Genomic DNA, 57,671 nt, shown 5'->3' with positions numbered 1-57,671 from the left:
CCCGGTGGCACCGGCATCCGGGGCCTTGAGGGTGATCGTCGGCCTGGCGGCGGGCTGGGCGAGACGTCCGGCCGCCTTGAGGACGACGGCGGATCCGGCCGGGACGGTGACGGTGACCTTGCGGTCGGCGTTCGAGGCGACGACGGCACCGGTGCCGTACACGCCCCGGTACGCCATGCGGGCCGAGCCGGTGGCGAAGGTGGCGCTCTTCGCCGTGCCGGCGTTGTTGAAGGCGACGACGTACTCGGCGCCGGTCCTGGCGTCGGTGCGGGTGAAGGCGTAGACGCCGGGGCCGTCGGCCGCGTACCGCTGGGTCTGGACGCCGTCGGTGAGCGCCGGGTTGTCCTTGCGGAGCTTGGACAGCGCGGCGATCTGCCGGTAGAGCGGGGCCTTGGTGTCGTACGCGTCGCCGGCGTGGGTGCGGTCGGTGCCGATCTCGTCGTCGTCGAGGTAGTCGGCGACCTTGGAGGCGAACATCGTCTGGCGGGCGTCCTTGTCCCCGCCGGAGCCGGTGAAGCCCTGCTCGTCGCCGTAGTAGACGACCGGGTTGCCGCGGCTGAGGAACATCAGCTCGTTGGCGAGCCGGTCCTTCTTGAGCAGTTCGGCGTCGGTGGCCTTCGGGTTGTCCTGGTTCAGGAAGTACCCGATGCGGCCCATGTCGTGGTTGCCGAGGAAGGTGACCTGCTCGTAGGCGTTGGCCTTGTCGGTCGTGTACTTGTAGTCGTCGCCGAAGACCGCGGCCAGCTTCTGGGCGCTGCCGCCCTGGGAGGCGTACTGGCGGGCCGCGTCCTGGAAGGGGAAGTCGAGGGTGGCGTCGAGGCGGCCCTGGGTGACGTAGGGCGAGGTGATCGAGGTGTCGGCGGAGTAGACCTCGCCGAACATGAAGAAGTTCTTACGGCCGTGCGCGGCCGCGTACGCGTCCAGGGCGGTCGCCCACTGCGTCCAGAACTCCATGTCGACGTGCTTGACGGTGTCGATCCGGAAGCCGTCGACGCCGAAGTCCCGCACCCAGCGCTGGTAGATCTTCTCCATGCCGCTGACGACCTCGGGACGCTCGGTCCACAGGTCGTCCAGGCCGGAGAAGTCGCCGTAGGTGGTGGACTCGCCCGCGTAGGTCGAGTCGCCCCGGTTGTGGTACATCGTCGGGTCGTTGAGCCAGGACGGAACCTTGGCGTTCTTGTTCGCGGCGGCGACGGTCGGCGTGCGCGGGAAGGACCCGGTGCCGACGGCCGGGAACTTCCCACCGGCCGCGTAGTCGGCGTCGTCGAAGGGCTGTCCGTCCTTCGTCAGGTAGGGGAAGGCGCCCTTGGACAGGTAGTCGTAGGACTTCTCCTGGTAGTCGACGACGTCGGCGGTGTGGTTGGTGATGACGTCGAAGAAGACCTTCATGCCCTTGGCGTGCGCCTTGGCGATGAGGGTGGAGAGGTCCTTGTTGGTCCCGAAGTGCGGATCGACCTGGGTGAAGTCGGTGATCCAGTAGCCGTGGTAGCCGGCCGAGGCGTCGGCGCCGGTCCCCTGCACGGGCCGGTTCTTGAAAATGGGGGCCATCCAGATGGCCGTGGTGCCCAGGTTCTTGATGTAGTCGAGCCGGTCGGTCAGGCCCTTGAGGTCACCGCCCTGGTAGAAGCCCTTGTCGGTGGGGTCGTAGCCGGTGCTCAGGCGTGAACCGGTCAGTCCGCCCTTGTCGTTGGACCGGTCCCCGTTGGCGAACCGGTCCGGCATGACGAAGTAGAACTGCTCCCGGGTGTCGTCGTGCCGGGCGGGCTCGGCGGCGAGCCTGGCGTCCGAGGGCGGTGCGGGCGGGGCTGCCGCGTGCGCGGCCAGCGGCTGCACCAGTGCTGCGGCGAGGGCCACGGCGGCGACGGCCGCGACCCGTCTGGCTCTGAGGATGCGGCGCGTCCCGGGCGCCGGCCAACTCGGTATCACAGGCGTGAACTCCTTGCGATTACGGCTCTCTTGGGTCCGACCCCAACACCGCGGCTCGGCTTCGATGCCGGGCGCCCGCGCGACCGTATCGCTAACGAAAGGTTTACAGCAAGAGGCTTGAAACTCACAGCAAGAACTTTCACCGACGACCTTGACGCCCCTTCCCAACTGCCGCACTCTCACCGGTTGTTGAAGCACGTACCCCCCGTGACCTCATTTCCGGAGCCGCACATGACCAGATTTCGACGTACCCCCCGACCGCCCGGCGCGCTGCGTCGCGCCGGTACCGCGGTGGCCGCCGGCGCCCTCGCGCTGGCCGGGGCGGTGGCCCTGCCGGCCGCCCCGGCGCAGGCCGACGCCTCCGCCAAGGGCGATGTGATCGCCAACCTGTGGGAGTGGAACTGGGACTCGATCGCGTCCGAGTGCACGAACGTGCTCGGCCCGGCCGGGTACGGGGCCGTCCAGGTCGCGCCGCCCGCCGAGTCCCTCAAGCAGTCCAGCTACTACTGGTGGGACGTGTACCAGCCCTACTCGTACAACCTGAACAGCCGCTTCGGGACGGCGGCGAAGTTCGCGTCCATGGTCAGCGCCTGCCACGCGGCGGGGGTGAAGGTGTACACGGACGCGGTGATCAACCACACCGCCGCCCAGACCGGCACCGGCTACAACGGCACCACGGTGACCAACAAGTACGACACCCCGGACTGGGACCGCGCGGACTACCACGACTCCACGTCCTGCCCCACGTCCGACCTGACCATCCAGGACTACTCCAACCTCACCCAGGTGCAGAACTGCGAGCTCCTGGGGCTGCCCGACCTCAAGACCGGTTCCGACACGGTCCGCGCCGGCATCGCCGACTTCCTCAACGACCAGCTCGCGCTCGGCGTCGACGGCTTCCGGGTCGACGCGGCCAAGCACATCCCCGAGGCCGACCTGGCGGCCATCGAGGCGAAGCTGACCGACACCACCTCGGGCAAGGACCCGTACGTCTTCCAGGAGATCTACCCGGGTTCGACCCCGCAGCCGGCCGACTACTACGCCTCCGGCGACGTGCTGGACTTCACCTACGCGAGCAAGCTGAAGTCCGCCTTCCAGGGCAACGTCTCCGACCTCGCCTCGATCGCGAGCAGCGGCATCCTGCCCGCCGCGAACTCGGTGTCCTTCGTGACCAACCACGACACCGAGCGCAACGGTCTGCACATGAGCTACAAGGACGGCGACACCTACAAGCTCGCCAATCTCTTCCAGCTCGCCTACAAGTGGTCGACGCCGACCGTGTACGCCAGCTGGGAGTGGACCCAGAGCGACCAGGCCCCGCCGAACTCCTCCGGGTTCGTGACGAACACGGACTGCTCCAGTGGCTCCTGGTACTGCCTGGACCGGGACACCGCGGTGGTCGGCATGGTCGCCTGGCACAACGCGGCCGACACCACCGCCGTCTCGGACTGGCAGACCAAGTCCTCCGGTGTGATCGGCTTCGGCCGCGGCGGCGCGGGCTTCTTCGCCCTCAACAACGGCTCCTCGTCGGCCACTTACACCTTCACCACGAGCATGGCCGACGGCACGTACAAGAACGTGATCGACGGCGGCGCGAGCACGGTGACGGTGTCGGGCGGCAGCGCGTCGATCACCATCCCCGCGAAGAGCGCGGTCGCCTTCTACAACTCCTCCTACACCTGCACGGTGGGCTGCGACGACACCGGCGGCGGTGACGGCGGCTCGTCCTCCACGGTCAGCGCCACCTTCAACGAGTACGCGTCCACCACCAGCGGCACCAGCGTCTACGTGGTCGGCTCGCTGTCGGCGCTGGGCGCCTGGGACACCTCCAAGGCGGTCCCGCTGTCGTCCTCCGGGTACCCGGTCTGGTCCGGGGAGGTGAGCGTGCCGATCAACACGTCCTTCACCTTCAAGTACATCAAGAAGGACGCCTCGGGCAATGTCACCTGGGAGTCGAACGCCAACCGGTCCGCCTCCGCGGTGACTTCGGCGCTGACCGTCAACAGCTCCTGGAACGTGGCCACCGCCGACGCCACCGACGTCACCTTCAACGAGTACGCGACGACCGACTGGGGCACCAACGTCTATGTCGTCGGCTCCATCGCCTCGCTCGGCTCCTGGAACACGAGCGACGCGATCCCGCTGTCGTCCGCCGCGTACCCGACCTGGAGCAGGATGGTCATCGTCCCCAGGAGCACGGCCTTCACGTACAAGTACATCAAGAAGGACGGCTCCGGGAACGTGACCTGGGAGTCCGGGACGAACCGCTCGTACACGACGGGAAGTTCGTCCGGCTACACCACGAGTGACACGTGGAAGTGACCTACCGGGCTCAGCAGCCCGACTTGCCCGAGTAGATCGCCAGGGCCGTGTTGGCGGCCAGGGTGGCGGTGAACTGCCCGCTGGAGTTCACCGCCACCGTCGTGTTGTTCTGCACGTTGCAGTACGTGCCCGCCGCCAGCGACGTCTGGTAGGTCCGGGTCAGGGACGAGGACTCGTGGTTGATGGCCACGAAGCCCTTGGTGCCGCGGCCGAAGGCGATCGCGTCGTTCCCGTTGTCCCACCAGTTGGAGACGGCCTGCCCCCTCGTCGCGTTGCGGAAGGCGACCATCGACTTGATCTCGGGCCAGGCGTGCTGGCACTTCCACCCGTCCTGCCAGCAGGCGTTGACCGTGCCGCCGTTGGGCGGACCGGCGTCCACGTCCGACCACTCGTAGCCGGAGTTGATGTCCGGGGCGCCGTAGGGGTAGGCGAGCATGAAGACGTTGGCGAGGGTGTAGTTCGCCCCGTCCTTGTAGTTGAGCGTCGAGCCGTTGCGCTCGGTGTCGTGGTTGTCGACGAAGACCCCGGCCACCGAGCTGCTCATGTAGCCCCAGCCCTCGCCGTAGTTCTTCAGGTAGGCGAGGTTCTCGTTGTTGAAGACGCGCTTGAGGTCGTAGGCGTAGCGGAACTCCTGGACGTCGCCGTTGCCGGTGTACTCGGTGGGCTGGACCGCCTCGCCGGCTCCGTAGATGACCTCCTGCTTCCAGTACACGGACGGGTTGGTCAGCCGGGACTTGATGTTGGCGAGGTCGGCGGTGTCGATGTGCTTGGCCGCGTCGATGCGGAAGCCGTCCACGCCCAGGGTGAGCAGGTCGTTCAGATAGCCGGCGATGGTCTTGCGGACGTACTCCTCGCCGGTGTCGAGGTCGGCGAGGCCGACGAGTTCGCAGTGCTGCACGTTCCAGCGGTCGCTGTAGTTGCTGACCTGGGAGGTGCAGTCGTCGAAGTCGTAGGAGGAGTACAGGCCGGGGTAGTTGTACTTCGTGTACGACGAGCCGCCGGTGCCGGTGCTGCCGGTGCCCGCCGACATGTGGTTCACGACGCTGTCGACCACGACCTTCACCCCTGCCGCGTGGCAGGTGTTCACCATGTTCTGGAACGCGGTGCGGTCGCCGAGCCGGCCGGCGATCTTGTACGACACCGGCTGGTACGAGGTCCACCACTGCGAGCCCTGTATGTGCTCGGCGGGCGGCGAGACCTGGACGTACCCGTAGCCCGCGGGGCCGAGGGTGTTGGTGCACTCCTTGGCGACCGAGGCGAACTTCCACTCGAAGAGGACGGCGGTGACGTCCTTGGTGCCGGGCGGGGAGGCGTGCGCCACAGTCGGGGTCATGACAAGGGTGGTGGCTGCGAGGGCCAGCGCCCCCGAGAGGATTCTGCGTGCCATGTGGGGTTCCTTCGTCACTGAAGGTTCTTGCTGAAAAATTTCCGCAAACTTGCGGTGACGAAGATGTTAAAGGCCCGCTGCCTGAAAAGGCAGCGGGCCGTGTGAAGTTGATGCAAGAACTTTCGATGCGGCCGTCAGGCCGTGGCGAACCAGACGGTCGTGTCGGACGGCACCTTGGCCTCGGCGCCGGCGTCGGTCACCTCACCGCTGGCCAGCAGGACCCGGCCGTACGCCGGGACGTTCACCGACTCGCCCGTGGTGTTGGTGACGCACACGAACTTCCCGCGCCGGAAGGCCAGAACGCCCTCGGGGGCACGCAGCCACTCCACCGTGTCGCCCTCGCCCAGGTCGGCCCGGCCGCGCCGGACGGCGAGCGCGCTGCGGTACAGCTCCAGGGTGGAGCCGGGCACGCCCTGCTGCGCCTCGACGCTCAGCTCGCCCCAGGAGTCGGGCTGCGGCAGCCAGCTGCCGCCGCTGCCGAAGCCGTACGAGGAGCCCTCGCGGGTCCACGGGATCGGCACCCGGCAGCCGTCGCGGAAGCCGTCCTGGCCCGCGCCGCGGAAGAACGCCGGGTCCTGGCGCACCTCGTCCGGCAGGTCCACGACGTCGGGCAGGCCGAGCTCCTCGCCCTGGTAGACGTAGGCGGAACCGGGCAGCGCCAGCATCAGCATCGTGGCGGCACGGGCCCGGCGCAGACCGAGCTCGCGGTCGCCGGCCGTGCGGATCTGGGTGCCCAGGCCCGGCGGGTTGGCGAACCGGGTGGCGTGCCGGGTGACGTCGTGGTTGGACAGCACCCAGGTGGCGGGGGCGCCGACCGGGCGCATGGCCTCCAGGGTGCGGTCGACGACCTTGCGCAGCTCGGCCGCGTCCCACTCGGTGCCCAGGTACTGGAAGTTGAAGGCCTGGTGCAGCTCGTCGGGGCGGACGTAGTTCGCGGTGCGCTCGACGGTCGGGGTCCACGCCTCGGCGACGAGGATGCGCTCGCCCGCGTACTCGTCGACGACCGTGCGCCACTGCCGGTAGATGGCGTGCACGCCGTCCTGGTCGAAGAAGGGCATGACATCGTTGCCCAGCAGCTTGAGCTGATCGTGGGAGCCGAGGTCGGGCAGACCCGGCGCCTTGACCAGGCCGTGGGCGACGTCGATGCGGAACCCGTCGACGCCCATGTCCAGCCAGAAGCGCAGGATCGAGCGGAACTCGTCGCCCACGGCCGGGTGGTCCCAGTTGAAGTCGGGCTGCTCGGGGGCGAACAGGTGCAGGTACCACTCGCCGTCCGCGACCCGGGTCCAGGCCGGTCCGCCGAAGATGGACTCCCAGTCGTTGGGCGGAAGTTCGCCGTTCTCGCCCTTGCCGGCGCGGAAGTGGTAGCGCTCGCGCAGCGGGGAGCCGGGGCCCTCCTCCAGCGCGCGCTTGAACCACTCGTGCTGGTCGGAGGAGTGGTTGGGGACCAGGTCGACGATGATCCGGAGCCCGAGCGCGCGGGCGTCACGGATCAGCGCGTCGGCGTCCAGGAGGTTGCCGAACATGGGGTCCACCGCACGGTAGTCGGCGACGTCGTAGCCGGCGTCGGCCTGCGGGGATGCGTAGAAGGGGCTGAGCCAGACGGCGTCGACACCGAGGTCGCGCAGGTACGGAAGTCTGGCGCGTACGCCCTCCAGGTCCCCCATGCCGTCGCCGTTGCTGTCGGCGAAGCTGCGCGGATAGACCTGGTAGATGACCGCGTCCCGCCACCAGTCGCTGCTCTGGGCGACGGTGGCGACGGCGGTGCTTTCGGCCGGGTCGGCGGAGTGCTGGCTCATGGCGTCCTTGATGCGATCGGAGTCCCCCGCTCAAGCGGAGCCGAGTGTGGGGGAGGTTCGGGTCGACGGGTCGGTGCTGGTGGGGGGTGACGAGGCGGCCGCGGTGCCTGCGGGGTCGGATGGGGCACCGCGGCCGCCACCCGCGCGGTCAGGCGCGCGGGAGCCGTGGGGGCGTCGAGGGCGTCAGCCCTTCGTGCCGCCCGCGGTGAGGCCGGTCACCAGGTTCTTCTGCACGAGGTAGAAGAACGCGGCGGCCGGTATCGCGATCAGCACGGCGGTCGCGGCCATCAGGTTGCGCTGGGCGTCGTGCTCGCTGACGAAGGACTGGAGACCGACGGCGAGGGTGTACTTGTCGTCGCTCAGCATGAACGTCGAGGCGAAGGCGACCTCGCTGAAGGCGGTGAGGAAGTTGTAGAAGGCGGCCACCGCGAGTCCCGGCTTGGCCAGCGGCAGGATGAGCCGGAAGAAGGTGCCGAAGGGGGTGAGCCCGTCGACGCGTCCGGCCTCGTCGATCTCGAAGGGGATGGTGTCGAAGTACCCCTTGAGCAGCCAGGCGCTGTACGGGATGACCGTCGTGCAGTAGACGAGGACGAGTCCGAAGTAGCTGTCGATGAGTCCCAGGTCCGAGAGGATCTGGTACATCGGCACCATCAGGACGGCGACCGGGAACATCTGGGTGACCAGCAGCACCCACATGAACTTCTTGTAGCCGGGGAAGCGCATGCGGGAGACCGCGTAGCCGGTGGTGGCGGCGATCAGCACACCGATGATCGTGGTGCCGAGCGTGACGATCAGCGAGCTCTTCAGCCAGTCGAAGAACTGCGTGTGCTCCAGGACGAACGTGTAGTTGTCGAACGTCATCTTGGCCCAGATGCCACCGGGGTGGAGGTAGTCGTCCTTGTCCGGGCCGAGGGACAGATAGACCAGCCAGCCGATCGGGAAGAGCGCGATCAGGCTCGCGACGGTCAGCACGCCGTGGGAGGCGAGGGAGCCGGCGAGGCTGGTCTCGCCCCGGCGCCGGGTCTTCTTGCGGGGAGCCGCGGCCGGGGTCTGCTCGGTCACCGGGGCGGAGGTCTCGACTGTGGTCGTACTCATGGGATCTCCTGCCTCAGATCGCGAGCTGCTGCTCGTTGCGGTTCAGCCAGCGACGGTAGAACGAGGTGAAAACGATCAGGATGGCCAGCAGCAGGATGCCGTAGGCCGCCGACTGCGCGAAGTCGCGCGGCTGCTGTCCGAAGCCCAGGAAGTAGGCCCAGGTCACGAGGATCTGGGCGTCCGGGGCGGTGTTGCCGAACAGCAGGAAGATCACGGCGAACTGGTTGAAGGTCCAGATGATGCCGAGCAGCACGACGGTGGAGCTGACCGAGCGCAGACCCGGCAGGGTGACGTACCGGAAGCGCTGCCAGGTGCTCGCTCCGTCCATCTCCGCGGCCTCGTACAGGGAGGCGTCGATGGACTGGAGGCCGCCGAGCAGGGAGACCATCATGAACGGCACACCGCACCAGGTGTTGACCATGATCGCGGCGAACCGCTGCCAGAAGGTGTCCTCCAGCCACAGGGGCGAGGGCAGATGCAGCGCGTCCAGGGCGGAGTTGATGATGCCGCCGTCGGCGAGCATGAAGCGCCAGCCGAAGACGGTGACGAAGGTGGGCACGGCCCACGGCAGGACCAGCACCAGCCGGTAGAGGGTGCGCCCGCGCAGCTTCTGGTTCAGCAGCAGCGCGAGGCCGAGGCCGACGGTGTAGTGCAGCGCCACGCACAGCGCGGTCCACACGATCGTCCAGACGAAGTGCGACCAGAAGCGGTCGTACGCCGTCGGGCCGAACAGGATGTCCTTGTAGTTGTCGAGCCCGATGAACTTGTAGGTGGCGTCGATGTGGTTGACGCCGATCGTGCGGGCCGTGTTGAGGCTGTTGGCGTCGGTGAGGGTCAGGTAGAGGCCGTACACCAGCGGGTAGAGCACGAGGACGCCGAGCACGACGGCCACCGGGGCGATCATCGCGTACGCGTACCAGTGCTTGTTGTATCCGTGCCTGAGGCGTTGGCCCAGCCCGGGCCGTGGCGCGCGGTCACCGTGGCGCTTGCCGGTGGCGCGGTCGATGGCGACTGTCATGTTCGACACCTTCTGGAAGTTCTACGGCTCTGGGAAGCGGCTGGGCGGGGCGGACCGGCCTCGGCCGGGGCAGGCCGGTGGCCGCCGGATCCTTCCCCCGGGTTCACAGGAGGATCCGGCGGCCACTGGTCATCACTTGCTGAAGTCCGGCACCAGCTTGGCGATCGCCAGCTCGACGTTGCTCAGACCCTTGTCGAGGGACTCCTTGCCACCCGCGATCTTGGGCAGCTCGGTGTCCAGCGGACCCCACAGGGAGCTGTACTCGGGCAGCGCGGGGCGCGGCTGGGCGGCGGCGAGGACCGTGCCGTAGCCGGCGATGCCCGGGTCGGCCTTGACCTGGTCGGTGTAGGCGTCGTCACGCGTGGGCAGCGTGGAGTTCTTCAGCGCGATGGTCGACTGGCTCTTCGCCGAGGTCATGAAGTTCACGAACTTCAGCGAGGCGTCCTGGTGGGCCTTGTCCGAACCGGCGTAGACCGAGAGGTTGTGGCCGCCGGTCGGGGCGCCCGCCTTGCCGGAGGAGCCGGCCGGGACGGTGGCGATGCCGAGGTTGGACTTGTCGGAGAACGCCGAACCCTTGTAGAAGTTCGTGATCTCCCAGGGGCCCTGGACGATCGCGGCGACCTTGCCGTTGACGAACGCGTCCTGGATGTGGGCGTAGGCGTCGGCGGTGGTGTCCGCCTTGTGCAGGCCCTTGCCGGAGAACAGACCGAGCCAGGTGCCGTACGCCTTCTTCGCGGCGTCCGAGTTCACCGTGATCTTCTTGGCGGCGGCGTCGACGGTGTCGGTGCCCTCGCCGTAGAGGAAGCTCTGGGCGTAGTAGGCCTGGGTGGAGCCCCAGTAGCCGTCCACACCGGTCTTGGCCTTGATGGTGGCCGCGTCCTTCTTCAGGTCGTCCCAGGTCTTGGGCGCCTCGGTGATGCCGGCCTTGGTGAAGAGCTGCTTGTTGTAGACCAGCGCGAGGGTGTCGGTGACGAACGGCACGCCGTAGGTCTTGCCCTCGTACTGGGCCTGCGTGACCAGGTTGGACTTGAACTTGGCCTGGTCCTTGAGGGCCTCGGTGCCGTCCAGCGGCAGGAAGTAGCCCTTCTTGGCGAAGGCGGGGGTCCAGCCGACCTCGGAGCGCAGGACGTCCGGGGCGCCGGAGGCACCGGCGGCCGTGTCGAACTTGTTCTGCGCCTGGTCGAAGGGCACGTTGACGTACTTGACCTTGATGTTCTTGTTGGCGGCCTCGAACTCCTTGACCAAGGCCTGGTACGTCGGTGCCTCGTTGGTGGCGTTGGACGTGTCCCACCAGGTGATGGTGACCGGACCGCCGGCCTTGTCACCACTGCTGTCGCCACCGCCGCAGGCCGTCGCCGCGAGGGCGAAGGACGCCACCAGCGCGCTGGCCGCTATGCCACGCCGCATGAGTTCTCCTTGAGGGTTAAGCCCGTGTACTGACAGGTGGCGGTCCCGTCCGCCGCCCCTGCCGACTTGCCGACTGCGCCGTTGCGGCCGCCGGGCGACGAGAACGTAACAGCCATGTAAGCGTTGCGAAAGACCTTGCAGAAAAAAAGCGCAAGAGGTCACGGAAGTTACGCCGCCGTGACCTCACCTCGACCGGCGCGAGACCGCTCTATTGCGGGGCTGAGCGGGAACAGGCCCGGTTGTGCAAGACTCTGCAAGCTCTTGCCATCCATTTCCGGCGCGGGGATTATCCGTTGCGGGACAGGACGCCGACCAGAACTCGAGGACCCGATGACGCAGCAGCCCGGAGGGGGCCGTCCGACCGCTCGCACACGGCGTCCGATTGGTGTGCAAGGTGAGATCCGACCGGTACAGTCCAGTGCCGTGACCACCAGGCTTGCCGACATCGCCGCACAGGCGGGAGTGAGCGAAGCGACCGTCAGCCGCGTCCTCAACGGGAAGCCGGGCGTCGCCGCCACCACCCGCCAGTCCGTGCTGGCCGCACTCGACGTGCTGGGCTACGAGCGCCCGGTGCGGCTGCGCCAGCGCAGCGCGGGCCTGGTGGGCCTGATCACCCCGGAGCTGGAGAACCCCATATTCCCGGCCCTCGCCCAGGTCATCGGCCAGGCGCTGACCAGGCAGGGCTACACCCCGGTGCTCGCCACCCAGACCCCCGGCGGGTCGACGGAGGACGAGCTGACCGAGATGCTCGTCGACCGCGGGGTCGCCGGCATCATCTACGTCTCCGGGCTGCACGCGGACACCACCGCCGACATGCAGCGCTACGAGCAGCTGCGGGCGCAGGGCGTGCCGTTCGTGCTCGTCGACGGCTTCTCGCCCAAGGTGCAGGCGCCGTTCATCTCCCCCGACGACCGGGCCGCCATGACGCTGGCGGTCACGCATCTGGTGTCGCTGGGCCACACCCGGATCGGGCTGGCGCTCGGCCCCAAGCGGTTCGTGCCGGTCCAGCGGAAGATCGACGGATTCGTCCGGGCGGTGCAGGACCAGCTCGGTCTGCACGCCGAGACGATCGAGTCCGAGCTCGTCCAGCACTCGCTGTACACCCTGGAGGGCGGCCAGGCCGCCACCAACGCGCTCATCGACCGGGACTGCACGGCGATCGTCTGCGCCAGCGACATGATGGCGCTCGGCGCGATACGGGCGGCGCGGCAGCGGGGGCTGAGCGTCCCGCAGGACGTGTCGGTGGTCGGCTTCGACGACTCCCCGCTGATCGCGTTCACCGACCCGCCGCTGACCACGGTCCGCAAGCCGGTCCCGGCGATGGGGCAGGCGGCGGTGCGCACGCTGCTGGAGGAGATCGGCGGGACGCCCGCGCCGCACAGCGAGTTCGTGTTCATGCCGGAGCTGGTGGTACGGGGATCGACCGCGTCGGCCCCCGGGGAGCGCAACCGCCCGTAGCGGCCGCGGCCGCGGTGCGCGCTGTCGCGCCCGTGCTGTCTCCGCTTGTGCCGCGGAGCGCACCTGGTCCTGCCGTACGCCGTCGGGCGCCCCGGCAGGCCCCTGGCGGGAGAACATGCGCCCCCTGCCCGACCAGCGGATGAACGGGTGCGCACCCCTTTTCTGGCAGACTTTGTGGTTATGGGTGAACCGACCGTGACGACACAGGAAGGCCGCGAACGGGCGGTTGTTCCCAAGTCCGTCGCGGACGGTTCCGTACCGGATCTGCTGCGCAGACTGCGCACCCCGCGCCGGCCCCGGCTGTGGTTCGAGATCCTGCTGATCGCGGTGAGCTACTGGACGTACTCACTGATCCGCAACGCCGTGCCCGAGCAGCGGGCGCAGGCGCTGCGCAACGCCGACTGGATCTGGCAGGCCGAGAACCGGCTGGGCGTCGCCGTCGAGGAGTCGGTCAACCACGCCGTGAACTCGGTGAACTGGCTGATCGTCGGCATGAACTACTACTACGCGACACTGCACTTCGCGGTGACGCTGGGTGTCCTGGTGTGGCTGTACCGGTGGCACCCCGGCCGCTACGCGGCGACCCGGCTCGCCCTGTTCGCGACGACGGGCGTGGCGCTGGTCGGCTACTACCTGTATCCGCTCGCGCCGCCCCGGCTGATGAACGGCGCGGAGTTCGTCGACACCGTCATGGTGCACCACACCTGGGGCTCGATGGCGTCCGGCGACCTCAAGCACATGTCGAACCAGTACGCCGCGATGCCGTCGATGCACATCGGCTGGTCGCTGTGGTGCGGGCTGACGGTCTTCGCGCTGGCCCGGGTCCGGTGGGTGCGGCTGCTGGGGCTGCTCTACCCGGCGGCGACGCTGGGCGTCATCGTCGCCACGGCCAACCACTTCTGGCTGGACGCGGTGGGCGGTCTGCTCTGTCTGGTGTTCGGCTTCGCGCTGACCCGCGTCTGGTACGGCGGCCTGCCGTACGGTCTCCTGCGCGAACGGGCGCGGGCACGGGCACGCGAGCGGGTGCGGGAACGGCTTCGGGCCGCCCGGTCGGCCGGGACGGCGGAGTCGACCGAGCCGACCGGAACGCTGGGGGCGGCCGAAGCAACCGGAACGGTCGGGACAACCGACGGACCGACGGACGGCGGCAGCTGACCGGTCCTGCTGGACGACGACGGCCGTTGACCGGACCGGACGGACGGCAGCGGCGGCTGACCGAGCCGCCCGGGCGCCCGAGCGGGGTCAGCGTTCGCCCGCCGCGCCGTAGAACAGTTCCTCGACGACCGCCCGCGCCCTGCGTGTCGTACGCCGGTAGTCGTCGAGCATGTCGCCCGCGTGGCCGGGGCTGTAGCCCAGGTAGCGGCCGACCGCGGCCAGCTCGCGGGGGTCGGAGGGGAAGGTGTCCCCGGCCCGGCCGCGGACCAGCATGACCGCGTTGCGCACCCGGGTCGCCAGGATCCACGCCTCGTCGAGGATGGCGGCGTCCTCGCCGCCGAGCAGCTCGGCGGCGCGGGCGGCGGCCAGCGCCTCCCGGGTGCGGGTGGTGCGCAGGCCCGGCTCCGCCCAGCCGTGCCGCAGCTGGAGCAGCTGCACGGTCCACTCGACGTCGGACAGCCCGCCGGGGCCGAGCTTGGTGTGCAGCTTGGGGTCGGCGCCGCGCGGCAGCCGCTCGGACTCCATCCGGGCCTTCAGCCGCCGGATCTCGCGCACCGCCTCGTCGCCGAGCCCCTCCGCCGGGTAGCGCAGCGGGTCGACCAGGTCGAGGAAGCGGCGGCCCAGCTCCGGGTCCCCGGCGACCTGCTCGGCGCGCAGCAGGGCCTGCGACTCCCAGACCAGGGACCAGCGGCGGTAGTAGGCGTCGTACGACTTCAGCGTCCGCACCAGCGGGCCGGACTTGCCCTCCGGGCGCAGGTCGGCGTCGATGAGCAGGGGCGGGTCGGCGCTGGGGATCTGGAGCAGCCTGCGCATCTCGGAGACGACCTTGTTGGCCGCGTCGGCGGCCTCCCGCTCGCCGACGCCCTCGCGCGGCTCGTGCACGAACAGGACGTCGGCGTCGGAGCCATAGCCCAGTTCGTGGCCGCCGAAGCGGCCCATGCCGATGACGGCGAAGCGGGTGGGCAGCTGCTCGCCCCAGCCCTCGCGCACCACCGCGCGCAGGGTGCCGGCCAGGGTCGCCGCCGTCAGGTCCGACACCGCGCCGCCCACCCGGTCCACCAGGGCGCCCTGGTCGGCCTCGGCCGGCTGGGTCTCGGTGCCGTAGGAGCCGACGATGTCGGCGGCGCACGTACGGAACAGCTCGCGGCGGCGGACACCGCGGGCGGCCCGGACGCCGTCCTCGGCGTTCTCGGCGCGGCCGACGGCGGCCAGGGTCTCCTGTTCCAGGTGGGCGCGGGAGCGGGGTTCGAGTCCGCCGCCGTCGCCGTCGCCGAGCAGGGCCACCGCCTCGGGCGCGCGCATCAGCAGGTCCGGGGCGAGGCGGCCGGCGGACAGCACCCGCGCGAGGTTCTCGGCAGCGGCGCCCTCGTCGCGCAACAGCCGGAGATACCAAGGGGTCTTGCCGAGCGCGTCGGAGACGTTGCGGAAGTTGAGCAGGCCCGCGTCCGGTTCGGCGGAGTCCGCGAACCAGCCCAACAGGACCGGCAGCAGGGTGCGTTGGATGGCGGCCTTGCGGGTGACGCCGGAGGCGAGGGCCTCCAGGTGGCGCAGGGCCGCGGCCGGGTCGGCGTAACCGAGCGCGACCAGCCGTTCCCGTGCCGCCTCGGGACTCAACCGGGTCTCCCCCGGAGCGAGTTGGGCGACCGCGTCGAGCAGCGGCCGGTAGAAGAGCTTCTCGTGCAGACGGCGTACGACGCTGCTGTGCCGCTTCCACTCGCGCAGCAGCTCGGCGACCGGGTCGGTGCGCAGGCCCAGGGAACGGCCGAGGCGGCGCAGGTCGGCCTCGGCCTCCGGGACGAGGTGGGTGCGGCGCAGCCGGTGGAGCTGGATGCGGTGCTCCATGGAGCGCAGGAAGCGGTAGGCCTCGTCGAGCTGGACGGCGTCCGCGCGGCCGACGTAGCCGCCCGCGGCCAGGGCGTGCAGGGCGTGCAGGGTGGTGCCGCTGCGCAGCGAGGCGTCCGCCCGCCCGTGCACCAGCTGGAGCAGCTGGACGGCGAACTCGACGTCCCGCAGGCCGCCGGGGCCGAGCTTCAGCTCGCGGTCGACCTCGGCGGCGGGGATGTTCTCGACCACCCGGCGGCGCATCTTCTGCACGTCGGCGACGAAGTTCTCGCGCTCGGCGACCTGCCAGACCAGGGGTTCGAGGGCATCGACGTACGCCTCGCCGAGCGCGAGGTCCCCGGCGACCGGGCGGGCCTTGAGCAGCGCCTGGAACTCCCAGGTCTTGGCCCAGCGCTGGTAGTAGGCCAGATGGCTGGCGAGGGTGCGCACCAGCGGACCGTTTCTGCCCTCGGGACGCAGATTGGCGTCGACGGGCCAGATGGAGCCCTCGACGGTGGTCTCGGAGCAGATCCGCATCATGTGCGAGGCCAGCCTGGTCGCCGACCTGAGGGCCTTGCCCTCGTCGGCGAGGGCGTCGGCCGCCTCGCCGACGAAGATGACGTCGACGTCGGAGACGTAGTTGAGTTCGTGGCCGCCGCACTTGCCCATCGCGATCACCGCGAGCCGGCACGCGGCGGCGTCGTCGGGCGCGGCGGCACTGGCGATGCGCAGGGCGGCCCGCAGGGTCGCGGTGGCCAGGTCGGCGAGCTCGGCGGCGGTATCGGCCAGGTCGATGGTGCCGCACACGTCACGGGCGGCGATGGACAGCAGGCAGCGACGGTAGGCGACGCGCAGCGAGACGGGGTCCGTGGCCTGCGCCAGGCCGCGTTCGAACTCCTCGACCCCGGGGTGGAGGTCGCGCGGCTCGTAGGTGACGAGCTCCTCCCAGTCGCGCGGGTGCCGGGCGAGGTGGTCGGCGAGCGCGGCGGAGGCGCCGAGCACGCCGAGCAGCCGGTCGCGCAGCGGCTTGGCCGCTATCAACGTGTCCAGCAGTTCGCGGCGGGCCGCGGGGCCGGGCTGCGCCTCCAGCATCCGGACGAGGCCGTGCAGCGCGAGGTCGGGGTCGGCGGTCACACCCAGCGCCTCCAGCAGCACCGGGTCGTCGCGGACGCCCGCGAGTTCGGGGCTGTCCAGGAGCCGTTCCGCGGCCGACGGATCGGTGAAGCCGTGCCGCAGCAGCCTGGTGAAGGTGCTGCTCCTGCGCCCCGGCGCCGTCATCCCCGGCCTCCCGTCGGATCGAGCCATCGGATCAAGGTCGTACCGGCCCGAGCCTAACCGCAGTCCCTGGCCGAAGCTCTGGGGCCGACGCCTACGAGTCACGCCGAGGGGCGGGGCGAACCCGGCGGGTGGAGGATGCACACCAGGGTGTCGGCCGGACGGAGGGCTCGGTCCCGTGGTGGATGCAGTAGTTCACCCGGTTTTCATCCACCGGGTTTTACGCCGTGGGACAGGGGAATTTTGGCGTGCGCATGCTCTGTCCGCACCGCCACCCCGTTCTTTCCCCACCGGAGGTAGATGTGTCCGGCAGTTCCGTGTACCGCCGCAGTCGCACAGCGCTGGCGTCCGGGCTGGCCCTCGCGGCCGCCGCGGTCGGCCTGTGGACCGGCCTCGGCGGCTCCTCGACCGCGCAGGCCGCGGCCGGGGTGCCGACCCCGGACCACGTGGTCGTGGTGGTCTTCGAGAACCACGCCTACAGCCAGGTCATCGGCTCCTCTAGCGCCCCCTACATCAACTCGCTCGCCACGGGCGGCGCCAACCTCACCCAGGCCTACGCCGAGACCCACCCGAGCCAGCCGAACTACTTCGCCCTGTTCTCCGGCTCCACCCAGGGCATCACGGACGACAGCTGCTACACGCCCGGCTTCTCCTCGGCCGCCAACCTGGCGTCCGAGGTGATCGCGGCCGGCCGTACCTGGGCCAGCTACAACGAGACGCTGCCCAGCCAGGGCTCGACCACGTGCAGCAGCGGCAACTACGCCCGCAAGCACAACCCGTGGTTCGGCTTCAGCAACGTCCCGACCTCGACGGCGAAGACCTTCGCCCAGTTCCCCACCGACTACACCACCCTGCCGAACGTCTCCTTCGTCGTCCCCAACCTGTGCAGCGACATGCACGACTGCTCGGTGGCGACCGGTGACACCTGGCTGAAGAACAACCTGAGCGCGTACGCCACCTGGGCCAAGACCCACAACAGCCTGCTCGTCGTCACCTTCGACGAGGACAACCGGCTGGCCGGCAACCGCATCCCGACGGTGCTGTACGGGCAGCCGGTCACGGCCGGGTCCAGCTCGTCGACCACGTACAACCACTACAACCTGCTGCGCACCCTGGAGGACTCGCAGGGCCTGAGCGCCCACGCGGGCAACGCGGCCTCCGCAGCGGACATCACGGGCATCTGGGCGTCCTGACATGTACGTCGCGGACAGCCGCGCCGGGGCTCCCGGCGCGCCGGTGTCCGCGGACGGCGCCGTCCGGCCTTCCGCCGGGCGGCGCCGCGCCGCGGTCGCCCCCACGGTGCTGGCGCTCGGCACGGTCAGCCTGATCACCGACGTGTCCTCGGAGATGGTGACGGCGGTCCTCCCGCTGTACCTGGTGGCGGGTCTGGGCCTGTCCCCGCTCGGCTTCGGGCTCCTGGACGGCGTCTACAACGGCTTCTCGGCCCTGGTGCGGCTGGCCGGCGGGCATCTGGCCGACCGGGGCGGGGGCCGCCACAAGTGGGTGGCGGGCATCGGCTACGGCCTCTCGGCCCTGTGCAAGCCTCTGCTGCTGCTGGCGCACACCCTCACCCCCATCGGCCTGGTCCTGGCCGCCGACCGCACCGGCAAGGGGCTGCGCACCGCCCCGCGCGACGCGCTGATCTCCCTGTCCAGCACGCCCGAGAACCGCGGCCGCGCCTTCGGGGTGCACCGGGCGATGGACACGGCGGGCGCGCTGCTCGGTCCGCTGGTGGCGTTCCTGATCCTGCGGGCGACGGTGGACGGCTACGACGCCGTGTTCACCGTGAGCTTCTGCGTGGCGGTGCTCGGGGTGCTGGTCCTGGTCCTGTTCGTACCGAACGGCGCTCCGACGCCCCCGACGGCTCCCCCGGCGCCTCAGCCCGCCGCGACCGCCGCCACCGCCCCGACTGCCTCGACTGCCCCGGCCGAACGCCCCACCCTGCGGGCCGCCCTGGGCCTGCTGCGCCGGCGGGACCTGCGCCGGATCACGCTCTGCGCCCTGCTGCTCGGCCTGGCCACGGTCAGCGACTCCTTCGTCTACCTGCTGCTGCAACGCCGTCTGGGCGTCCCCGACCGCTGGTTCGCGCTGCTGCCGCTGGGCACCGCGGCGGCCTTCCTGCTGCTGGCGGTGCCGCTGGGCCGGCTGGCGGACCGGGTGGGCGGCCGCCGGGTGTTCCTGGCCGGACACGGAGCGCTGCTCCTGGCGTACGCGGTCCTGCTCTCCTCCTGGCACGGCACCGCGCTGCCGTACGCCGTCCTGCTGCTGCACGGCGGTTTCTACGCGGCCACCGACGGGGTGCTGATGGCGGCGGCCTCGGACAGCGTGCCGCCGGCCCTGCGCTCGTCCGGTCTGGCCCTGGTCCAGACGGGCCAGGCACTCGCCCGCTTCGCCTGCTCCCTGGGGTTCGGGGCGGCCTGGACACTGTGGGGCGACCGTACGGCGCTGCTGGCGTCGACGGTGGCGCTGGCGGTGTGCGCGGGCTGCTGCGCCCTGGCCCTGCGACCCGCCCGGGAGGCCGTCTCATGACCGTACGCAACCGCATCCTGGTGCTGCTCTCGGCCGTCGCCGTCCTGGCGGCGGTGGCGGCGGGCGCGGTCCTGCACGCCTCGGCCCGGGCGGAGCGCCGGGACCAGACCCAGGCGGGCGGCCCCGCGGTGACGTCCGGCCCGGTCACCCTGACCGCCCGCGGCCGCCTGGTCTTCCGCAACATGGCCTGGGGCCCGCACCGCGACGAGCTCACCGCCGTCCCGGCGTCGGCCCCGGCCGGGGCGCGGACCGCCTCGGGTGTCAAGTGCCTGCGCTTCTACGCCGCCGCCGGCACCGGTGTGTGCCTCCAGGCGGTGCACGGCGCGGTCTCGGACACCTACCGCGCGCTGATCCTGGACGCCCGGCTGAAGGAGACCGCCCGCTACGACGTCCCCGGCATCCCCTCCCGCGCCCGGGTCTCCCCCAGCGGCCGCTTCGCCGCCTGGACGGCGTTCGTCGGCGGCGACTCCTACGCCGGTACGAACTTCTCCACCCGGGCGGCGATCGTGGACACCAGGACGGGGCGGCTGATCCCGTCGCTGGAGGAGTTCGGGATCGTGAAGGACGGCCGGCGCTACCGGGCGGCCGACGTGAACTTCTGGGGCGTGACCTTCGCGGCGGACGACCGCACGTTCTACGCGACGATGGCGACGAAGGGGAAGACCTACCTGGTCCGCGGCGACCTGGAGGCCCGCACCGTGACCACCGTGCGGACGAACATGGAGTGCCCGTCGCTCTCCCCCGACGGCACCCGGATCGCTTTCAAGAAGCGCGTCCCTGGCCTGCCCGCCGACGCCCCCTGGCGGCTGTACGTCCTCGACCTGCGCACCCTGCGCGAGACCCCGCTCGCCGAGTCCCGCAGCGTCGACGACCAGGCGGTCTGGCAGGACGCCCACACCCTCGTCTACGCCCTGCCGGGCGACTACGGGGCGGACCTGTACGCCGTCCCGTCCGACGGCACGGGCCACCCCCACCGCCTCACCACGGCGGCGGTCTCCCCCGCCTACCTCGACTGACCGCCCCCGGACGCCACAGCGGGGCGGGGGGACCGGACCTCCCGCCCCGGGTGAGGCCATCCAGGGTTCCGGCCGGACCCGTATCGGCTGGCCGGGCCACGTCACCCCTGCTACACCAGAGGGGAAGGAGGTACGCATGCCTCGTGGCCCAGTCAAGGGGTTGACCGCGCTCCTTGTGGCGATTGCAGTCCCACTCGCCGTGTGCGCGCTCCTGGCAACCGACCGAGCCGCCTTGTCCCAGACGAACGTGGCCCTGATCCTGATGTTCGTCGTCGCGGCGGTGGCCGCCCTGGGCCACCGGTGGGTCGCGGTCCTCACGGCCCTCTCCGCCTCCGCGTGGTTCGTCTACTTCTTCACGACTCCGTACAGAAGCTTCATCCACTTCAACAGCGCGGACGAAGTCGTCACCGCCGGACTGCTGCTCGTCGTCGGCCTCGCGGTCTCGCAACTGGCCCGCCGCTTCACCCGCGAGCACTCCATCGCCACCACGTTGCAGCGCAGCCTGCTGCCTCGTGTGCTGCCGGACACCAGCACCGTCCGGTCGGCGTGCCGGTACGTGCCCGCCGAGGCCGAGGTCGGCGGGGACTGGTTCGACGTGATCCCCCTCCCGGGATTCCGCACCGCCCTGGTGGTCGGGGACGTGGTCGGCCACGGCCTGAGCTCCGCGGTCACGATGGGGCGGCTGCGCACCGCGGTCCGCAATTTCTCCACCCTCGACCTGCCGCCCGACGAGCTGCTGGCCCGCCTCGACGACGTGGTCATGCAGATGGATGCGGAGGCGGGCGACAGCGCGGAGGGAATCGTCGCGGCCACGTGTCTGTATGCGATCTACGACCCGGTCTCCCGTAACTGCACGATGGCCAGAGCCGGTCATTTCCCGCCCGCCATCGTCTATCCGGACGGCCGCGTGGAGCTGGTCGATCTGCCCGCAGGCCCCCCGCTCGGCGTAGGCGGCCTGCGTTTTCAGTGCGTCGACCGGGAGCTGCCGGAGGACACGCAGCTCGTGCTCTACACCGACGGGCTCATCCACAACCGTCACCGCGACATCGGGACCGGCCTGAAGCTGCTGCGCGACACGCTCTCCGAGGTGGGGCCGGAGCCGGAGAAGACGTGCGAGAGGATCCTGGAGGCGGTACTGCCCGCCCGTGCGGTCGACGACGCCGCTCTCCTGGTCGCCCGGACCCAGGCGTTTCCCCGGGACCGTATCGCCGAATGGGAGATCCCTGCCGTTCCGGCCGCGGTGGCCGGTCTGCGCGCCGAGGTGCTCGCGAAGCTGGCCGACTGGAACGTGGAGGAGACGGCATTCGCCACCGAGCTGATCCTCAGCGAGCTGGTCACCAACGCCATCCGCTACGGGACACCCCCTGTGCACCTTCGCCTTCTGCGCGACACGAGCCTGGTCGTGGAGGTCAGCGACAGCAGCAGCACCACCCCGCATCTGCGCTACGCCACGGACACGGACGAAGGTGGCCGCGGGATCTTCATCGTCGCCCAGCTCGCCGACCGGTGGGGAACCCGCTTCACCCCCACCGGGAAGATCGTCTGGGCCGAGCAGTCGGCCCCGTCGGTTCCCGCCGGCCACGTCCTGGCCCCGGTCGCCTGACCGGGCGGCCCGCCCGAGGCCCCCTTTCCGGGGCCGGACGGCCCAGGGACGACGGCCCAGGGACGGCCCAGGGTCGGTGAGACGCGGCGGGGCCGGCGGTCCATGACCGTCGGCCCCGTTCGTGGTGTCGGCGGGAGATCCGCCCCGACCAGCGCTTGCCTGACCAGGGCGGGGCCCGACGGCGAACTGTCGATCAGCGTGACGCGGGCGGGATGCTCTGTTCGTACTGGAAGACGTTGTAGGGGTCGTACTTCGCCTTGATCTCGCGCAGCCGCTCGAAGTGGCGCCTCCCCCAGTAGGCGGTCTCCCACTCCTGCATGCCGACGTTCGGCACGTTGACGTAGGCGCCGTCCACGAAGCCGCGCATCGCCTGGCTGAATTCGGCGGTCCAGGCCTGGCACGTCGAGGTGAGCGGGTCGCAGACGCCTGGTGTCGTCGAAGGAGTCCCCCAGGCCGCGCCGATCTCGCCGTAGAAGATCGCGTCACGGTGCACGAACGCGGTGCCGCCGCGGGGCTCCTTCTTGATCGCCCCCTGGAAGGCATCGACGAAGTAGTTGCTGTCCTCCGTGGGAGCGTTCCGCATGTAGTAGCCGATGACGTCGATCGCCTTCTTCGAGAACAGCTTCTTGGCGAACTGCGAGAAGAACTTGACGTTGGCGGGCTCCTGCGAGCGCGGGACCTGGGCTCCGGCAAAGATGGGGCCCCAGTTGCCGACCTGCACTGTCACATCGGGCGCGCCGATCGACAGGATCGGGGCCAGCAACTTTTTGGCCTCTGCCGCCGTCCCTTCCGCGAGCCACGCGAACAGCAGGATCTGGGACTTGTGGATCTCGACTTCGGATCCGAGGCGGTTGTCGGCGAACGGTACCGTACGCTGCCACGCATCGAAGATCCCATGCAGGTCCGTAAGGCCGTCCCAGGTCGCCTGCACATAGGCGATGCGCTTGAGCGGGTGCACCTTGTAGGTGAGTTGCGTGACGATTCCGAAGTTGCCGTTTCCCGCCCCACGGAGCGCCCAGAGCAGGTCTGAGTGGTCCTTCATGTCGGCACGGATCACCTTGGCGCATTCGCGACCCGACGGGACGACGACCTCGGTCCCGATCAGGCTGTCGCAGGCCATGCCGAGGTAGCGGTTGAGGGGGCCGAGGCCGCCGCCGACCGTCGCACCGACCAGGCCGACGCTGCCCTCGCTTCCGGTCGTGACCGCGAGGTCCTGCTTGGCGAGCGCCGTCACCGCTTCCTGCTGGGTCAGGCCGGCGCCGACCGTCGCGATACGAGCGTCGGCGTCGATGTGGACCGACTTGAGCTGGCTGACGTCGATCACGATGCCGTTGTCGATGTTCGACCAGCCCTCCAGGGCGTGGCGGCCGCTGCGTACCCGCAGTGCGACGTTGTGCTGCCGCGCCCAGGTGAGGGCGTTCACCACGTCCTGGGTCTTCTGGGCGAAGACGATGACCAGCGGGTAGTGGGAGAACAGCTGGTCGTAGTCGATGCGATCATCCGTGTACGAGGCGTCACCGGGGCGGACGATGTGACCGGTCAGCTTCGCCGGCCGACATCCCGACGACCCTTTGGTCGGGTCGCTCGCGGCCAGAAGGTCCAAGGTGCTCGCGGCCGCAATGTCCGGCGCGCCTGCGGCCGTAAGGCCCGGGACGACGACCGCCCCGGCGCCGGCGGCCGCTGACGCCCTGAGCAGGTAGCGGCGGGAAAAATCGCTCAAGGTCCAGATCCTCTCGATCGGGCTACACCGGTACGCGGCTGAACGAGCCTTTACCCGCCAGCCGCCGGGCAGTCCTTTGTGGTCGACCCACGCACGGTAACGGGGCGACCATGCGGTGTTTCCCGACACGCCAATCGAGGACGATGACGACAGCCTGAAGGAGTAACTCGGCGGGATCCCGTCATAACCGTTTTGGGATGCACCGCGTCCCGCTCGAAGCCATCCATTGGTCCAAATGGTCAGAATACGCGGGCAATCTCAAAGATGATGGGCTCGCCGATCTCGCTGGTCAGGCCAGCATCTCGCAACGGCCCGGCGAACCATCTTTGTGATAAGAATTTGCGGGCGTACCCCCGGAATCACCACTCCCCGCCTGGCGAACCCCCGGAATGCCCTGCTCCTACTTCCCGCGTTGCCAGTGAGCGCCTATATAATCCCGAGTTTTCCCCACGGCTACTGAATTTGAATGGGTGATGTCGGGTCGCTCCTCGACCGATGGTGATTCCTCCACCAGCACGGCCCTGGCCGAACAGGTCGTCGGAGAAGCCTGCGGCCGGAGCAGCGAGGCGCGGGCCCGGAAGGCCGTCGACGGCCTCTACGACGGCGCCGTTCCGGGGCCGGACGGCCCAGGGACGGCCAGGGTCGGTGAGACGCGGCGGGGCCGACGGTCCACGACCGTCGGCCCCGTTCGTCGCGTCGGCGGGAGATCCGCCCCGACCAGCGCTTACAGCACCGGCAGGTTCTTCCGCAGCTCGAACGCGGTGACCTCGGAGCGGTACTCCTCCCACTCCGCCTTCTTGTTGCGCAGGAAGAAGTCGAAGACGTGCTCGCCGAGGGTCTCCGCGAGAAGGTCGCTGCGCTCCATCAGGCTCAGGGCCTCACCGAGGTTCTGCGGGAGGGGCTCGATGCCCATCGCGCGGCGCTCGGCGTCGGACAGGGCCCAGACGTCGTCCTCGGCGCCGGGCGGCAGCTCGTAGCCCTCCTCGATGCCCTTGAGGCCGGCCGCCAGGAGCACGGCGTAGGCCAGGTAGGGGTTGGTGCCGGAGTCGAGGGAGCGGACCTCGACCCGGGCGGAGCCGGTCTTGCCGGGCTTGTACATCGGGACGCGGACCAGGGCCGAGCGGTTGTTGTGACCCCAGCAGATGTACGAGGGGGCCTCGCCGCCGGCGCCCGCGGTGCGCTCGGAGCCGCCCCAGATGCGCTTGTAGGAGTTGACCCACTGGTTGGTGACCGCGGAGATCTCCGCGGCGTGCCGCAGCAGGCCCGCGATGAAGGAGCGGCCGACCTTGGAGAGCTGGTACTCGGAGCCGGACTCGTAGAACGCGTTGCGGTCGCCCTCGAAGAGGGAGAGGTGGGTGTGCATGCCGCTGCCCGGGTACTCCGAGAACGGCTTCGGCATGAAGGTGGCCTGGACGCCCTGCTCCAGCGCGACCTGCTTCATGATCAGCCGGAAGGTCATGATGTTGTCGGCCGTGGAGAGCGCGTCGGCGTAGCGCAGGTCGATCTCCTGCTGGCCGGGGGCGCCCTCGTGGTGGCTGAACTCGACCGAGATGCCCATCGACTCCAGCATCGTGATGGCCTGGCGGCGGAAGTCCTGGCCCACGTTCTGCGGGGTGTGGTCGAAGTAGCCGGAGTTGTCGGCCGGGGTCGGCCGGGAGCCGTCCAGCGGGCGGTCCTTCAGCAGGAAGAACTCGATCTCCGGGTGGGTGTAGAAGGTGAAGCCCTGGTCGGAGGCGCGGGCCAGGGCGCGCTTGAGGACGTAGCGCGGGTCGGCGAAGGACGGGGAGCCGTCCGGCATGAGGATGTCGCAGAACATCCGGGCGGTGCCCGGGGCCTCGGCGCGCCAGGGCAGGACCTGGAAGGTGCCCGGGTCGGGCTTGGCGATCATGTCGGACTCGTAGACCCGGGCGAAACCCTCGATCGCGGAGCCGTCGAAACCGATGCCCTCGTCGAAGGCCTGCTCGAGCTCCGCAGGGGCCACGGCGACGGACTTGAGGAAACCCAGTACGTCCGTGAACCACAGCCGTACGAACCGGATGTCGCGCTCCTCCAAGGTCCGGAGCACGAACTCCTGCTGCTTGTCCATCTTCCGCTTCCCCATCCTTGCTGGTCAGGCCGCCTGTCTCCCGCATCGCGGGAAGCGGTCGGGCACCTGAGCATCCCACCACAACACCATTTCATGCGCGTTGCAGACCTTGATCATCCCGTCGTCATCGGGCTGAACGCCTCACGTACAGCAGATGTACTGCTCTGAAGCCCATCTTGCCTGCTCGGAGCGTCATGCGTAATGGCCGCCCCCGGTCGTCTCGAATCCGCCGCCTTAAATTTGCATCTCAGATGCAAGTTTTACTACGGTGAGCGCCAGCCGAGCATCGATCACCGATCCGAGGAGCCACCCGATGCTGTCCGAACAGTCCGCCGCCACCGTCCGCGCGACGCTTCCCGCCGTGGGCGCGAACCTCGGCGAGATAACCGACCGCTTCTACACCGGGCTGTTCGCCGCCCACCCCGAGCTGCTGCGCGACCTGTTCAACCGCGGCAACCAGGCCGCGGGCACCCAGCGCCAGGCGCTGGCCGGCTCCATCGCCGCCTTCGCCACGCACCTCCTGGACCACCCCGACCAGCGGCCGGACGCCATGCTGGGCCGCATCGCCCACAAGCACGCCTCGCTGGGCGTCAGGCCCGAGCAGTACGCGGTCGTCCACGAGCACCTCTTCGCCGCCATCGTCGACGTGCTCGGCGAGGCCGTCACCCCGGAGGTCGCGGCCGCCTGGACCGAGGTCTACTGGCTGATGGCGAACGCGCTGATCGCGATCGAGCGACGGCTGTACGAGGAGAGCGGGACCGCCGAGTGGCGGACCTGGGAGGTCGTGGAGCGCGTCGCTGAGACGGAGGACGTCGTCACCTTCCGGCTGCGCCCGCTCGACGGGGGCCCGGTGCGCGGCTTCCGGGCCGGCCAGTACGTCTCCGTCCGCGTCGGACTCCCCGACGGCGCCCGTCAGATTCGGCAGTACAGCCTCTCGGGCGCGCCCGACTCCGGCGCGCTGCGCCAGATCAGCGTCAAGCGGGTCCCGGGCGACGCCACGACCCCGGAGGGCGAGGTCTCCAACCACCTCCACGCGCACGTGCGGGTGGGCGACGCCCTGGAGCTCTCCGAGCCGTACGGCGACCTGGTGCTCGACGGCGGCGAGGACACACCCCTGCTGCTCGCCTCGGCCGGCATCGGCGTGACCCCGATCGTCGCGATGCTGGGCCGGCTGGCGGAGACGGGCCACCGCGCCCCGGTCACGGTCGTCCACGGGGACCGCTCCCCGGCGCACCACGCCCTGCGCGCCGAGCACGAGGCGTACGCGGGAAAGCTCCCGCAGGCGCCCGTCCACTTCTGGTACGAGAGCCAGGCGCCGGAGGGGACCGCCCGCACCGGGCTGGTCGACCTCACGGACGTGACCGTCCCGGCGGGCACGCACGCGTACCTGTGCGGCCCGCTGCCGTTCATGCGGGCGGTGCGGGGCCAGCTGATCGAGAAGGGCGTGGCCGCGGCGGACATCCACTACGAGGTGTTCGGGCCGGATCTCTGGCTCGCGGGGGCCTGAGCGACGGGATCGGGGCGGGCCTCCCTCGGGGGGCCCGCCCCGCCGGTCCGCCCGGTCGCGGCGCGTCGCTTCCGGCCCCGCGGGCCTGTCGAACAGAGATCGTGACGCGCCATCAGGTTTTGTCGTTGACGAGCGGACCCGGGCTGCGCAAGGTGGATGGATCACCGACCCACCGGCTCATCGCCCCAGGGGGACGACACATGAGGAAGATCCTCAACACCGCACTCGTCTACACGATCGTCGGAGTGCTCAGCGGCCTGTACTACCGCGAGCTCACCAAGGCCGAGGACTTCACCGGCGACACCCAGCTCGGCGTGGTGCACACGCATCTGCTGGCCCTCGGCATGCTGTTCTTCCTCATCGTGCTGGCCCTGGAGAAGCAGTTCGACCTGACCTCGCACCGGCTGTTCGGGTGGTTCTTCTGGATCTACAACGCCGGTCTCGTGGTGACGTGCACCATGATGACCCTGCACGGCACCCTGACGGTGCTGGGGCACGCGAGCAACGAGGGGATCGCCGTCGTCGCCGGGATCGGCCACATCCTGCTCACCGCCGGTCTGGTGCTGCTGTTCATCACCCTCGGCAAGCGCCTGCCCGCCTCGTCCGCGGCCGCCAGGACCGGCGGCGACGGCGCCCCGGTCGTGGTCGCGGTGGGCCCCGAGGACTCCTGACCGCCGCGGTCAGGCCGGCCTGGAGATCTCCAGCAGCAGCGGTCCGGTCGGCCCGGCGACGATGTCCTGCATGGTGACCGGGTCCAGGGTGGCGTAAAAGGCCTCCTGGGCCCGGCGCAGTGCTCCGCGCAGTCGGCAGGCGGTGTTGAGCGGGCAGGGCGTGGCGCCCTCGCACTCGACGACGTCGCCCTCGCCCTCGAAGCTGCGCACCACGGCTCCCACCGACACCGTGCGGCCCTTCTCGGTGAGCGAGAGTCCGCCGCCGCGGCCGCGGCGGGCGTCGAGCAGCCCCATGTGCTGGAGCTCGGCCACGATCTTCGCGGTGTGCGTGTACGGGACGCCCATGTCCTCCGCGACCTCGCGGGTCGTGGGACTGGACCCGCCGACGACGGCCAGGCGCATCAGAACGCGCAGAGCCAGGTCGGTGGAGCGCAGCAGCCGCATGCGCCCAGGGTAGATAATGCGCATCCAGGCTTCAAATTATCTGGCCGGATCGTATCGTTCCGGCCTTTCCCGTGCCCTCACTACGAGAGCGGGCATCTCTCCCCTTACGATCGGCGCACCCGAACGATCTCACCGTCCCGCCCCCCTTTCCCCAGAAGGACAGATCCCATGGCTTCCGCCAAGAAGAGCAGCGGCGCGGCGCGCCAGGCCCGTATAGCGGAGATGCGGCGCGCCGAGCAGGCCCGCGAGCGGCGCAACCGGATCCTCGTGATCGCGGCTTCCGTGGTGGTCGTCGCGGGACTGGTGGCCGGCGGTGTCTTCGTCGTGCGCTCGCAGTCCGACGACACCTCGGCGGTGGACGCGAAGACCTCGGGGCACTTCACCACCGGCAAGGACGGTGTGAAGACGTGGCAGGGCAAGCTGGGCCGCACCCATGTCGCCAAGACCGTCACGTACCCGGTGGAGCCGCCGGTCGGCGGGGACCACAACCAGGTGTGGATGAACTGCAACGGCGACGTCTACGACAAGGCGCTGAACAACATGAACGCCGTGCACTCGCTGGAGCACGGCGCGGTGTGGGTGACGTACAACAGCAAGGCCGCCAAGGCCGATGTCGAGGCGCTCGCGGCGAAGGTGAAGAAGACGCCGTACACGCTGATGAGCCCCGACGACAAGCAGCCGGACCCGATCATGCTGACGGCGTGGGCGCACCAGCGCACGGTGAAGAGCGCGAGCGACCCGGACGTCGACGCGTTCTTCGCGAAGTTCGTGCAGGGCGAGCAGACTCCCGAGCCGGGCGCCGCGTGCACGAACGGGCTGTCGCAGTGAGGCACGTCGGACTGATCGCGGGGGCCGCGGCGGCGGCCCTGGTCGCGGCCGGCGCGATCACCTACGCGGTCGCCGAGGACCGCGGCCCCGCCGCCGCCACGCCCTCCGCCGCCTCCGCGGACGCCGGGTTCGCGCGAGACATGGCGGTCCACCACCAGCAGGCCGTGGAGATGTCGTACCTCGTGCGCGACCGCACGCAGGACCCGGAAGTACGGCGTCTCGCCTACGACATCGCGCAGACGCAGGCCAACCAGCGCGGCATGCTGCTGGGCTGGCTCGACCTGTGGGGGCTGCCGAAGGTCTCCGCCGACGCCCCGATGACCTGGATGGGCATGGGCGACATGGCCTCCGGCAAGGACGGCTCGCTGATGCCGGGCATGGCGACCAACACCGAGATGAAGAAGCTCGGCACGCTCAGCGGGAAGCAGGCGGAGGTCTTCTATCTCCAGCTGATGACCGACCATCACAAGGGCGGCATCCACATGGCCGAGGGCTGTGTCTCCGCGTGCACGGTCGGGGTGGAGAAGCGGCTCGCGCAGGGCATGGTCGACGCGCAGCAGTCCGAGATCGATCTGATGGCGGACATGCTCAAGGCGCGGGGCGCGAAGGCTCGTTCGTAGCGCGCGAAGGCCCGTTCATAGCATGGATGGGGCGTGATCCGGTGGTCATTTGCCGGATCTTCGCCCCAAATCCCCTCGGACGGCTCTTTCTTGGGATCTTTTTGGCTATCGCATTCCCCTGACATGAACGGTTCATCGAAAGAGTGGGCCCGGCATGTGATCCATTCGCGGGCCAAACCGCCGCGGGCCCGGCGCGGATCGCATGACGGCCAACCACTACATGCATGCGAACCGCAATGCAGGGGGTTCTATGAGATCCAACCGCGCCAAGATGCGCGCCGGAGCGAGCCTGGCGGCGACACTGCCGATGCTCGCGGGCGCGCTGGCGTTCGGCATACCCGCGGCACACGCCGTGGACAACCCGGGCCGGGACACGCTCGCGGGCACCAAGCCCGCCTGGGCCACGGCCAAGGCCGACAAGGGCGCGACCGCGGACACCGCGCAGGTCTCCGCCCGCGTCTATCTGGCGGGCCGGGACGCGGCCGGCCTCGCGGCCTACGCGAAGGCGGTGTCCGACCCGGCCTCCGCCGCCTACGGCAAGTACCTGGGCGCCGACCAGGCCCAGGCCCGCTTCGGCGCGACCGAGGCCCAGGTGAAGGCGGTCAAGGCCTGGCTGGCCTCGGCCGGCCTGAAGGTCACGGGCACCACGCAGCACTACGTCTCCGTCAGCGGTGACGTGGCCGCCGCCGAGAAGGCGTTCGGCACCCAGCTGCACAACTACACCAAGGGCTCCAGGACTTACCGCGCGCCGTCGAGGACGGCTTCCGCCCCGGAGAGCCTGAAGGGCGCCGTCCTGACCGTCACCGGCCTGGACAACGCCCCGCACCGGGCCAGCGCCAAAGAGCAACTGCCCCCGCCGGACAGCGTCTTCAAGAACTCCGGGCCGTTCTCCTCGTACTACGGCTCGAACACCGCGAGCACGCTGCCGAGCGCGTACGGCAAGAAGATCCCGTACGCCGTGGAGGGTTACACCGGCAAGCAGCTGCGCGCGGCGTACGGCGCGGGCGACTACACCGGCAAGGGCGTGCGCGTCGCCATCACCGACGCCTACGCCTCGCCGACCATCGCCTACGACGCGGCCACCTACGCGAAGCAGCACGGCGACGCCGCCTGGAAGACCGGGCAGCTGCGCCAGGTGCTGCCCAAGAACTACACGAAGACCGAGGAGTGCGGGGCGGCCGGCTGGTACGGCGAGGAGACCCTCGACGTCGAGGCCGTGCACGCGGTCGCGCCGGACGCCCAGGTCACCTACGTGGGCGGGGCGTCCTGCTACGACGACGACCTGCTCGACTCGCTCAGCAAGGTCGTGGACAACCACCTGGCCGACATCGTCTCCAACTCCTGGGGCGACATCGAGGCCAACCAGACGCCCGACCTCGCGGCCGCCTACGACCAGGTCTTCCAGTTCGGCGCGGTCGAGGGCATCGGCTTCTACTTCTCCTCCGGCGACAACGGCGACGAGGTCGCCAACACCGGTACGAAGCAGGTCGACACCCCGGCCAACTCGGCGTGGGTGACCGCGGTCGGCGGTACCTCGCTGGCCGTCGGCAAGGGCGACAAGTACCTGTGGGAGACCGGCTGGGGCACCCAGAAGGCCGTGCTGTCCGCGGACGGCAAGAGCTGGACGGACTTCCCCGGCGCGTTCACCTCGGGCGCGGGCGGCGGCACCAGTGCGACGGTGGCGCAGCCCTTCTACCAGAAGGGTGTCGTCCCGGACTCGCTCGCCAAGGCGAACAACGCCGCCGGCAACCGCGTCGTCCCGGACATCTCCGCGATCGCCGACCCGAACACCGGCTTCAAGGTGGGCCAGACGCAGACCCAGGCGGACGGCACCGAGGCGTACAGCGAGTACCGCATCGGCGGCACCTCGCTGGCCGCGCCGGTCATCGCCGCGGTGCAGGCGCTGGCGCAGCAGGCCGGCGGCGGCAAGGCCCTCGGCTTCGCCAACCCGGTGATCTACAGCAAGTACGGCACGAAGGCCTACCACGACGTCACGGACAACCCGACCGGCTCCGGCCTGGCCGTGGCCCGCGTCGACTTCGTGAACGGCTACGACGCCACCGGCGGCCAGGTCGTCTCGGTCCGCAGCCTCGGCAAGGACAGCTCGCTGTCGGCCGTGAAGGGCTACGACGACGTGACCGGCGTGGGCACGCCGGCCGGCGGCTACATCAGCTCGTTCGGCCGCCGCTGAGACACCGGCAGAACAGCGTGAAGGGACACGGGAACTGAGCTGTTCCGTGTCCCTTCCGCACGGCGGGGGCGGGCCACGCCCCGCCCCCGCCCCCCATCGTGTCGCTCTGACGATTACACTGGGCGCGTGCCTCCTCTGAACTTCCGGTCGCTCTATCAGCACGGCTTCGCACGCGTCGCCGCCTGCACGGGCCACACCGCCATCGCGGACCCGCACGCCAACGCCGAGGCGGTCCTGCGCCAGGCGCGCAGTTGCGCCGAGGACGGTGTCGCCGTCGCCGTCTTCCCGGAGATGGTGCTGTGCGGCTATTCGATCGAGGACCTGCTGCTCCAGGACGCGCTGCTCGACCGGGTCGAGGAGGCGCTGCGAACCGTGGTGGCGGGGTCGGCCGACCTGCTGCCGGTCCTGGTCGTGGGCGCCCCGCTGCGCCACCGCAACCGGGTCTACAACTGCGCGGTGACCGTGCACCGCGGCCGGGTCCTCGGGGTGGTGCCCAAGTCGTACCCGCCGAACTACCGGGAGTTCTACGAGCAGCGGCAGATCGCCGCGGGCGACGACGAGCGCGGCGGCACCATCCGGGTCGGCGACGAGTCGGTGCCGTTCGGGGTGGACCTGCTGTTCGCCGCGGACGACGTCCCGGGTCTGGTGCTGCACACGGAGATCTGCGAGGACATGTGGGTGCCGGTGCCGCCGAGCGCCGAGGCGGCCCTGGCGGGCGCCACCGTCCTCGCCAACCTCTCCGGCAGCCCGATCACCGTCGGCCGGGCCGAGGACCGCAGGTTGATGTGCCGCTCGGCGTCCTCGCGCTGCATCGCCGCGTACGTGTACGCGGCGGCGGGCCTCGGCGAGTCGACCACCGACCTGTCCTGGGACGGGCAGACCATGATCTACGAGAACGGGGCGCTGCTGGCCGAGTCCGACCGCTTCCCGCTCGGGGACCAGTCCGCCGTGGCCGACGTCGACCTCGACCTGCTGCGCCAGGAGCGCAGCCGCACGGGCACCTTCGACGACAACCGGCGCACCCACGGCGCCCGCACCGCCGGTTTTCGCACGGTGCCGTTCCGGCTGGACCCGCCGGCCGCCGACCTGGGCCTGCGGCGGCGCGTCGAGCGCTTCCCGTTCGTGCCCGCCGACCCCGACCGGCTGGCCCTGGACTGCTACGAGGCGTACAACATCCAGGTCGCGGGGCTCCAGCAGCGGCTCGCGGCGATCGGTGACCCGAAGGTGGTCATCGGGGTGTCCGGCGGTCTCGACTCCACGCACGCGCTGATCGTCGCCGCCCGCGCGATGGACCGGGCGGGCCGACCGCGCAGCGACATCCTGGCCTGGACCCTGCCCGGCTTCGCCACCAGCGACCACACCAAGGGCAACGCGCACGACCTGATGCGCTCCCTCGGCGTCACCGCGGCGGAACTGGACATCACGCCGACCGCCCGGCTGATGCTCGACGAGATGGACCACCCCTTCGCCGCCGGCGAGCCGGTGTACGACGTCACCTTCGAGAACGTGCAGGCCGGACTGCGCACCGACTACCTGTTCCGGCTCGCCAACCAGCGCGGCGGCATCGTGCTCGGCACCGGCGACCTGTCGGAGCTGGCGCTCGGCTGGTCCACGTACGGCGTGGGCGACCAGATGAGCCACTACAACGTCAACTCGGGTGTGCCGAAGACGCTGATCCAGCATCTGATCCGCTGGGTCATCGGCAGTCACCAGTTCGACGAGGACACCGACCGCACCCTCGCCGCGATCCTCGACACCGAGATCAGCCCGGAGCTCGTGCCGGGCGAGGAGATGCAGTCCACCGAGTCGAAGATCGGCCCGTACGCGCTGCACGACTTCACCCTGTTCCATGTGCTGCGCTACGGCTTCCGGCCGTCGAAGATCGCCTTCCTGGCCTGGCACGCCTGGCACGACCCGGACGCGGGTGCCTGGCCGCCGGGCTTCCCCGAGGCCGAGCGGGTGGCGTACGACCTGCCGGAGATCCGGCGCTGGCTGGAGGTGTTCTGCCGTCGCTTCTTCGGGTTCGCGCAGTTCAAGCGCTCGGCCATGCCGAACGGGCCGAAGGTCTCGGCGGGCGGTTCGCTCTCGCCGCGCGGCGACTGGCGCGCGCCGTCCGACAGCACGGCCCGGTCCTGGCTGCTCGACCTGGCCCGCTTCGACCCTGCGGAGTCCGGTCACTGACCGGCCACGGAACCGGCCCCGGCCTCGCGATCGCGGGGCCGGGGCCGGTTCCGTGGTGCGGGGCGCAGCCGTCCGCTCAGTGGTGCAGGACGCCGGGGCGGTCGGGCAGCCGGGTGGCGACGACGCGCTCCCGTCCCGCCGTCAGGCTCGCGCGGCGGACGTCCACCAGGTGGGCGGCGGCCGCCACCGCGAGGCCGAGCACCGCAAGTCCCGCGCCCGCGAGGGCCGGTGACGTCACACCGAAGCCCGCGGCCAGCGCCAGGCCGCCGATCCACGCGCCGCCCGCGTTGGCCAGGTTGAACGCGGCCTGGTTGGCGGAGGACGCCAGGGACGGCGCCGCCGACGCCTTCTCCATGACCATCAGCTGGAGCGGCGAGCCGGTGACGAACGCGGCGACGCCGAGCAGGACGACCGCGAGCCCCGCGCTCCACCCGGTGCGCATCAGCAGCGGGAAGACCGCCAGGACGGCGACCAGCGAGGCCAGACCGCCGAAGAGGGTGCGGCGCATGGCGTGGTCGGCGAGACGTCCGCCGAGCAGGTTGCCCACGGTGGCGCCCACGCCGAACAGGGCCAGCAGCAGCGTCACGCTGGAGTCGGCGTACCCGGCGGCGTCGGTGAGCATCGGGGTGATGTAGCTGTACGCGGCGAACAGCGCGCCGAAGCCCGCGACCGTCGTGCCGAGCGCCAGCCACACCGGCAGCGAGCGCAGCGCGGCCAGTTCGCCGCGCAGCCCGGCCACGGGGGTGTGGGGGCGGTCCTGCGGGATCAGCAGCGCCAGCGCGACGATCGCGGCGAGGCCGATCGCGCTGACGCCGAGGAAGGTGGCCCGCCAGCCCAGGTGCTGGCCCATGAGGGTGGCGACCGGAACGCCCGCGACATTGGCGACGGTCAGTCCGAGGAACATCAGCGAGACCGAACGGGCCTTGCGCTCCGGGGCGACCAGGCCTGTCGCGACGACCGCGCCGACGCCGAAGAAGGCGCCGTGCGGCAGGCCGCTGAGGAAGCGGGCGGCCAGCAGCCAGTCGTAGTCGGGGGCGAGGGCGGAGAGGGCGTTGCCGGCCACGAACAGGGCCATCAGGGCGATGAGGACCCGGCGGCGGGACAGGCGCGCGGTGGCCGCGGCCAGCAGGGGCGCGCCGACGACGACACCGAGGGCGTAGGCGGAGACGAGGTGTCCGGCGCCGGGTATGGAGATGCGCAGGTCGTCCGCGACGTCGGGGAGCAGCCCCATCATCACGAACTCGGTCGTACCGATGCCGAAGGCGCCGACAGCGAGGGCGAGCAGGGCCAGGGGCATGAAAAGCCTTTCCGAGCGGAGTTACGTCCATCTTATGTTCACGGACGGAACAAAGTCTCGGGGGTCCGGTATTCCTCCGGGTGAAGACGAGGTTACGAAGGATCGCGACGGCCCCTCAGGAGCCGCTCGGGGGCGCGCTTTCAGGAGCCATCGGGACAGGCCGTCCCCCGGGAGCCGCCCGCGGCGGGCCCGTCAGGAGCCGCTCGCGGCGAGGTCCACCCGTGCGGCCACCGGCAGATGGTCGCTGCCGGTGGCCGGCAGCGTCCACGAGCTCACCGGGTCGACGCCCTGCACCATGATCTGGTCGATCCGCGCCATCGGGAACGACGCCGGCCAGCTGAACCCGAAGCCGCTGCCCGCCGCGCCCTGGGTGGAGCGCATCTGGGAGGTGACGGCGTTCAGCGCGCGGTCGTTCATGGTGCCGTTCAGATCCCCGAGCAGGATCTTCCGGTCGAGCTTCTCGTCGGCGATGGCCTCGCCGAGCGCGTCGGCGCTCTTGTCGCGCTGGCGGGCGGTGAACCCGGCGTTCATCTTCACCCGCACCGAGGGCAGATGGGCGACGTACACCGCGACGTCGCCGGACGGCGTCGCCACGGTCGCCCGCATCGCCCGGGTCCAGCCCAGCTTGATGTCGACGGCCGCGACGGACGAGAGCGGATACTTGCTCCACAGCCCGACCGTGCCCTGCACCGAGTGGTACGCGTACGTCGAGGCCAGCGCCTTCTCGTAGGTACCGACCTCGGACGCCTTCAGCTCCTCCAGGGCCAGCACGTCCGCGCCGGACGCGGCGACGGCGCGGGCGGTGCCCGAGGGGTCGGTGTTGTCGGCGTTGACGTTGTGGGTGGCCACCACGAGGTCCCCGCCGGTGCCCGCCTTGTCCGTGAGCAGCCCTCCGAACAGGTTCAGCCACACGATCGCCGGCAGCAGCACCGCGATCAGCGCGGTCGCCGACCTGCGCACCAGCCCCAGGACCAGCAGCACCGGCACGAGGAGGCCGAACCAGGGCAGGAAGGTCTCCGTCAGGGAGCCGAGGTTGCCGACGGTGTTCGGGATGCGGGAGTGCAGCAGCATCACCAGGGCCAGCAGCAGCGCGAGCACCGCGAGGACGATGCCGCGCCGCCAGATCCGCGGGTCGCCGCGCCAGCCGCCGAGCAGACGCCCCGTCAGGCGGTGGAGCCGGGAGCCCGGACGCTCGTCATCCGAGACACCCTCGTCCGTCTCCGTCGCATACGCCTGTTGCGCCATACCGTCGCCTCACTACCCGCCAGCACACCGTCGTCCCCCCACGTCCCTATGACCCTAGGGGATGATCGGCTCCGATCCCCGCCGCCCCGTGGCGGCCGTACGGGCACGAGGACGTCCGCGGCGGCGCGGGGAGTTCCGCTTGCGGACCGGGTCGGGCGGTCTGTGACGAAACGCGCACATTCGGGCGGCGGCCGGAGGGGCCTTCTGACGCGGCACCAGGAAGCGGGAGACCCGGGGGACGGGCCGATCCAGGAAGCGGGTGAACCTAGGAAGCGGGTGAGTCGACCGGGCGCAGTCCCTGGAGCAGGGTGTCGACCACCCGCTCCGCGAGGTCCTCGGGGAGGTCGCTGTCCGGCCGCATGACGGACCGGACCAGGAGCGGGCCCACGAAGATGTCGTTGGCCAGCTCCACGTCGACGTCGGCGCGCAGTTCGCCGTTGCGCTGGCCGCGGCGCAGGATCTCCACACCGAGCCGGCGCCTTGGGGCGATGACCGTGCTGTCGTAGGCGGCCCAGAGCTTCGGGCTGCTCTTCATCTGGACGTGGACGTTGTGCAGGATCGCCGAGGAGCGGCTGGCCAGGCCGCGCAGGCGCAGCGACTCCAGCAGGACGATCAGGTCGTCGCGCATGGAGGTGCCGGGGAGTTCGGGGTCGGGGGGCTCGGTGGAGCGCAGCACGTCGACGAACAGCTCCTCCTTGCCGCTCCAGCGACGGTAGATGGTGGCCTTGCCGACGCCGGCCGTACGGGCGATGCGCTCGATGGAGAGCTCCGCCAGGGGCACGCCGTCCTCCAGGAGTTTCATCGCTCCTTCGAGGATGGCGCGCTCCACGGCCTCGCTGCGGGGGCGTCCCCTCACGGGTGCTCCCGAAGCGTTGATGTCGGCGAGGCTCACTGTCGTCCGTCCCTTCGTTGCGCTGGGGTGAATTCTCGGTGATTCCCCCGGCCCCCCGAATCTGCCCCCGTCCCGACGCCTTTCTACTCCGCGGCCACCACCAGCTCCTGCTCCGGCTCGCCCTGCTGACCGGCCTTGGGCCGGCCCGGCAGGAACACCGCTACCACGACGGCGCCGACCAGCGCGATGACGGAGCCGCACAGCGCGGTGACGTGCATCGCGTGCAGGAACGCGTCGTCGGCGGGCTTGACCAGGGCCTGGCCCCGGGCGCCCAGCTTGGCGGCGATGCCCAGCGTGGCCTCGATGGACTCTCCGGCGGTGTCGCGCAGCCCGGCAGGCAGCGCGCCGAGGCTGTCCTCGACGCCGCTGCGGTAGGACGCCGACAGGACCGAGCCGAGGACGGCGATGCCGAGCGCGCCGCCGACCTGCCGGAAGGTGTTGCTCAGCGCGGAGGCGGAGCCGGCCTTCTCGCGGGGCAGGGCCTGCATGATCACGACGCTGGTCGGCGTCATGATGTGCGCCATGCCGGTGCCCATGAGGAAGAAGACGACCTCCAGCAGCCAGATCGGGGTGTCCGCCTCGAAGGACGCGAACGCGGCGAGCGTCGCGGCGATCAGGAGCATGCCGCCGGTGGTCGTGGCCTTGACGCCGAAGCGGTCGACGACCAGCCGGGCCCGCGGCGCGAAGATCATCTGGGCGGCGGCGAGCGGCAGCATCAGCAGACCGGTCTGGAGCGGCGAGTACCCGCGCACGCTCTGGGTGTAGAAGACGGAGAAGAAGGTCACGCCCATCAGGGCGAAGAAGACCAGCGCGATGACCGCGATCGCGGCCGAGAAGACCTTGTTCTGGAAGTACGTGATGTCGATGGACGGGTGGTCGCTGCGCTTCTCGACCACCACGAAGGCGGCGAGGACGGCGATACCGGCGGCGATGGTCGCCAGCACGGTGACGTCGGTGAAGTCGGCGAGCTGGCCGCCCTTGATGATGCCGTAGACGAGCAGGACCAGACCGACGACGGACAGGACCACGCCGGCGGGGTCGATGCGGCCGGGGTTGGGGTCGCGGGAGTCCGGCACCAGCCACACCATCAGGGCGATGGCGAGCAGCACGATGGGCACGTTGATGAGGAAGACGGAGCCCCACCAGAAGTGGTCGAGCAGCAGACCGCCGGTGATCGGGCCGATGGCGATGGCGAGGCCGACGCCGCCGGCCCAGATGCCGATGGCCTTCGGCTGCTCGTCGCGCTCGAAGACGTTCATGAGGACGGCGAGCGTGGCGGGCATCACGAAGGCGGCGCCCAGGCCCATCACCGCGCGGAAGACGATCAGCTCGGTCGGCGAGCCGGACTCGGCGGCGAGCGCCGAACCGATGCCGAAGACGGCGAGCCCGCCGAGCAGGACCAGCTTGCGGCCGAGGCGGTCGCCGAGCAGGCCGGCGGTGAAGAGCAGCCCCGCGAAGACGAGCGTGTAGGCGTTGATCGCCCACTCCAGCTCGCTCTGCGTGGCGCCCAGACCGGTCGGGGCGGGGGTCGAGATCGTCTTGATGGCGACGTTCAGGATGGAGTTGTCGAGGACGACGATCAGCAGGCTGAGCATGAGCACGCCGAGGATCGCCCAGCGGCGCCGGTGCACCTCTTCCGGTATCCGGGAGGCAGGGACGGCAGGAGTAGTCATGGGGACGAGCCTAGATTCTTTCCGATACGAGACCGTCTCGTATCGGAAATCCTTTACCGAGACCTTACACGCGGGGAACGTCACGCGGGGTGCCCTGGCCCTCACCGGCACGAGGTGCCACCATGGATGCGGTCCGGGGACACCGTCAGGGTGCCTCGAGATGACGTAAGGAGTCGTTCCCATGACGCAGCTCTCGGCTGCCCAGACAACGCCCTCCGGCGGCAGCAACGCACTGTACGGAGGCAAGGGCACCCGCCGTGTCACCGTCCGCGACATCGCCCTCGCCAAGGAACGCGGCGAGAAGTGGCCCATGCTCACCGCGTACGACGCGATGACGGCGTCCGTCTTCGACGAGGCCGGGATCCCGGTCATGCTCGTCGGCGACTCCGCGGGCAACTGCCACCTCGGCTACGAGACCACCGTACCCGTCACGCTCGACGAGATGACCGTGCTGTCGGCCGCGGTCGTGCGCGGCACCCGGCGCGCCCTCATCGTCGGCGACCTCCCCTTCGGCTCCTACCAGGAGGGCCCGGTCCAGGCGCTGCGCTCGGCGACCCGGCTGGTCAAGGAGGCCGGGGTCGGCGCCGTCAAGCTGGAGGGCGGCGAGCGCTCGCACGAACAGATCCGGCTCCTCGTGGAGTCCGGCATCCCGGTGATGGCCCACATCGGCCTCACCCCGCAGTCCGTCAACGCCATGGGCTACCGGGTCCAGGGCCGCGGTGAGGAGGCCGCCCAGCAGTTGCTGCGCGACGCCAAGGCCGTCCAGGACGCGGGCGCGTTCGCGGTCGTGCTGGAGCTGGTCCCGGCAGAGCTGGCGGCCGAGGTGACCCGGGTCCTGCACATCCCGACGGTCGGCATCGGCGCGGGCCCCGAGACGGACGCCCAGGTGCTGGTGTGGACCGACATGATGGGGCTGACCGGCGGCCGGGTGCCCAAGTTCGTCAAGAAGTACGCCGACCTGCGCGAGGTCATGGGCAACGCGGCGAAAGCGTTCGCCGAGGACGTCGTCGGCGGGACGTTCCCGCTGGAGGAGCACTCCGTCCACTGATCGACCCGCCCGCCGGGCACCGCGCCCACCGAGCCATTGCCGCACCACGCAGCCCCGCCGATCTTCCCCCGTCGGCGGGGCTGCGCCCTGTGCGGCGCCCGGCGACTCCTCGTACCGATAACGACTGTCGGCGACTGTCGTTCGAGTGTCGGCGACTGTCGGTGGGATGTCGGCGGCTGTAGGCCGGGTGTCGGTGGTTTGTCGGTCGGGGCTGACACCGTCGTCGGCATGACGCGAATCGACAAGAACCCCCACGGCGGAGGCGCCGCCGTCACCGTCCGGGGGCTGGTGAAGCACTTCGGGGAGACCAAGGCGCTGGACGGCGTCGACCTGGACGTGCGGGAGGGCACCGTGATGGGGGTGCTCGGGCCGAACGGCGCCGGGAAGACCACCCTCGTGCGCATCCTGTCCACGCTCACCGCCCCCGACGCCGGACACGCCGTCGTCGCCGGCTACGACGTCGTACGGCAGCCGCGGCAGCTGCGCCGGGTGATCGGACTGACCGGGCAGTACGCCTCCGTGGACGAGAAGCTCCCCGGCTGGGAGAACCTCTACCTGATCGGCCGCCTGCTCGACCTGTCCCGCAAGGACGCCCGCGCCCGCGCCGACGAACTCCTGGAGCGGTTCTCGCTCACCGAGGCGGCCAAGCGGCCGGCGGGCACGTACTCCGGCGGTATGCGCCGCCGGCTGGACCTGGCGGCCTCGATGATCGGCCGGCCGGCCGTCCTCTACCTGGACGAGCCGACCACCGGGCTCGACCCGCGCACCCGCAACGAGGTGTGGAGCGAGGTCAAGACCATGGTCGGGGACGGTGTCACCGTCCTGCTGACCACCCAGTACATGGAGGAGGCCGAGCAGCTCGCCACCGAGCTGACGGTCGTCGACCGCGGCAAGGTCATCGCGGGCGGCGCCATCGACGAGCTCAAGGCCCGGGTGGGCGGACGCACCCTGCGCGTGCGGCCGCTCGATCCGCTGGAGCTGCGCCCGCTCGCCGGGATGCTCGACGAGCTGGGCATCACCGGGCTCGCCACGACGACCGTGGACACCGAGAGCGGCGATCTGCTCGTGCCGATCCTGAGCGACGAGCAGCTGACCGCCGTGGTCGGCGCGGTCACCGCACGCGGGATCACGCTCTCCTCCATCAGCACCGAACTGCCCAGCCTGGACGAGGTGTTCCTGTCGCTGACCGGCCACCGCGCCAGCGCCCCGCAGGACGCCACGCCCGCCGAAGACCGCGAGGAGGTCGCCGTATGAGCGCCACCACTCTGCCCCCGACCGCCCTCCAGGCCGACGCGCCGATCACGCTGCGCGCCCATCTGCGCCACACCGGCGCGCTGATCCGCCGCAACCTGCTGTGGATCCGCCAGGACCCGGAGTCGATGTTCGACGCGATCCTGTTCCCGGTCATCTTCACGCTGCTGTTCGTCTACGTCTTCGGCGGCTCCATCGGGCAGTCGCTCGGCGGCGGGCAGGAGGCGTACGTGCAGTACGTCGTGCCCGGCCTGATGGCCATGATGGGCATGAACATGGCCCAGGGCGTGGGCACCGGCTTCAACACCGACTTCAACTCCGGTGTCATGGACCGGTTCCGGTCCCTGCCGATCGGGCGCGGCTCGGTGCTGTTCGCCAAGATAGCGGTCGAGGTGATGCGGATGCTGATCGCGACCGCGGTCCTCATGGTCGTCGGTGTCCTGGTCGGCTTCCACATCACCAACTGGCCCGGCCTGTTCGCCTCCGTGGGCCTGTCGGCGATCTTCGGTTCGGCCCTGATGTGGGTGTTCCTCACCCTCGGCGTGATCATGAAGAGCGCGCAGTCCGTGCAGGCGATGGGCTTCCTGGTGCTGATGCCGCTCCAGTTCGGCTCGTCGATCTTCGCGCCGACCAAGTCGATGCCGGGCTGGCTCCAGAACTTCACCGAGTACAACCCGCTGTCCTCCCTGGCGGACGCGGCACGCGGGCTGATGGTGGGCGGTCCGGTCGCGCACGGCCTGTGGGTGACGCTCGGCTGGTCGCTGGCGCTCACTGTGGTGATGGCGCCGATCGCCATCCACAAGTTCCGCACCAAGAGCTGACGCCCGTCGGAGCAGCTCTCGGGCGGCAGGACGCGCGTACGCGCCGCGGCAGGGCGGCGGCCACTCCCCCGGGAACGGCCGCCGCCCTGCCGCGCCCCGCGCCCGCGGGCCCCGCCACCCGGGTGCGCGTCGTGCCGCGGCCCTCAGACCAGGGCCGCGGCCTCCTCGTAGGAGAGGTTCCCGCCCGCCGCGTACGCGGCCTCGTACTCCTCGTCGCCGAGCGCGGCCCGCACGGAGCGCTCCGCCAGGTCCTGCACCGCACGCTCCATGACCCCGGCGACATGGCCGGGGGGCAGCAGCCAGGCGGCGGTGCCCAGGCAGCGGGCCGCGTCCCGGGCGCGGGCGCCGCCGTCGACCTGGGCGAGGGAGACCGCCGCGACCGACAGATAGATGGAGCGCATGTGGGGGGCGATGTTCTGCGCGAGCCGGTCGCCGGCCTTCTCCAGTGCCTGCCGGACGGTGGCCAGGGACTCCTCGTGGCGGCCGTCGACCGCGTCCAGCCAGGCCTCCGAGCCCAGGATGAACGCGTCGAAGACCACGAAGTGGGCCAGCCCGAACTCCTCGCGCAGCAGCCCGATGTGCTCGCGCGCCTCGACCGTACGGCCTTTCACGCTGAGCCAGCCGGACAGGAAGAGCCGGGCGAAGGGTCTCGCCTCGTTGGACGGGTTCTCCCCCAGGCCGATCACCTCGCGCAGCAGGCGCTCGCCCTCCTCCTCCTGCCCCGCCTCCAGCAGCGCGGCGCCGAGCCGGGCGGTGAGGATCGCCACCTGGGCGCGGGCGCCGAGCCGGTCGGAGTGTTCGATGGCCGCCTCGTAGTCGGCGGCGGCCGCCAGGTAGGCGCCCTTGCGCTCGTGCGCCTCGGCACGGGCCGAGAGCGCCTCGGCGGTGCCCCAGGCGTCCCCGAGCCGCTGGAAGATCTCCAGCGCCTCGTCGGCGTCGTGGGCCGCGTCGCCCGCCCAGTCGGTGCGGTTGGCCAGCAGGTTGGCACGCATCTGGAGGCTGCCCGCGAGCTCCCATTCGAAGTCCGGCGTCTCGCGGCAGGTCCGCACGGCGGCGTCGATGATGACCCGGATGCGGTCCATGTCGCCGGTGAGCATCACGGCGAAGAACCAGAGCATCCCGGGCGCGCGGCAGATCTGCGGCATGCCCGGCTCGTACGTCTGGGCCACCACGCGCAGCTTGGCCTGGGCCTGCGGGTGCTGCCAGGCCTCCATCTCGGTGTCCATGCAGGCCAGATGGGAGAGGTGCAGGCCGCGGCGGGCCTCCGCGAGGACCTCGCCGGTCATCGGCGGCGGCGCGTCCGTGCAGCGCTGCCACACCGCTGCGGCCGGCTGGACGGGCTCGGTGAACGGGTCGGGGCCGAGGGTCATGACCTCGGCGCACCAGTTGCGGGCCTCGATGCGCAGATCACGCATCTGCCAGTACCAGACGAGCGACAGGACCAGGCACAGTGCCTCCTGCTCGTCGCGGGCGGCCACGGCGTGGCGCAGCGCGGTGCGCAGGTTCTCGTACTCCGTCTGGAAGCGTTCGATGGCGGCGCGCTGGCCCGGGCCGCGCAGCAACGGGTCGGTGGTGCGGGCGAGTTCGCGGTAGTACGTCAGGTGGGCGCGCTCCGCCTCGCCGCGCCGGCCCGCCTCGTCGAGGCGTTCGCCCGCGTACTCGGCGACGGTCTCCAGCAGGCGGTAACGCATCCCGGCGTCCGGGCCCTGGCCCGGTTCGACGCCCTGCGCTGCGCCCACACCTGCGCCCTGATCCGTACCTCGGTCCGCGCCGTGGTCCGTGCCGCGGTCCGTGCCGCGGTCCGGTGGGGCGGTCGAAGGCGCGGCCACCACCAGGGACTTGTCGACGAGCGAGCCGAGTGCCTCCAGCGCGGCCGGACCGCACACGGCCTCGGCGGCGGCGAGGTCGCAACCGCCCGCGAAGACCGAGAGGCGCCGCAGGACGTCCCGTTCGTCCTCGTCGAGCAGATCCCAGGACCAGTCGACGACCGCGCGCAGGGTCTGCTGGCGGGGGCGGACGGTACGGCTGCCGGAGGTGAGCAGCCGGAAGCGGTCGTCGAGCCGGTCCGCGATCTGGCGGGGCGTCAACATCCGCAGCCGGGCGGCCGCGAGTTCGATGGCCAGGGGCAGTCCGTCGAGCCGCCGGCAGATCTCGGCGCAGGCCTCGACGTCGTCCGCGATCCGGAAGCCGGGCCGGGCGGCCGCGCCGCGCTCGGCGAGCAGCCGCAGGGCGACCGGCTCGGGCAGCGGCTCCACCGGGCGCAGCAGCTCCCCGGGCACACCGAGGGGCTCACGGCTGGTGGCGAGCACCGTCAACTCCGGGCAGCGCTCCAGCAGTTCCTCGACGAGCCGGGCGGCCGCCTCGACGACGTGCTCGCAGTTGTCGAGGACGATCAGCATGCGCCGCCGGGCGCAGTACTCGACCAGCCGCTCCACGGGAGCGTCGAACCGGTCGGCGGCCGCCGCCCGTATGCCCTCGGCACCGGCGCCGTGCAGCACGGTCTCACGGGCGCCGATGGCGGTGAGCACGGCCTCCGGGACGTCGGACGGGTCGTCGACGGGGGCGAGTTCGGCCAGCCACACCCCGTCCCGGGCCACGTCCCGCACGCCCTCCGCGGACTCCTGGGACAGCCGGGTCTTCCCGGCGCCGCCCGGCCCGAGCAGTGTGACGAGCCGGGCCCCGGCGAGGTCGCCCCGGATGGCATCGATGTCGGCCTCCCGGCCGACGAAGGAGGTGAGACGGGCCCGGAGGTTGCCCGGCCGCCGGCTGTCGCGGGAGACGTCGGCCACGGCGGGCGGGCGCCCGCCGGGCGCCCGCCGCGCGGGCCCGGCCGCCTCCTCGGGCGGGTTGAGCAACTCCGTGTGCAGCGCCCGCAGTTCCGGACCCGGATCGGAACCGAGACGGTCCGCGAGCAGCTGTCGTACGTCCTCGTAGGCGGCCAGTGCCTCGGCGGTGCGGCCCACGTCGCGCAGGGCGCGCAGCCGCAGCGTCTGGAGGGGTTCGTCGAGGGGATGGGCCTCGCACAGGGCGGTCAGTTCGGGCAGGGACTGCTCGGCCTGGCCGAGGGCGAGCGCGGCGGTGTGGCGGGCGCGCAGCGCGTCCAGGCGCCGGGTCTCGCAGCGGGCGGCCCGCGCGGTGCGGTCGGGCAGGTCGGCGAGGGCGGGTCCGTACCACAGGGAGAGGGCGTCGTCGAGGACGCCGGCCGCCTTCGCGGGGTCGCCGTCGACCAGGGCGCGCAGGCCGTCGGCGGTCAGCCGCTCGAACCGGTGCAGGTCGACGTCGTCGGACGCGGCGGTGAGCCGGTAGCCGCCCTCGACGGAGGCCACCGCGTCCGCGCCGAGCGCCCGGCGCAGCCGGCCGACCAGCGCCTGGAGCGCGCCCGGCGCGTCGGCGGGCGGGTCACCGTCCCACACCTCGTCGACCAGCAGGCTCGCGGGGACGGTACGGCCGGGCCGCAGGGCCAGCACGGTGACCAGGGCGCGCAGCCGCGCCCCGCCGACCGCGACGGACGTGCCGTCGGGGCGGAGTGCCTGGGTGGTGCCGAGGATGCGATAGCGCACGGGGTCCATTGTCTCCGGTGGCGTCGGGGCAGGTCACGGGGTTCGGTCGGCGGGGCGTGCCCCGAGGGGTCGCGGGAAGGGCGCCCGTGCCCCGGTGGCCGTCTCCCCGCTCACCTCTGGCCGGCCGTCCCTCCGTCGTCTCACGACGGCCCGCTCCCGGAAACCGTACTCAGCCCCTCCAGCAGCGTACGCAGCGCCTCCGGCGTCAGTCCCGCGGTCTCGGCGCCCGGCGCGGCCCCGGTGTGCGGGATGCCCCGCGCCTCGCGCACCGCGCGGGACAGCCGTGAGTCGGTGCCCGGCACCTCCAGCGTCACCAGGGCCCCCTCCTCGTACCGACGGTGGCCCCGGCCGTCCTCCCCCGTGCGTACCTCACCGTCGTCGAACCACTTCGGGCAGCGTTCCACCGGCCGCAGCCGCCGCCGTCCGGGCACCGGCTCCCACGGACGGGAGCCGGGCGCGGTCTCGGCGTAGTCCCGGCTCACCACCTGGACGGCCCGTACCCGGCCGGTGACCTCGGGCCACCGGGCGCCGTGCCGCTCCACGCCCAGCAGCCCGGCCGCACGGACCCGGTCCCCGGTCCGCATCTCCGCCGGTGGTCGTCGGAGCGTCTGCGCCAGCGCCACGAGCAGGCCCGTGTCCTCCCGCAGGAGCTGCACCGAGCCCTCGTAACCGTCGTCGTCCTCGTCGGTGTCGCCACCGTCGTCGGTGCCGGTGCCGGTGTCGCCACCGTCGCCGTCATCGGCGTCGGCGTCGGCGTCGGCGTCGGCGTCGGCGTCGGCACGGTCGTCCGGGTCGCCGTCGTCGCGGCCGGTCTCGTCGGCATCGGTGTCCCGGAGTTCCTCCACCGGTCCGGTGACCTCGGTGAGCAGGCCGGGCCCGCCGCCGTCGGCCAGGTCGTCGGCGCGCTCCAGGAGCAGCTGCCAGCTCACCTCGTCGCCGACCGCGAACGGGGTGCCGCAGCATTCCATCTGCCAACCCGGGTAGAACACGTGCCAGAGTCCCATGGCCCCACCTTCCCGGGAACGGCGACCGGACGCGAGACGTTTTCCCCGTGTTCCCCTCGCGCCCGGTACGGTCGGGCTGCCCAGCACTCGCGCACCACCCGGACGCAGCACAGGAGCCCGACTGATGACCGCCACCACCACCCGTCACAGCGACCGGCGGGTCAGCCCCGTCTTCGTCGGGATCCTGGCCGTCACCGCGGTCACCGGCTGGGCGACCTGGACCGGCTTCGCCGAGCAGCCGGGCGTGGCCGTGTTCCTGTTCGTGACGGCCGCGTGGATCGTCTCGCTGTGCCTGCACGAGTACGCGCACGCACGCACCGCCCTGCACAGCGGCGACATCACCGTGGGGTCGAAGGGATATCTGACCCTCAACCCGCTCAAGTACACCCACGCGCTGCTCAGCATCGTGCTGCCGGTGCTGTTCGTGATCATGGGCGGGATCGGACTCCCCGGCGGCGCCGTCTTCATCGAGCGCGGGCGCATCCGGGGCCGCTGGCGGCACAGCCTGATCTCCGCCGCGGGACCGCTGACGAACGTGCTGTTCGCGGCCGTGTGCACGGCCCCGTTCTGGCTGGGCGCGCTGGACGGCGTGCCGAGCGGCTTCCGCTACGCGCTGGCCTTCCTCGCCCTGCTCCAGGTCACGGCCGCGCTGCTGAACTTCCTGCCGGTGCCCGGCCTGGACGGCTACGGCGTCATCGAGCCCTGGCTGTCGTACAGCATCAAGCGCCAGGTGGAGCCGTTCGCTCCGTTCGGGCTGCTGTTCGTGTTCGCGCTGCTGTGGCTCCCGTCCGTCAACCACGCCTTCTTCGACGTGATCGACACGATCCTGCGCGGCCTCGGGATCAGCGGCAACGACACGTACTGCGGCCAGGCGCTCTACCGCTTCTGGCAGGGCACGAACGAGTTCTGCGCGGTCAGCCCGTGACGGACCGCTCCTGCGCCCGGGAGCGCTTGAAGTAGTACCAGGTCATGTTGGACGACAGCCCGGCCAGCAGCACCCAGACGACGCCCAGCCAGCTGCCCTGCACGAACGAGACGACCGCCGCGACGACGGCGAGGAGGCAGACGACGAGGCTGTAGAGGGCGAGGCGGGGCATGGGGACGGCTCCTGTCGGGGGACACTGCTGGCGCCGTCCAGTGTCCCCCATCGCGCCGGCCGCCCGGCACGGGCTCACCCGTCGAGGTGCCACCCGCGCCGCCGGGCGGCCGGCGGCACGCCTCACACGTCGGTGACGCGCAGCCCCGCGTGCGCCTTGTAGCGCCGGTTGACGGAGATCAGGTTGGCGACCAGCGACTCCACCTGGTGGGCGTTGCGCAGTCGGCCCGCGAAGACACCGCGCATCCCGGGGATGCGGCCGGCCAGCGCCTGGACGATCTCCACGTCGGCGCGCTCCTCGCCGAGGACCATGACGTCCGTGTCGATCTCGTCGATCCCCGCGTCCTGGAGCAGCACCGCGGACAGATGGTGGAAGGCGGCCGTCACCCGCGAGTCCGGCAGCAGGGCGGCGGCCTGCTGGGCGGCGCTGCCCTCCTCGGGCTTCAGCGCGTAGGCGCCCTGCTTGTCGAAGCCGAGCGGGTTGACGCAGTCGACCACGAGCTTGCCCGCGAGCTCCTCGCGCAGCGACTCCAGGGTCTTGCCGTGGCCGTCCCACGGCACGGCGACGATCACGATGTCGCTGCGCCGCGCGGTCTCGGCGTTGTCGGCGCCCTCGATCCCCAGGCCGAGTTCGTCGGCGGCGGCCTGCGCGCGTTCGGCGGCCCGCGAACCGATGATCACCTTCTGGCCGGCCCTGGCGAGCCGGTAGGCCAGGCCCTTGCCCTGCGGCCCGGTCCCGCCGAGCACACCGACGACGAGCCCGGAGACGTCGGGGAGCTCCCAGGGGTCCTTGGCGGGGGTCTTCTGTGCACTGTCGCTAGAGGTCATGCGCCGACTGTACGTGCGGGCCGGGCCGCCCATCGGGTCAGGTGAGCTCCGTCACGGGCACGCGGTGGAACGCGATGGTCTCGTAGGCGCCGAAGTCGCCCGTCTCGTAGAGCAGTCCGACCGTGTCCGCGTCGATGCGCACCAGGTCGGAGTAGGCGGCGGGCAGCCCGCTCACCGTGTGCACCGGCCGCCAGGTGACACCGCCGTCGGCCGAGGCGCGCAGTGTCATCAGGGCGCGGGCGGCGGGGTCGGCGGGGCCGGAGAAGAGCAGGACGTCGGGGTCGCGCAGGTACAGGACGCTGCCCTCGCAGACGGGGGCGGTCAGACCGGCCTGCGGACGGAAGGGTTTTTGCAGGGTGCGGCCGCCGTCCGCGGAGTGGGCGTCGGCGCGGTTGCCCGGTGACGGGGAGTCGTTGCGGGTGTTGAAGTAGACGCGTCCGTCGGGGAGTTCGGCGGCGGTGGTCTCGTTGACGTTGACATAGCCGTCGGTGTTCTCGTCGACGTAGCCGAGGTGCCAGGTCGCGCCCCGGTCGTCGCTGAGCAGACAGTGGCCGCTGTTGTACCGCGGCTCGTTGCCGAGGTCGGTGCCGGTGGGCGCCACGGTGTGGTTGGCGGCGACGACGACGCGGCCCGAGCTCAACTGGAGGGCGTGGCCAGGGGTGGTGGCGTACCAGCGCCAGCCCGGCCGCTTCACCTGCTTGGTGATCTCCGTCGGACCCGACCAGGTCACGCCGTGGTCGTCGCTGTGCTGCACCCACACCCGCCGCCCGTCGGCGTCCGCGACCCTGCCGCGCAGGATGGCGTCCTCGGTGACGGTGCCGGCGGCCCTGACGTGGACGAGCAGGATCCGGCCGGTGTCGAGGACGACCGGGGCCGGGTTCCCGGCGAGGTCCGTGCCGTTGCCCGCGACCACGGTCCGCGCGCCCCAGGTGCGGCCGCCGTCCGTGGAGCGCTTCAGGACGATGTCGATGTTGCCGTGGTCTCGCGCGGAGTCGACGCGGCCCTCGCAGAAGGCGAGCAGGGCGCCGGAGGCGGCGCGGACGACCGCCGGGATCCGGTAGCTCGCGTACCCCTCGCGGCCCGCGCGGAAGGGGACGGTGGTCTCGGTCATGGGAACTCCTCAGGCCCTGTCTCCCGTGTGCCCCCCGCGTCCCCTCTTTCCCCGGGTCGGGCGAATTCGGGGTGAACTGCGGGTCACGAGTGATGGGTTGAGGCAGTATGCGGCTGTATGGACGCCGTACGGGTCGCGCTGTTGCGTGAAGTGCTCGCCGGGACCGAGTGGCTGGGCGCCACCCGGCGGTTCGCGGGGGCGCTGCGCGGCTCGGTGGTGTCGCACGGGGGCGGGCTGCTGCTGCTGGGGACGCCCGGGTACGAGCCCTGGCATCTGGCGGCGCATCTGGTGGACGAGGCCGCGTGGTCGGGGACGCCGGAGCTGACCCCCACGCTCGTACGGCACGACGCGCGCCCCTCGGACCCGGCGCACCTGGCCGCCGGTCTCGGCCGGATCGAGGCGGCGCGGCGCGGCGAGACCCTGCTGGTGGTGGCGCCCGAGGGTCCGGGCGACCCGCTCCTGGAGCGGGTGCACGACGCCCGCCGGGCCGGGGCGACGGTCCTTACCCTCGGCTGCGGGGACCGCGACCTGGTGTCCATGGCCCATGAGTCGCTCGCCGTGCCGGACGGCACCGATCTGGACCTGGACACCGTGCAGCACCTGGTCAGCGCCGGGGCCGGGGAGAACGCGCTGCCGGCCCCCCGGGGCCGCCGGCGGCTGCGGGACCGGCTGTCCGGCCTGGCCGACCGGCTGACGGCACCGCCCCCGGCCCCCTGGTGAGGACCGCGGGGACCGGGGGCGGGGGGCTCGACGGCCGAAGACGCCCGAGGGCGCGGTCAGTCCTCGTCCGGGTTGCCGCCCTGCGGGGCGTCGTGCCAGCGGGGGTCGGTCTCCCACTGGAGGTTGCGTTCCCGGGCGGTGTCCATCGCGTGCTGGGCCTCTTCGCGGCTGGTGTACGGGCCGAAGCGGTTCTTGCCCGGACAGTCCGGCCCCTCCTCCACCTTCTTGTGCTCCAGGCAGTAGTACCACTCGCCCGGCTTGCCGACGGTGCGCTTCTTGAACAGGGCCATGACCAGCTCCTCTCGCCATCGACATGTTCCCCCATCCCCGCTGGTTAGACTCGCTGGCATGTCTGGCCAGTCGCTGCTCGTACCAGGTGAGCTCTCTCCCGCCCGTTCCGTACCCGGAAACATCCGCCGCCCCGAGTACGTCGGACGGCCCGCGCCGACGCCGTACACCGGACCGGAGGTGCAGACGCCCGAGACGATCGAGGCGATGCGCCGCGCCGGCCGGATCGCCGCGCAGGCGATGGCCGAGGCCGCGAAGATCATCGCGCCGGGTGTGACGACGGACGAACTCGACAAGGTGGCGCACGACTACATGTGCGACCACGGCGCCTACCCGTCCACGCTCGGCTACCGCGGCTTCCCCAAGTCCCTGTGCACCAGTGTCAACGAGGTCATCTGCCACGGCATCCCCGACTCGACGGTGCTGCGCGACGGCGACATCGTGAACCTCGACGTGACGGCGTACATCGGCGGGGTGCACGGCGACAACAACGCCACGTACCTGGTCGGCGAGGTGGACGAGGAGTCGCGGCTGCTGGTGGAGCGGACCCGGGAGTCCCTCGACCGCGCGATCAAGGCGGTCCGGCCCGGCCGGCAGATCAACATCATCGGCCGGGTGATCGAGTCGTACGCCAAGCGGTTCGGGTACGGCGTGGTCCGGGACTTCACCGGGCACGGGATCAACTCGTCGTTCCACTCCGGGCTGATCATCCCGCACTACGACAGCCCGCACGCGACGACGGTGATCCAGCCGGGGATGACCTTCACGATCGAGCCGATGCTGACGCTCGGCACCCACGAGTACGACATGTGGGACGACGGCTGGACGGTCGTCACCAAGGACCGGCGGCGGACGGCCCAGTTCGAGCACACGCTCGTGGTCACCGACACCGGCGCGGAGATCCTCACCCTGCCGTAGCACCGCCCGACCCGCCTCAGGCCCGCTCTCCCCGGAGAGCGGGCCTTTCCCGTGATCGGGTCCTGGATCCGGGGTAGGGTTTTTACCGACAGCCCGTCGGTAAAAGTGTTGACTTAGGTAAGGCTTACCTTAGATGATGCGCTTCATGAACTCCTTCTCGACAGTCATCCGCACCGCGTCGCACGAGCAGCACACGGAGGCCGAGACCTCGACGTTCATGAGCGATCTGCTCGGCGGCCGGCTGGGGGTGGACGCGTACGCGCGCTACACCGAGCAACTGTGGTTCGTCTACGAGGCGCTGGAAGCCGGATCCGGGCGGCTGGCCGGGGACCCGGTGGCCGGGCCGTTCGTCCGGCCGGAGCTGTTCCGGCTGGCCGCCCTGGAGCGGGACCTGGCGCATCTGCGCGGCGCCGACTGGCGGGCGGGCCTGTCCGCGCTGCCCGCGACCCGGGCGTACGCGGACCGGGTGCGCGAGTGCGCGGAGCAGTGGCCCGGCGGGTACGTCGCGCACCACTACACCCGCTATCTCGGCGACCTCTCCGGCGGCCAGATCATCCGCGACCGGGCGGAACGGACCTGGGGCTTCGAGCGCAAGGGTGACGGGGTCCGCTTCTACGTCTTCGAGGAGATCGCCAACCCGGCCGCGTTCAAGCGCGGCTACCGCGAGCTGCTGGACACGGTCCGGGCCGACGATCTGGAGCGGCAGCGGATCGTGGCGGAGTGCAGGCGGGCGTTCGCGCTGAACACGGCGGTGTTCCACGCGCTGGCCGAGGAGTTCCCGCTCAGCGCGTGAGCACACGACGTGGGGCCGCGGCCGGGATCAACGCTCCAGGAGGACCCGGCCGCCGATCTCCACCCATCCGTACGGCTGGGGCGCGGTCAGGATCTGGGAGCCCGCGCCCTGTGTGATGTTGAGTGCCCGGCCGAGCTGCTCGGTCAGCAGGATCGCCGCCGCGCCCGTCGCCTCGTCCTCGTCGATGCCGTCGTCACGGCCGGGGAAGGCACGGGCGCGCACCCGTCCGGCGGCCTCGTCCTCCCAGGCCCAGGCGTAGATCCACTCACCGGGCGGCGGGACGGTGAGGGCGTCGACCTCGGCGGCGGTGGCGTACTGGCGCAGAGTGCGCGGCGGGACCCATTCGGCCCGCGCCTCGATCCAGCTGAACTCGCCGTCCTGCCGCGCCCCGACCACTCCGGCCGGTGTGACCAGTTCGGGCACGTCCACGAGCCAGGCCGCGCCGACGCAGGGGTGTCCGGCGAACGGCAGCCGCAAGGTGGGGGTGTAGATGTCGATGACACCGCGCTCGGGGTCGTCCACGAACACCGTCTCGCTGAAGCCCAGTTTCAGCGCCAGGGCCTGCCGGTCGTCCCGGTCCGGCAGCCGGGAGCCGTCGCGGACGACACCCAGCTCGTTGCCGTACCCGCCGTTCGCCGCGCAGAACACGCGCAGCACGTCGTAATCAGTCACCGGGGAATTGAAGCACCGACCGGGACGCGACGTCGTCCCAGGTGACCGGGGTGCGGCCGGGGGCGGACCCCGGCGGCCCGACCCGGCCGGACCCGGTCCGCCCCCGGTCCGCCCCCGGTCGGACGGTCTACGCCTCCGTACGGCGCCTGCGGACGACGTACACCGTGCCCGCACCCGCCGCCACGGCCGCGGCGCCCGCCGCGCCCAGGGCGCCGACGGGGACGTCCGCGCCGGTCGCGGCCATGCTGCCGCCGGTCGTACCGGCGGACGTGCCGCCGGTGACGGAGCCGGTGGTGCCGCCCGTCGTGTCACCGGTACCGCCCGTGCCGCCGGAGCCGCCCGTGTCACCCGTGCCGCCGGAGTCCCCGGACGGGAGTTCGGCGTCGTCGGTCAGGGCCACCGACAGGTCGACCGGGTCGAGTGCGGTGCCCTGGGTGTAGAAGCCGCCGAAGGCCTTCGCGCCGGCCGCGGTCAGCTTCGCGGTGACGTCGTCGAGGGTGAGGACGTCGTTCTTCGGGGTCAGGTCGGCGGAGGCAGCCGTCAGGTCGGCCAGGACCACGTCCCGCGAGGTCTCGCCCAGGCTCGTCACATCGGCGGTCAGTTCGCCCTTGCCGCCGTCCACGGTGGCCTTCAGGCCGGCGAGGGTGAGGTCGAGGCCGTAGGTGCCGCCGTCCTCGTGGCCCTTGAAGTTCACCGCGCCCTCGAAGGCGACGGAGAGGGTGCCGGCCTCGGTGTCGTAGGTCCCGGTGGCGTCGGGGAAGGTGAACACGCCGTTGCCCGCGGCCTGGGCGGCACCACCGGACGCGGTGACCGTGCCCTTGGCGACGGGGCCCACGACGTACGTACGGAACGACTCCTTCACACCCCACACGAGCGTGCCGTCGGCTATGTCGCCCCGCGGCGCGGACTCCGTGGCGGAGGCCGAGGGCGACGAACCGGCGCCGGGGGACGCGGACGCCGACGTGCTCGCGGACGCGGAGGCCGACCCGGTCGCGGAGGCCGGCGGGGAGACCGGGGCCGGCTCCGTCGCGGACGTCGACGGGGACGGCGAGGCCGACCCGGGGACCGAGGGGCTCGGCGACTGCGTCGTCTGCTGCTGCGCCACCGTCAGCGGGTCGCCGGCCGTGTGCGCGTAGGAGGCGCTGCCGAGGAACGCGCCGGCCTCGGTGGTGAGCGTGGTGCCCAGGTCGGTCATCGCCGGGCCGGTCGGCGCGGCGACCTCGGCGAGCGGCACGTCCTGCTGCTTGGCTCCGTCGTCCGCGACCAGGTCGGCGGTCAGGACGCCCGCGCCGCTGTCGTAGCGGAGGTCTGACAGCACCCTCGTGAAGCCGTGCGCCGTGGACCGGACGGTCAGGGTGCCCTGGAAGGCCAGGCGCACGGAGTGGGTGGTGGTGTCGTAGGTGCCCTGGCCGTCGGTGAAGGTGAAGACGCCGTTGTCCGCGGCCTGCGTGGCGCCGTCGGACGCGGTGAACGTCCCCTGTGCCCAGGGCCCGGTCACGTAGGAGCGGTACGACTCCTTGATGCCCCAGGTCAACCGGTAGCCGGTGAGCGGCACTTCGGCCGCGGAGGCGGCGGGGGCGAGGGCGAGCGCGGCGGCGCCCAGGGTGGTGGCCGTGGCCACCGCGGCGGCGAGGGCGAGCGGTCGTCTGCGGGGACGGATGCTGGCGGGCATGGCGGGATCTCTCCTCGGTGCGGGGATACGGGGAAACAGGGGCCGGGGGCCGGTCAGGACCGGTCCTCGGCCGGGGTGTCGGCCGGGGCGTCGGCCGGGGCGTCGGTGACGGCCTCGGCCGGGGTGTCGGCGGTCGTCGTGCGAGGGCGACGGGTGCGGCGGCGGGCCGTCGTGAACAGAGCGGCCGCCAGCAGCAGGGCGCCCGACGTGAGGGCGACGGCCAGGGCCGTGCCGCCGTGGCCACCGGCGGTGGCGCTCACGACGGGCTCCACCGAGGCCTTCGGTGCGCCCGTCGGCACCGGCGTGGGCACGGCGGGCGCGGTGTCGCCGAGGTCGGGCAGCGCGGGCAGTTCGGCCTCGCCGGTGAGGGTGACGGCCAGCGACACCGGGTCCATCGCGGTGCCCGCCGGGTACATCCCGCCGAAGGCCTTCGCACCGTCGGCGGTGAGCGTCGCGGGCGCCTCGGTGAGCGCGACCAGACCGTGGTCGTCCTTCAGTCCCTGCGCGGCGAAGGTGACGAGCGGGACCCTCTTGCGGGTGAGGCCGATGCCCGCGACATCGGCGTACAGGGTGCCGACACCGTGGCCGACGACGGCCCGCAGTCCGCTCAGTTCCAGGTCGAGGCCGTGGTCGCCGGTGAAGCGCACCGCCCCGGCGAACCGGGCCGTCAGCGCGCCCTCGCGGTACGTGCCCTCGCCCGCGGGGAAGCGGAAGAGCGCGCCACCGTCCCGGGCACCACCGGACAGGGTCCACCGCCCGTTCGCGATGCCTCCGGTGACGTACTCCCGGTAGGTGCGCCGTACGCCCCAGTCGACCGCGCCGTCCTCGATCGCGCCGCCCGCGCGCTCCTTCGTCACGGCCGCCTTCGTGCGCGAGGGCGTGGGAGTGGGCGTGCGCGGCTGCGAGGTCTGCTTCGCGGGCCGTACGTCCACCGCCAGGCTCACCGGGTCGAGGGCCGTCCCGGCGGTGTAGTACCCGGCGAAGGACCTGGCGCCCTGCGAGGTCAGCGTGGCGGGCACCCCGGCGAGGGCGACCGACGTACCGGCGCCCCGCATGTCGATGCCGCCCAGGGCGAGGGAGGCGAAGGGCACCTGCGAGGACGTCGTGACCGTCCCGGTGCCCTTCGCCTTGCTGGTGACGTCCAGGTAGAGCGTGCCGGTGGAGCCGCTGACGCGGACGCTGGGCCGGCTGAGGGTGAGGTCCAACTGGTAAGTGCCGTCCGCCGCCTTGTGGCCGACGAAGTGGACCCCGCCGGCGAAGGAGGCGCGGAAGGCGCCGGTGGCGCCGTCGTAGGCGCCCGTCGCCGAGTGGAAGCGGAAGCCGCTCGCACCCACGGTGGCCGCGCCGCCGGTCAGGGAGTAACCGCCGTTGGCGACGGGCCCGGTGACATAGCTCTGGAACGAGGACTTGACACCCCAGTCGAGCCGGCCGCCCTGGACGGTGCGGCTCGCGGCCCGGGCGTCGGCGGCCGGGAGCAGGGCCCCGAGTACGGCCGCGCACACCACGACGAGCAGGGCACGAAGACGTGCGGGCATGGCAGGTCCTCCGGACACGGTGAGGGAGCGGTGACGGTGGCGAACATAGGTAAGGCTAACCTAAGCTTCATTCGCTCCACGCCGACTGACGACCCGAGAGAAACGGACGGACCGTGCGACGCTTGCGCACGCAACTGGCGGCGGCACTGGTCTCGGTGCTCGCCCTCACCCTCACCGCTGCCGGCTGTACGACCGCCTCCCCCGGGTCCGCGGCACGGCCGGCCTCGGCGACCGGACAGGCCGACCGCGTCGAGCCGTTGACGGACACCCCGCAGCCCCGGCTGCCGGTCACCGTCTCCTCCGCCGACGGCCGGAAGGTGACCGTCGCCGCGGCCCGGCGCATCGTCGCGCTGTCCGGCAGCCTCAGCGAGATCGTGTTCACGCTCGGGCTCGGCGACCGCGTCGTCGCCCGCGACATCACGGCCACCTTCGAACAGGCCGCGAAACTGCCGGTGGTGACCCGCAATCACGACGTCTCGGCCGAGAGCGTGCTCGCGCTGCGCCCCGATCTGGTCCTCGCCGAGACGACGACCGGCCCCCGGGAGGCGATGGACCAGCTCCGGGCCGCGGGGGTGCCCGTCCTGGTGGTCGGCCCGGCCCTGGGCCTGGCCGACGTGGGCCCGCGCATCCGGGCCGTGGCCGACGCCCTCGGCGTACCGGCCGCCGGGACGGAGCTGGCCCGGCGCTCGCAGCAGCGGATCGCCGCCGTGCGCAAGGAGATTCCGCGGCACACCGGGAAGCCGCGGGTCGCCTTCCTCTATCTGCGCGGCTCGGCCTCCGTGTACCTCATCGGCGGCGCGCGTTCGGGCGCGGTCTCGCTCCTGGAGGCGGCCGGGGCCGTCGACGCGGGCGCGCGGTCCGGGCTGGACAAGGACTTCACCGCCATCACCACCGAGGCCCTGGCCCAGGCGGCGCCGGACGCGATCCTCGTCATGACCAAGGGACTCGAATCGGTCGGCGGGATCGAGGGGCTGGTGAGGATCCCCGGCGTCGCCCAGACGCCGGCCGGAGCCGACCGGCGGGTCGTGTCCGTCGAGGACGGGGTGCTGCTCAACTACGGTCCGCGCACCGACCAGGTGCTGAAGTCGATCGTGACGCAGCTGTACGGGGGTGACGCGCGATGACCGCCGTCGGGAACGAGCCGGTGCGGCCCGCGGACCCGGCCCCCGCCGCCCCGGCCGGCTCCAC

44 protein-coding genes (1 of these 44 running past the window's edge) are annotated in these 57,671 nt (G+C 71.4%); 21 read left to right on the top strand and 23 right to left on the bottom strand.

What is annotated here, in order from left to right:
- Positions 1 to 1,926 carry the 5' end (the start) of a pullulanase-type alpha-1,6-glucosidase gene (gene pulA / locus FNH09_RS06045; protein WP_162468176.1) on the bottom strand. Its footprint begins 3,480 nt before the window's first position, so the window shows 1,926 of its 5,406 coding nt (coding positions 1–1,926); its start codon is at positions 1,924 to 1,926; its stop codon lies beyond the left edge, outside the window.
- Between the two features lie 231 nt (positions 1,927 to 2,157).
- Between pulA and FNH09_RS06040 the strand changes: the two genes are divergently transcribed.
- Positions 2,158 to 4,248 (top strand): carbohydrate-binding module family 20 domain-containing protein, encoded by a 2,091-nt coding sequence (locus FNH09_RS06040; RefSeq protein ID WP_152885698.1) that lies wholly within the window; start codon positions 2,158 to 2,160, stop codon positions 4,246 to 4,248.
- A 10-nt stretch (positions 4,249 to 4,258) separates the two neighbouring features.
- Here FNH09_RS06040 and FNH09_RS06035 read toward each other — a convergent pair whose 3' ends face one another.
- The 5 genes from FNH09_RS06035 to FNH09_RS06015 all read right to left on the bottom strand — a co-directional run bounded on the left by FNH09_RS06035 (position 4,259) and on the right by FNH09_RS06015 (position 10,954).
- Positions 4,259 to 5,635, bottom strand: coding sequence for an alpha-amylase (locus FNH09_RS06035; protein ID WP_202919603.1), 1,377 nt, complete (start codon positions 5,633 to 5,635; stop codon positions 4,259 to 4,261).
- Between the two features lie 134 nt (positions 5,636 to 5,769).
- A complete protein-coding gene (locus tag FNH09_RS06030; protein ID WP_152885697.1) occupies positions 5,770 to 7,434 on the bottom strand; it encodes a glycoside hydrolase family 13 protein in 1,665 nt (554 codons plus the stop codon).
- Between the two features lie 183 nt (positions 7,435 to 7,617).
- The gene (locus tag FNH09_RS06025; RefSeq protein ID WP_152885696.1) at positions 7,618 to 8,529 is read right to left on the bottom strand and encodes a sugar ABC transporter permease; all 912 of its coding nucleotides are present in this window, start codon (positions 8,527 to 8,529) and stop codon (positions 7,618 to 7,620) included.
- Between the two features lie 13 nt (positions 8,530 to 8,542).
- Positions 8,543 to 9,547: a carbohydrate ABC transporter permease gene (locus FNH09_RS06020; protein ID WP_152885695.1), complete on the bottom strand. Its 1,005-nt coding sequence runs from the start codon at positions 9,545 to 9,547 to the stop codon at positions 8,543 to 8,545.
- Between the two features lie 132 nt (positions 9,548 to 9,679).
- Positions 9,680 to 10,954, bottom strand: a complete 1,275-nt coding sequence (locus tag FNH09_RS06015; protein WP_152885694.1) for an extracellular solute-binding protein — start codon at positions 10,952 to 10,954, stop codon at positions 9,680 to 9,682.
- A gap of 423 nt (positions 10,955 to 11,377) precedes the next feature.
- Between FNH09_RS06015 and FNH09_RS06010 the strand changes: the two genes are divergently transcribed.
- Together FNH09_RS06010 and FNH09_RS06005 are read left to right on the top strand one after the other, a co-directional pair.
- The gene (locus tag FNH09_RS06010) at positions 11,378 to 12,412 is read left to right on the top strand and encodes a substrate-binding domain-containing protein (RefSeq protein ID WP_162468175.1); all 1,035 of its coding nucleotides are present in this window, start codon (positions 11,378 to 11,380) and stop codon (positions 12,410 to 12,412) included.
- 180 nt (positions 12,413 to 12,592) lie between these two features.
- Positions 12,593 to 13,567, top strand: a complete 975-nt coding sequence (locus FNH09_RS06005; protein ID WP_152885692.1) for a phosphatase PAP2 family protein — start codon at positions 12,593 to 12,595, stop codon at positions 13,565 to 13,567.
- Positions 13,568 to 13,654: 87 nt separating this feature from the next.
- On the opposite strand, the gene FNH09_RS06000 is transcribed toward FNH09_RS06005, so the two are convergent.
- Entirely contained in the window at positions 13,655 to 16,666 is a 3,012-nt protein-coding gene (locus FNH09_RS06000; protein ID WP_152885691.1) for a bifunctional [glutamine synthetase] adenylyltransferase/[glutamine synthetase]-adenylyl-L-tyrosine phosphorylase, read from the bottom strand.
- Between the two features lie 299 nt (positions 16,667 to 16,965).
- On the opposite strand from FNH09_RS06000, the gene FNH09_RS05995 reads away from it, so the two are divergent.
- The 4 genes from FNH09_RS05995 to FNH09_RS05980 all read left to right on the top strand — a co-directional run bounded on the left by FNH09_RS05995 (position 16,966) and on the right by FNH09_RS05980 (position 21,811).
- Complete coding sequence (locus tag FNH09_RS05995) at positions 16,966 to 17,856, top strand: alkaline phosphatase family protein (RefSeq protein ID WP_162468174.1); 891 nt, start codon at positions 16,966 to 16,968, stop codon at positions 17,854 to 17,856.
- 1 nt (position 17,857) lies between these two features.
- On the top strand, positions 17,858 to 19,192 hold the full coding sequence (locus tag FNH09_RS05990; protein WP_152885690.1) for an MFS transporter: 1,335 nt from the start codon (positions 17,858 to 17,860) through the stop codon (positions 19,190 to 19,192).
- Positions 19,189 to 20,208, top strand: coding sequence for a TolB family protein (locus tag FNH09_RS05985; protein ID WP_152885689.1), 1,020 nt, complete (start codon positions 19,189 to 19,191; stop codon positions 20,206 to 20,208). The genes FNH09_RS05990 and FNH09_RS05985 overlap by 4 nt, the downstream gene beginning before the upstream one ends.
- A 136-nt stretch (positions 20,209 to 20,344) precedes the next feature.
- On the top strand, positions 20,345 to 21,811 hold the full coding sequence (locus FNH09_RS05980) for an ATP-binding SpoIIE family protein phosphatase (RefSeq protein WP_152885688.1): 1,467 nt from the start codon (positions 20,345 to 20,347) through the stop codon (positions 21,809 to 21,811).
- Between the two features lie 193 nt (positions 21,812 to 22,004).
- On the opposite strand, the gene FNH09_RS05975 is transcribed toward FNH09_RS05980, so the two are convergent.
- Entirely contained in the window at positions 22,005 to 23,531 is a 1,527-nt protein-coding gene (locus FNH09_RS05975; RefSeq protein WP_152885687.1) for an FAD-binding oxidoreductase, read from the bottom strand.
- 724 nt (positions 23,532 to 24,255) lie between these two features.
- Positions 24,256 to 25,617 carry a type I glutamate--ammonia ligase gene (glnA, locus tag FNH09_RS05970; protein ID WP_152885686.1) on the bottom strand — a complete coding sequence of 454 codons (1,362 nt, stop codon included), beginning with the start codon at positions 25,615 to 25,617 and terminating at the stop codon, positions 24,256 to 24,258.
- A 313-nt stretch (positions 25,618 to 25,930) separates the two neighbouring features.
- Here glnA and FNH09_RS05965 point away from each other — a divergent pair, with 313 nt between their 5' ends.
- Positions 25,931 to 27,124, top strand: coding sequence for a globin domain-containing protein (locus tag FNH09_RS05965; RefSeq protein WP_152885685.1), 1,194 nt, complete (start codon positions 25,931 to 25,933; stop codon positions 27,122 to 27,124).
- Between the two features lie 200 nt (positions 27,125 to 27,324).
- Entirely contained in the window at positions 27,325 to 27,795 is a 471-nt protein-coding gene (locus tag FNH09_RS05960) for a DUF2871 domain-containing protein (protein WP_152885684.1), read from the top strand.
- 9 nt (positions 27,796 to 27,804) lie between these two features.
- Here the strand turns inward: FNH09_RS05960 and FNH09_RS05955 are convergent, their stop codons facing one another.
- The gene (locus FNH09_RS05955) at positions 27,805 to 28,239 is read right to left on the bottom strand and encodes an RrF2 family transcriptional regulator (protein WP_152885683.1); all 435 of its coding nucleotides are present in this window, start codon (positions 28,237 to 28,239) and stop codon (positions 27,805 to 27,807) included.
- A 168-nt stretch (positions 28,240 to 28,407) separates the two neighbouring features.
- Between FNH09_RS05955 and FNH09_RS05950 the strand changes: the two genes are divergently transcribed.
- The 4 genes from FNH09_RS05950 to FNH09_RS05935 all read left to right on the top strand — a co-directional run bounded on the left by FNH09_RS05950 (position 28,408) and on the right by FNH09_RS05935 (position 34,059).
- Positions 28,408 to 29,067, top strand: a complete 660-nt coding sequence (locus FNH09_RS05950) for a DUF3105 domain-containing protein (protein ID WP_152885682.1) — start codon at positions 28,408 to 28,410, stop codon at positions 29,065 to 29,067.
- Positions 29,064 to 29,687, top strand: a complete 624-nt coding sequence (locus FNH09_RS05945) for a DUF305 domain-containing protein (RefSeq protein ID WP_338017488.1) — start codon at positions 29,064 to 29,066, stop codon at positions 29,685 to 29,687. Before FNH09_RS05950 ends, FNH09_RS05945 begins: the two co-directional genes overlap by 4 nt.
- Positions 29,688 to 29,937: 250 nt before the next feature.
- Positions 29,938 to 31,878 carry a S53 family peptidase gene (locus FNH09_RS05940; protein WP_152885681.1) on the top strand — a complete coding sequence of 647 codons (1,941 nt, stop codon included), beginning with the start codon at positions 29,938 to 29,940 and terminating at the stop codon, positions 31,876 to 31,878.
- 135 nt (positions 31,879 to 32,013) lie between these two features.
- Positions 32,014 to 34,059 (top strand): NAD(+) synthase, encoded by a 2,046-nt coding sequence (locus tag FNH09_RS05935; protein ID WP_152885711.1) that lies wholly within the window; start codon positions 32,014 to 32,016, stop codon positions 34,057 to 34,059.
- A gap of 76 nt (positions 34,060 to 34,135) precedes the next feature.
- Here FNH09_RS05935 and FNH09_RS05930 read toward each other — a convergent pair whose 3' ends face one another.
- The 4 genes from FNH09_RS05930 to FNH09_RS05915 all read right to left on the bottom strand — a co-directional run bounded on the left by FNH09_RS05930 (position 34,136) and on the right by FNH09_RS05915 (position 39,166).
- Positions 34,136 to 35,356, bottom strand: coding sequence for an MFS transporter (locus FNH09_RS05930; protein ID WP_152885680.1), 1,221 nt, complete (start codon positions 35,354 to 35,356; stop codon positions 34,136 to 34,138).
- A gap of 192 nt (positions 35,357 to 35,548) precedes the next feature.
- Entirely contained in the window at positions 35,549 to 36,601 is a 1,053-nt protein-coding gene (locus FNH09_RS05925; RefSeq protein WP_152885679.1) for an endonuclease/exonuclease/phosphatase family protein, read from the bottom strand.
- 265 nt (positions 36,602 to 36,866) lie between these two features.
- The gene (locus FNH09_RS05920; RefSeq protein WP_338017486.1) at positions 36,867 to 37,493 is read right to left on the bottom strand and encodes a TetR/AcrR family transcriptional regulator; all 627 of its coding nucleotides are present in this window, start codon (positions 37,491 to 37,493) and stop codon (positions 36,867 to 36,869) included.
- 83 nt (positions 37,494 to 37,576) lie between these two features.
- A complete protein-coding gene (locus FNH09_RS05915; protein WP_152885678.1) occupies positions 37,577 to 39,166 on the bottom strand; it encodes an MFS transporter in 1,590 nt (529 codons plus the stop codon).
- A 181-nt stretch (positions 39,167 to 39,347) separates the two neighbouring features.
- Between FNH09_RS05915 and panB the strand changes: the two genes are divergently transcribed.
- From panB to FNH09_RS05900, 3 genes are all read left to right on the top strand, one after another.
- Positions 39,348 to 40,214, top strand: a complete 867-nt coding sequence (panB, locus tag FNH09_RS05910; protein WP_152885677.1) for a 3-methyl-2-oxobutanoate hydroxymethyltransferase — start codon at positions 39,348 to 39,350, stop codon at positions 40,212 to 40,214.
- A gap of 228 nt (positions 40,215 to 40,442) precedes the next feature.
- On the top strand, positions 40,443 to 41,468 hold the full coding sequence (locus tag FNH09_RS05905) for an ATP-binding cassette domain-containing protein (RefSeq protein WP_152885676.1): 1,026 nt from the start codon (positions 40,443 to 40,445) through the stop codon (positions 41,466 to 41,468).
- Positions 41,465 to 42,286, top strand: coding sequence for an ABC transporter permease (locus FNH09_RS05900; RefSeq protein WP_152885675.1), 822 nt, complete (start codon positions 41,465 to 41,467; stop codon positions 42,284 to 42,286). Before FNH09_RS05905 ends, FNH09_RS05900 begins: the two co-directional genes overlap by 4 nt.
- 143 nt (positions 42,287 to 42,429) lie before the next feature.
- On the opposite strand, the gene FNH09_RS05895 is transcribed toward FNH09_RS05900, so the two are convergent.
- Positions 42,430 to 45,855 (bottom strand): AfsR/SARP family transcriptional regulator, encoded by a 3,426-nt coding sequence (locus FNH09_RS05895; protein ID WP_152885674.1) that lies wholly within the window; start codon positions 45,853 to 45,855, stop codon positions 42,430 to 42,432.
- A 131-nt stretch (positions 45,856 to 45,986) separates the two neighbouring features.
- Entirely contained in the window at positions 45,987 to 46,850 is an 864-nt protein-coding gene (locus FNH09_RS46610) for a DUF6578 domain-containing protein (protein ID WP_156110801.1), read from the bottom strand.
- A gap of 124 nt (positions 46,851 to 46,974) precedes the next feature.
- On the opposite strand from FNH09_RS46610, the gene FNH09_RS05885 reads away from it, so the two are divergent.
- Entirely contained in the window at positions 46,975 to 47,775 is an 801-nt protein-coding gene (locus FNH09_RS05885) for a site-2 protease family protein (RefSeq protein WP_152885673.1), read from the top strand.
- Here FNH09_RS05885 and FNH09_RS05880 read toward each other — a convergent pair.
- The 3 genes from FNH09_RS05880 to FNH09_RS05870 all read right to left on the bottom strand — a co-directional run bounded on the left by FNH09_RS05880 (position 47,765) and on the right by FNH09_RS05870 (position 49,885).
- Entirely contained in the window at positions 47,765 to 47,998 is a 234-nt protein-coding gene (locus tag FNH09_RS05880) for a hypothetical protein (protein ID WP_152885672.1), read from the bottom strand. The genes FNH09_RS05885 and FNH09_RS05880 overlap by 11 nt on opposite strands.
- A 71-nt stretch (positions 47,999 to 48,069) precedes the next feature.
- Positions 48,070 to 48,774, bottom strand: a complete 705-nt coding sequence (gene npdG, locus FNH09_RS05875; RefSeq protein WP_152885671.1) for an NADPH-dependent F420 reductase — start codon at positions 48,772 to 48,774, stop codon at positions 48,070 to 48,072.
- Between the two features lie 37 nt (positions 48,775 to 48,811).
- A complete protein-coding gene (locus FNH09_RS05870; protein ID WP_152885670.1) occupies positions 48,812 to 49,885 on the bottom strand; it encodes a sialidase family protein in 1,074 nt (357 codons plus the stop codon).
- A 117-nt stretch (positions 49,886 to 50,002) separates the two neighbouring features.
- Between FNH09_RS05870 and FNH09_RS05865 the strand changes: the two genes are divergently transcribed.
- Entirely contained in the window at positions 50,003 to 50,605 is a 603-nt protein-coding gene (locus tag FNH09_RS05865) for a hypothetical protein (RefSeq protein WP_152885669.1), read from the top strand.
- A gap of 56 nt (positions 50,606 to 50,661) precedes the next feature.
- Here FNH09_RS05865 and FNH09_RS05860 read toward each other — a convergent pair whose 3' ends face one another.
- Positions 50,662 to 50,895, bottom strand: coding sequence for a hypothetical protein (locus tag FNH09_RS05860; RefSeq protein ID WP_152885668.1), 234 nt, complete (start codon positions 50,893 to 50,895; stop codon positions 50,662 to 50,664).
- Positions 50,896 to 50,953: 58 nt separating this feature from the next.
- On the opposite strand from FNH09_RS05860, the gene map reads away from it, so the two are divergent.
- On the top strand, positions 50,954 to 51,811 hold the full coding sequence (gene map, locus FNH09_RS05855) for a type I methionyl aminopeptidase (RefSeq protein WP_152885667.1): 858 nt from the start codon (positions 50,954 to 50,956) through the stop codon (positions 51,809 to 51,811).
- Positions 51,812 to 51,956: 145 nt separating this feature from the next.
- Entirely contained in the window at positions 51,957 to 52,604 is a 648-nt protein-coding gene (locus FNH09_RS05850; RefSeq protein WP_152885666.1) for a biliverdin-producing heme oxygenase, read from the top strand.
- Between the two features lie 27 nt (positions 52,605 to 52,631).
- Here FNH09_RS05850 and FNH09_RS05845 read toward each other — a convergent pair whose 3' ends face one another.
- The 3 genes from FNH09_RS05845 to FNH09_RS05835 all read right to left on the bottom strand — a co-directional run bounded on the left by FNH09_RS05845 (position 52,632) and on the right by FNH09_RS05835 (position 56,483).
- Positions 52,632 to 53,276, bottom strand: coding sequence for a PhzF family phenazine biosynthesis protein (locus FNH09_RS05845; protein ID WP_162468172.1), 645 nt, complete (start codon positions 53,274 to 53,276; stop codon positions 52,632 to 52,634).
- Positions 53,277 to 53,403: 127 nt separating this feature from the next.
- A complete protein-coding gene (locus tag FNH09_RS05840) occupies positions 53,404 to 54,948 on the bottom strand; it encodes an HtaA domain-containing protein (RefSeq protein WP_152885665.1) in 1,545 nt (514 codons plus the stop codon).
- Between the two features lie 53 nt (positions 54,949 to 55,001).
- Positions 55,002 to 56,483, bottom strand: a complete 1,482-nt coding sequence (locus FNH09_RS05835; RefSeq protein ID WP_152885664.1) for an HtaA domain-containing protein — start codon at positions 56,481 to 56,483, stop codon at positions 55,002 to 55,004.
- Positions 56,484 to 56,596: 113 nt separating this feature from the next.
- On the opposite strand from FNH09_RS05835, the gene FNH09_RS05830 reads away from it, so the two are divergent.
- Positions 56,597 to 57,607, top strand: a complete 1,011-nt coding sequence (locus FNH09_RS05830) for an ABC transporter substrate-binding protein (RefSeq protein ID WP_162468171.1) — start codon at positions 56,597 to 56,599, stop codon at positions 57,605 to 57,607.
- Positions 57,608 to 57,671: the final 64 nt, after the last annotated feature.

This window comes from Streptomyces adustus, from assembly GCF_009377175.1.
In the GTDB taxonomy this organism is placed as follows: domain Bacteria; phylum Actinomycetota; class Actinomycetes; order Streptomycetales; family Streptomycetaceae; genus Streptomyces; species Streptomyces adustus.
The sequence above is the reverse complement of the archived record's forward strand: the minus strand, read 5'-3'. Positions and strand labels throughout refer to the sequence as shown.

Bases quoted from the DNA above. Each gene is read 5' to 3' on its own strand.
- FNH09_RS05880 (WP_152885672.1), bottom strand. From the start codon at position 47,998: ATGGGGGACACTGGACGGCGCCAGCAGTGTCCCCCGACAGGAGCCGTC.
- FNH09_RS46610 (WP_156110801.1), bottom strand. From the start codon at position 46,850: ATGGGACTCTGGCACGTGTTCTACCCGGGTTGGCAGATGGAATGCTGC.
- npdG (WP_152885671.1), bottom strand. From the start codon at position 48,774: ATGACCTCTAGCGACAGTGCACAGAAGACCCCCGCCAAGGACCCCTGG.
- FNH09_RS05870 (WP_152885670.1), bottom strand. From the start codon at position 49,885: ATGACCGAGACCACCGTCCCCTTCCGCGCGGGCCGCGAGGGGTACGCG.
- FNH09_RS06005 (WP_152885692.1), top strand. From the start codon at position 12,593: ATGGGTGAACCGACCGTGACGACACAGGAAGGCCGCGAACGGGCGGTT.
- FNH09_RS05960 (WP_152885684.1), top strand. From the start codon at position 27,325: ATGAGGAAGATCCTCAACACCGCACTCGTCTACACGATCGTCGGAGTG.
- FNH09_RS06000 (WP_152885691.1), bottom strand. From the start codon at position 16,666: ATGACGGCGCCGGGGCGCAGGAGCAGCACCTTCACCAGGCTGCTGCGG.
- FNH09_RS05925 (WP_152885679.1), bottom strand. From the start codon at position 36,601: ATGGCGCAACAGGCGTATGCGACGGAGACGGACGAGGGTGTCTCGGAT.
- FNH09_RS05965 (WP_152885685.1), top strand. From the start codon at position 25,931: ATGCTGTCCGAACAGTCCGCCGCCACCGTCCGCGCGACGCTTCCCGCC.
- FNH09_RS06030 (WP_152885697.1), bottom strand. From the start codon at position 7,434: ATGAGCCAGCACTCCGCCGACCCGGCCGAAAGCACCGCCGTCGCCACC.
- FNH09_RS05860 (WP_152885668.1), bottom strand. From the start codon at position 50,895: ATGGCCCTGTTCAAGAAGCGCACCGTCGGCAAGCCGGGCGAGTGGTAC.
- FNH09_RS06020 (WP_152885695.1), bottom strand. From the start codon at position 9,547: ATGACAGTCGCCATCGACCGCGCCACCGGCAAGCGCCACGGTGACCGC.
- FNH09_RS05940 (WP_152885681.1), top strand. From the start codon at position 29,938: ATGAGATCCAACCGCGCCAAGATGCGCGCCGGAGCGAGCCTGGCGGCG.
- FNH09_RS05895 (WP_152885674.1), bottom strand. From the start codon at position 45,855: ATGGACCCCGTGCGCTATCGCATCCTCGGCACCACCCAGGCACTCCGC.
- FNH09_RS05980 (WP_152885688.1), top strand. From the start codon at position 20,345: ATGCCTCGTGGCCCAGTCAAGGGGTTGACCGCGCTCCTTGTGGCGATT.
- glnA (WP_152885686.1), bottom strand. From the start codon at position 25,617: ATGGACAAGCAGCAGGAGTTCGTGCTCCGGACCTTGGAGGAGCGCGAC.
- FNH09_RS05900 (WP_152885675.1), top strand. From the start codon at position 41,465: ATGAGCGCCACCACTCTGCCCCCGACCGCCCTCCAGGCCGACGCGCCG.
- FNH09_RS05905 (WP_152885676.1), top strand. From the start codon at position 40,443: ATGACGCGAATCGACAAGAACCCCCACGGCGGAGGCGCCGCCGTCACC.
- FNH09_RS06040 (WP_152885698.1), top strand. From the start codon at position 2,158: ATGACCAGATTTCGACGTACCCCCCGACCGCCCGGCGCGCTGCGTCGC.
- FNH09_RS05915 (WP_152885678.1), bottom strand. From the start codon at position 39,166: ATGACTACTCCTGCCGTCCCTGCCTCCCGGATACCGGAAGAGGTGCAC.
- FNH09_RS05885 (WP_152885673.1), top strand. From the start codon at position 46,975: ATGACCGCCACCACCACCCGTCACAGCGACCGGCGGGTCAGCCCCGTC.
- FNH09_RS05835 (WP_152885664.1), bottom strand. From the start codon at position 56,483: ATGCCCGCACGTCTTCGTGCCCTGCTCGTCGTGGTGTGCGCGGCCGTA.
- FNH09_RS06025 (WP_152885696.1), bottom strand. From the start codon at position 8,529: ATGAGTACGACCACAGTCGAGACCTCCGCCCCGGTGACCGAGCAGACC.
- FNH09_RS05990 (WP_152885690.1), top strand. From the start codon at position 17,858: ATGTACGTCGCGGACAGCCGCGCCGGGGCTCCCGGCGCGCCGGTGTCC.
- FNH09_RS05850 (WP_152885666.1), top strand. From the start codon at position 51,957: ATGAACTCCTTCTCGACAGTCATCCGCACCGCGTCGCACGAGCAGCAC.
- panB (WP_152885677.1), top strand. From the start codon at position 39,348: ATGACGCAGCTCTCGGCTGCCCAGACAACGCCCTCCGGCGGCAGCAAC.
- FNH09_RS05985 (WP_152885689.1), top strand. From the start codon at position 19,189: ATGACCGTACGCAACCGCATCCTGGTGCTGCTCTCGGCCGTCGCCGTC.
- FNH09_RS05950 (WP_152885682.1), top strand. From the start codon at position 28,408: ATGGCTTCCGCCAAGAAGAGCAGCGGCGCGGCGCGCCAGGCCCGTATA.
- map (WP_152885667.1), top strand. From the start codon at position 50,954: ATGTCTGGCCAGTCGCTGCTCGTACCAGGTGAGCTCTCTCCCGCCCGT.
- FNH09_RS05930 (WP_152885680.1), bottom strand. From the start codon at position 35,356: ATGCCCCTGGCCCTGCTCGCCCTCGCTGTCGGCGCCTTCGGCATCGGT.
- FNH09_RS06035 (WP_202919603.1), bottom strand. From the start codon at position 5,635: ATGGCACGCAGAATCCTCTCGGGGGCGCTGGCCCTCGCAGCCACCACC.
- FNH09_RS05865 (WP_152885669.1), top strand. From the start codon at position 50,003: ATGGACGCCGTACGGGTCGCGCTGTTGCGTGAAGTGCTCGCCGGGACC.
- FNH09_RS06015 (WP_152885694.1), bottom strand. From the start codon at position 10,954: ATGCGGCGTGGCATAGCGGCCAGCGCGCTGGTGGCGTCCTTCGCCCTC.
- FNH09_RS05840 (WP_152885665.1), bottom strand. From the start codon at position 54,948: ATGCCCGCCAGCATCCGTCCCCGCAGACGACCGCTCGCCCTCGCCGCC.
- FNH09_RS05955 (WP_152885683.1), bottom strand. From the start codon at position 28,239: ATGCGGCTGCTGCGCTCCACCGACCTGGCTCTGCGCGTTCTGATGCGC.